62 protein-coding genes and 1 tRNA gene (1 of these 63 running past the window's edge) are annotated in these 54029 nt (G+C 66.4%); 44 read left to right on the plus strand and 19 right to left on the minus strand.

Going from position 1 to position 54029, the window contains the following annotated elements:
• From E4S61_RS00275 to E4S61_RS00290, 4 genes are all read left to right on the plus strand, one after another.
• Positions 1 to 31 carry the 3' portion of a helix-turn-helix domain-containing protein gene (locus E4S61_RS00275; protein ID WP_135301910.1) on the plus strand. It extends 650 nt beyond the left edge of the window, so 31 of the gene's 681 nt are visible here — the last part of the coding sequence; its start codon lies off the left edge, out of view; its stop codon occupies positions 29 to 31.
• A gap of 65 nt (positions 32 to 96) precedes the next feature.
• Entirely contained in the window at positions 97 to 891 is a 795-nt protein-coding gene (locus E4S61_RS00280; RefSeq protein ID WP_135301911.1) for a lipoate--protein ligase family protein, read from the plus strand.
• A 64-nt stretch (positions 892 to 955) separates the two neighbouring features.
• Complete coding sequence (locus E4S61_RS00285) at positions 956 to 1789, plus strand: deoxyribonuclease IV (RefSeq protein WP_135301912.1); 834 nt, start codon at positions 956 to 958, stop codon at positions 1787 to 1789.
• 119 nt (positions 1790 to 1908) lie between these two features.
• Positions 1909 to 2652, plus strand: a complete 744-nt coding sequence (locus E4S61_RS00290; protein WP_135303241.1) for a class I SAM-dependent methyltransferase — start codon at positions 1909 to 1911, stop codon at positions 2650 to 2652.
• Here the strand turns inward: E4S61_RS00290 and E4S61_RS00295 are convergent.
• The 4 genes from E4S61_RS00295 to E4S61_RS00310 form a co-directional block, all read right to left on the minus strand.
• Complete coding sequence (locus E4S61_RS00295) at positions 2633 to 3166, minus strand: hypothetical protein (protein ID WP_135301913.1); 534 nt, start codon at positions 3164 to 3166, stop codon at positions 2633 to 2635. The genes E4S61_RS00290 and E4S61_RS00295 overlap by 20 nt on opposite strands.
• Positions 3159 to 3602, minus strand: coding sequence for a CopD family protein (locus E4S61_RS00300; protein ID WP_135301914.1), 444 nt, complete (start codon positions 3600 to 3602; stop codon positions 3159 to 3161). Before E4S61_RS00300 ends, E4S61_RS00295 begins: the two co-directional genes overlap by 8 nt.
• Before the next feature lie 36 nt (positions 3603 to 3638).
• Positions 3639 to 4169: a DUF4188 domain-containing protein gene (locus E4S61_RS00305; protein ID WP_135301915.1), complete on the minus strand. Its 531-nt coding sequence runs from the start codon at positions 4167 to 4169 to the stop codon at positions 3639 to 3641.
• A 63-nt stretch (positions 4170 to 4232) separates the two neighbouring features.
• Positions 4233 to 4883 (minus strand): DUF7095 family protein, encoded by a 651-nt coding sequence (locus E4S61_RS00310; protein ID WP_135303242.1) that lies wholly within the window; start codon positions 4881 to 4883, stop codon positions 4233 to 4235.
• Positions 4884 to 5017: 134 nt separating this feature from the next.
• On the opposite strand from E4S61_RS00310, the gene E4S61_RS00315 reads away from it, so the two are divergent.
• Together E4S61_RS00315 and E4S61_RS00320 are read left to right on the plus strand one after the other, a co-directional pair.
• Positions 5018 to 6043: a DUF2332 domain-containing protein gene (locus E4S61_RS00315; protein ID WP_135301916.1), complete on the plus strand. Its 1026-nt coding sequence runs from the start codon at positions 5018 to 5020 to the stop codon at positions 6041 to 6043.
• Between the two features lie 65 nt (positions 6044 to 6108).
• Positions 6109 to 6849: an alpha/beta hydrolase gene (locus tag E4S61_RS00320; RefSeq protein WP_135301917.1), complete on the plus strand. Its 741-nt coding sequence runs from the start codon at positions 6109 to 6111 to the stop codon at positions 6847 to 6849.
• 6 nt (positions 6850 to 6855) lie between these two features.
• On the opposite strand, the gene E4S61_RS00325 is transcribed toward E4S61_RS00320, so the two are convergent.
• Positions 6856 to 7323 carry a DUF4442 domain-containing protein gene (locus E4S61_RS00325; RefSeq protein WP_135301918.1) on the minus strand — a complete coding sequence of 156 codons (468 nt, stop codon included), beginning with the start codon at positions 7321 to 7323 and terminating at the stop codon, positions 6856 to 6858.
• A 112-nt stretch (positions 7324 to 7435) separates the two neighbouring features.
• Between E4S61_RS00325 and ncsA the strand changes: the two genes are divergently transcribed.
• The 3 genes from ncsA (at position 7436) to E4S61_RS00340 (ending at position 9716) form a co-directional block, all read left to right on the plus strand.
• Positions 7436 to 8437 carry a tRNA 2-thiolation protein NcsA gene (gene ncsA, locus E4S61_RS00330; RefSeq protein ID WP_135301919.1) on the plus strand — a complete coding sequence of 334 codons (1002 nt, stop codon included), beginning with the start codon at positions 7436 to 7438 and terminating at the stop codon, positions 8435 to 8437.
• 202 nt (positions 8438 to 8639) lie between these two features.
• Positions 8640 to 9377: a DUF4397 domain-containing protein gene (locus E4S61_RS00335; protein WP_135301920.1), complete on the plus strand. Its 738-nt coding sequence runs from the start codon at positions 8640 to 8642 to the stop codon at positions 9375 to 9377.
• A 60-nt stretch (positions 9378 to 9437) separates the two neighbouring features.
• Positions 9438 to 9716, plus strand: coding sequence for an ArsR/SmtB family transcription factor (locus E4S61_RS00340; protein ID WP_135301921.1), 279 nt, complete (start codon positions 9438 to 9440; stop codon positions 9714 to 9716).
• A 151-nt stretch (positions 9717 to 9867) separates the two neighbouring features.
• Here the strand turns inward: E4S61_RS00340 and ftsZ are convergent, their stop codons facing one another.
• From ftsZ to E4S61_RS00360, 4 genes are all read right to left on the minus strand, one after another.
• On the minus strand, positions 9868 to 11097 hold the full coding sequence (gene ftsZ / locus E4S61_RS00345; protein WP_135301922.1) for a cell division protein FtsZ: 1230 nt from the start codon (positions 11095 to 11097) through the stop codon (positions 9868 to 9870).
• 2 nt (positions 11098 to 11099) lie between these two features.
• Positions 11100 to 11282, minus strand: coding sequence for a ribbon-helix-helix domain-containing protein (locus E4S61_RS00350; RefSeq protein WP_135301923.1), 183 nt, complete (start codon positions 11280 to 11282; stop codon positions 11100 to 11102).
• A gap of 215 nt (positions 11283 to 11497) precedes the next feature.
• Entirely contained in the window at positions 11498 to 12139 is a 642-nt protein-coding gene (locus tag E4S61_RS00355) for a double zinc ribbon domain-containing protein (protein WP_135301924.1), read from the minus strand.
• Between the two features lie 76 nt (positions 12140 to 12215).
• Positions 12216 to 12380, minus strand: coding sequence for a hypothetical protein (locus E4S61_RS00360; RefSeq protein WP_245180508.1), 165 nt, complete (start codon positions 12378 to 12380; stop codon positions 12216 to 12218).
• A gap of 246 nt (positions 12381 to 12626) precedes the next feature.
• Between E4S61_RS00360 and E4S61_RS00365 the strand changes: the two genes are divergently transcribed.
• From E4S61_RS00365 to E4S61_RS00405, 10 genes are all read left to right on the plus strand, one after another.
• A tRNA-Tyr gene (locus E4S61_RS00365) sits at positions 12627 to 12700 on the plus strand.
• A 297-nt stretch (positions 12701 to 12997) separates the two neighbouring features.
• The gene (locus E4S61_RS25115) at positions 12998 to 13171 is read left to right on the plus strand and encodes a hypothetical protein (protein ID WP_167768365.1); all 174 of its coding nucleotides are present in this window, start codon (positions 12998 to 13000) and stop codon (positions 13169 to 13171) included.
• Between the two features lie 129 nt (positions 13172 to 13300).
• Positions 13301 to 14290 (plus strand): aldo/keto reductase, encoded by a 990-nt coding sequence (locus tag E4S61_RS00370; protein ID WP_135301926.1) that lies wholly within the window; start codon positions 13301 to 13303, stop codon positions 14288 to 14290.
• 81 nt (positions 14291 to 14371) lie between these two features.
• Positions 14372 to 15010: an HAD family hydrolase gene (locus tag E4S61_RS00375; RefSeq protein ID WP_135301927.1), complete on the plus strand. Its 639-nt coding sequence runs from the start codon at positions 14372 to 14374 to the stop codon at positions 15008 to 15010.
• Positions 15004 to 15930 carry a CobD/CbiB family cobalamin biosynthesis protein gene (locus E4S61_RS00380; RefSeq protein ID WP_135301928.1) on the plus strand — a complete coding sequence of 309 codons (927 nt, stop codon included), beginning with the start codon at positions 15004 to 15006 and terminating at the stop codon, positions 15928 to 15930. The genes E4S61_RS00375 and E4S61_RS00380 overlap by 7 nt, the downstream gene beginning before the upstream one ends.
• A complete protein-coding gene (cobS, locus tag E4S61_RS00385) occupies positions 15921 to 16697 on the plus strand; it encodes an adenosylcobinamide-GDP ribazoletransferase (RefSeq protein WP_135301929.1) in 777 nt (258 codons plus the stop codon). The genes E4S61_RS00380 and cobS overlap by 10 nt, the downstream gene beginning before the upstream one ends.
• Positions 16697 to 17236: an NTP transferase domain-containing protein gene (locus E4S61_RS00390; RefSeq protein WP_135303243.1), complete on the plus strand. Its 540-nt coding sequence runs from the start codon at positions 16697 to 16699 to the stop codon at positions 17234 to 17236. Before cobS ends, E4S61_RS00390 begins: the two co-directional genes overlap by 1 nt.
• 40 nt (positions 17237 to 17276) lie before the next feature.
• On the plus strand, positions 17277 to 18323 hold the full coding sequence (gene cobD, locus E4S61_RS00395; RefSeq protein WP_135301930.1) for a threonine-phosphate decarboxylase CobD: 1047 nt from the start codon (positions 17277 to 17279) through the stop codon (positions 18321 to 18323).
• The gene (locus tag E4S61_RS00400) at positions 18316 to 19044 is read left to right on the plus strand and encodes an adenosylcobinamide amidohydrolase (RefSeq protein WP_135301931.1); all 729 of its coding nucleotides are present in this window, start codon (positions 18316 to 18318) and stop codon (positions 19042 to 19044) included. Before cobD ends, E4S61_RS00400 begins: the two co-directional genes overlap by 8 nt.
• Before the next feature lie 9 nt (positions 19045 to 19053).
• Positions 19054 to 19704: a cob(I)yrinic acid a,c-diamide adenosyltransferase gene (locus tag E4S61_RS00405; RefSeq protein WP_135301932.1), complete on the plus strand. Its 651-nt coding sequence runs from the start codon at positions 19054 to 19056 to the stop codon at positions 19702 to 19704.
• 27 nt (positions 19705 to 19731) lie between these two features.
• On the opposite strand, the gene E4S61_RS00410 is transcribed toward E4S61_RS00405, so the two are convergent.
• On the minus strand, positions 19732 to 20013 hold the full coding sequence (locus tag E4S61_RS00410; protein WP_135301933.1) for a hypothetical protein: 282 nt from the start codon (positions 20011 to 20013) through the stop codon (positions 19732 to 19734).
• A 75-nt stretch (positions 20014 to 20088) separates the two neighbouring features.
• Here E4S61_RS00410 and E4S61_RS00415 point away from each other — a divergent pair, with 75 nt between their 5' ends.
• From E4S61_RS00415 to E4S61_RS00435, 5 genes are all read left to right on the plus strand, one after another.
• Positions 20089 to 21585, plus strand: a complete 1497-nt coding sequence (locus E4S61_RS00415) for a cobyric acid synthase (protein WP_135301934.1) — start codon at positions 20089 to 20091, stop codon at positions 21583 to 21585.
• Between the two features lie 57 nt (positions 21586 to 21642).
• Complete coding sequence (locus tag E4S61_RS00420) at positions 21643 to 22410, plus strand: nucleotide-binding protein (RefSeq protein ID WP_135301935.1); 768 nt, start codon at positions 21643 to 21645, stop codon at positions 22408 to 22410.
• The gene (locus tag E4S61_RS00425) at positions 22407 to 22940 is read left to right on the plus strand and encodes a hypothetical protein (protein ID WP_135301936.1); all 534 of its coding nucleotides are present in this window, start codon (positions 22407 to 22409) and stop codon (positions 22938 to 22940) included. The genes E4S61_RS00420 and E4S61_RS00425 overlap by 4 nt, the downstream gene beginning before the upstream one ends.
• Positions 22941 to 23027: 87 nt before the next feature.
• Positions 23028 to 24812, plus strand: coding sequence for an ABC transporter substrate-binding protein (locus E4S61_RS00430; RefSeq protein WP_245180510.1), 1785 nt, complete (start codon positions 23028 to 23030; stop codon positions 24810 to 24812).
• Between the two features lies 1 nt (position 24813).
• Positions 24814 to 25602, plus strand: a complete 789-nt coding sequence (locus E4S61_RS00435) for a phosphatase PAP2 family protein (protein WP_135301937.1) — start codon at positions 24814 to 24816, stop codon at positions 25600 to 25602.
• Between the two features lie 87 nt (positions 25603 to 25689).
• Here E4S61_RS00435 and E4S61_RS00440 read toward each other — a convergent pair whose 3' ends face one another.
• The 5 genes from E4S61_RS00440 to E4S61_RS00460 form a co-directional block, all read right to left on the minus strand.
• Complete coding sequence (locus E4S61_RS00440) at positions 25690 to 26481, minus strand: 2-oxo acid dehydrogenase subunit E2 (RefSeq protein ID WP_135301938.1); 792 nt, start codon at positions 26479 to 26481, stop codon at positions 25690 to 25692.
• A gap of 43 nt (positions 26482 to 26524) precedes the next feature.
• A complete protein-coding gene (locus E4S61_RS00445) occupies positions 26525 to 28186 on the minus strand; it encodes a glycosyltransferase family 39 protein (RefSeq protein WP_135301939.1) in 1662 nt (553 codons plus the stop codon).
• On the minus strand, positions 28183 to 29571 hold the full coding sequence (locus E4S61_RS00450) for an aryl-sulfate sulfotransferase (RefSeq protein WP_135301940.1): 1389 nt from the start codon (positions 29569 to 29571) through the stop codon (positions 28183 to 28185). Before E4S61_RS00450 ends, E4S61_RS00445 begins: the two co-directional genes overlap by 4 nt.
• A gap of 84 nt (positions 29572 to 29655) precedes the next feature.
• Positions 29656 to 29889 (minus strand): HTH domain-containing protein, encoded by a 234-nt coding sequence (locus E4S61_RS00455; RefSeq protein WP_135301941.1) that lies wholly within the window; start codon positions 29887 to 29889, stop codon positions 29656 to 29658.
• A gap of 65 nt (positions 29890 to 29954) precedes the next feature.
• Positions 29955 to 30857, minus strand: coding sequence for a diacylglycerol/lipid kinase family protein (locus tag E4S61_RS00460; protein WP_135301942.1), 903 nt, complete (start codon positions 30855 to 30857; stop codon positions 29955 to 29957).
• A 102-nt stretch (positions 30858 to 30959) separates the two neighbouring features.
• Here E4S61_RS00460 and E4S61_RS00465 point away from each other — a divergent pair, with 102 nt between their 5' ends.
• Both E4S61_RS00465 and trpB read left to right on the plus strand, forming a co-directional pair.
• Positions 30960 to 31529 carry a GNAT family N-acetyltransferase gene (locus tag E4S61_RS00465; protein ID WP_209309445.1) on the plus strand — a complete coding sequence of 190 codons (570 nt, stop codon included), beginning with the start codon at positions 30960 to 30962 and terminating at the stop codon, positions 31527 to 31529.
• 44 nt (positions 31530 to 31573) lie between these two features.
• Complete coding sequence (trpB, locus tag E4S61_RS00470; RefSeq protein ID WP_135301943.1) at positions 31574 to 32728, plus strand: tryptophan synthase subunit beta; 1155 nt, start codon at positions 31574 to 31576, stop codon at positions 32726 to 32728.
• A 46-nt stretch (positions 32729 to 32774) separates the two neighbouring features.
• Here the strand turns inward: trpB and E4S61_RS26060 are convergent, their stop codons facing one another.
• Positions 32775 to 32918 (minus strand): hypothetical protein, encoded by a 144-nt coding sequence (locus E4S61_RS26060; RefSeq protein ID WP_245180515.1) that lies wholly within the window; start codon positions 32916 to 32918, stop codon positions 32775 to 32777.
• Between the two features lie 11 nt (positions 32919 to 32929).
• Here E4S61_RS26060 and E4S61_RS26065 point away from each other — a divergent pair, with 11 nt between their 5' ends.
• Entirely contained in the window at positions 32930 to 33190 is a 261-nt protein-coding gene (locus E4S61_RS26065) for a hypothetical protein (RefSeq protein WP_245180517.1), read from the plus strand.
• A 141-nt stretch (positions 33191 to 33331) separates the two neighbouring features.
• Here E4S61_RS26065 and E4S61_RS00480 read toward each other — a convergent pair whose 3' ends face one another.
• Both E4S61_RS00480 and E4S61_RS00485 read right to left on the minus strand, forming a co-directional pair.
• A complete protein-coding gene (locus E4S61_RS00480; protein WP_135301944.1) occupies positions 33332 to 34549 on the minus strand; it encodes an MFS transporter in 1218 nt (405 codons plus the stop codon).
• A gap of 107 nt (positions 34550 to 34656) precedes the next feature.
• Entirely contained in the window at positions 34657 to 36693 is a 2037-nt protein-coding gene (locus E4S61_RS00485) for a prolyl oligopeptidase family serine peptidase (protein WP_135301945.1), read from the minus strand.
• A 97-nt stretch (positions 36694 to 36790) separates the two neighbouring features.
• Here E4S61_RS00485 and E4S61_RS00490 point away from each other — a divergent pair, with 97 nt between their 5' ends.
• Together E4S61_RS00490 and E4S61_RS00495 are read left to right on the plus strand one after the other, a co-directional pair.
• Positions 36791 to 37552, plus strand: coding sequence for an ABC transporter ATP-binding protein (locus E4S61_RS00490; RefSeq protein ID WP_135301946.1), 762 nt, complete (start codon positions 36791 to 36793; stop codon positions 37550 to 37552).
• Positions 37549 to 39135: a hypothetical protein gene (locus tag E4S61_RS00495; RefSeq protein ID WP_135301947.1), complete on the plus strand. Its 1587-nt coding sequence runs from the start codon at positions 37549 to 37551 to the stop codon at positions 39133 to 39135. The genes E4S61_RS00490 and E4S61_RS00495 overlap by 4 nt, the downstream gene beginning before the upstream one ends.
• 15 nt (positions 39136 to 39150) lie before the next feature.
• Here the strand turns inward: E4S61_RS00495 and E4S61_RS00500 are convergent, their stop codons facing one another.
• Entirely contained in the window at positions 39151 to 40134 is a 984-nt protein-coding gene (locus tag E4S61_RS00500) for an NAD-dependent epimerase/dehydratase family protein (RefSeq protein WP_135301948.1), read from the minus strand.
• Positions 40135 to 40219: 85 nt separating this feature from the next.
• Here E4S61_RS00500 and E4S61_RS00505 point away from each other — a divergent pair, with 85 nt between their 5' ends.
• From E4S61_RS00505 to E4S61_RS00575, 15 genes are all read left to right on the plus strand, one after another.
• Entirely contained in the window at positions 40220 to 40768 is a 549-nt protein-coding gene (locus tag E4S61_RS00505) for a helix-turn-helix domain-containing protein (RefSeq protein WP_135301949.1), read from the plus strand.
• A 351-nt stretch (positions 40769 to 41119) separates the two neighbouring features.
• Positions 41120 to 41710 (plus strand): TasA family protein, encoded by a 591-nt coding sequence (locus E4S61_RS00510; protein WP_135301950.1) that lies wholly within the window; start codon positions 41120 to 41122, stop codon positions 41708 to 41710.
• Between the two features lie 68 nt (positions 41711 to 41778).
• Positions 41779 to 42348: a signal peptidase I gene (locus tag E4S61_RS00515; protein ID WP_135301951.1), complete on the plus strand. Its 570-nt coding sequence runs from the start codon at positions 41779 to 41781 to the stop codon at positions 42346 to 42348.
• 2 nt (positions 42349 to 42350) lie between these two features.
• Positions 42351 to 43535, plus strand: coding sequence for a hypothetical protein (locus E4S61_RS00520; RefSeq protein WP_135301952.1), 1185 nt, complete (start codon positions 42351 to 42353; stop codon positions 43533 to 43535).
• 154 nt (positions 43536 to 43689) lie between these two features.
• Complete coding sequence (locus E4S61_RS00525) at positions 43690 to 44052, plus strand: hypothetical protein (RefSeq protein ID WP_135301953.1); 363 nt, start codon at positions 43690 to 43692, stop codon at positions 44050 to 44052.
• A 94-nt stretch (positions 44053 to 44146) separates the two neighbouring features.
• Complete coding sequence (locus tag E4S61_RS00530; RefSeq protein ID WP_135301954.1) at positions 44147 to 44395, plus strand: PRC-barrel domain containing protein; 249 nt, start codon at positions 44147 to 44149, stop codon at positions 44393 to 44395.
• A gap of 269 nt (positions 44396 to 44664) precedes the next feature.
• Positions 44665 to 46077: a hypothetical protein gene (locus tag E4S61_RS00535; RefSeq protein ID WP_135301955.1), complete on the plus strand. Its 1413-nt coding sequence runs from the start codon at positions 44665 to 44667 to the stop codon at positions 46075 to 46077.
• Between the two features lie 124 nt (positions 46078 to 46201).
• Complete coding sequence (locus tag E4S61_RS00540) at positions 46202 to 48427, plus strand: type II/IV secretion system ATPase subunit (RefSeq protein WP_135301956.1); 2226 nt, start codon at positions 46202 to 46204, stop codon at positions 48425 to 48427.
• Positions 48417 to 50306 (plus strand): type II secretion system F family protein, encoded by a 1890-nt coding sequence (locus E4S61_RS00545; protein WP_135301957.1) that lies wholly within the window; start codon positions 48417 to 48419, stop codon positions 50304 to 50306. The genes E4S61_RS00540 and E4S61_RS00545 overlap by 11 nt, the downstream gene beginning before the upstream one ends.
• Positions 50303 to 51037 (plus strand): DUF7289 family protein, encoded by a 735-nt coding sequence (locus E4S61_RS00550; RefSeq protein ID WP_135301958.1) that lies wholly within the window; start codon positions 50303 to 50305, stop codon positions 51035 to 51037. The genes E4S61_RS00545 and E4S61_RS00550 overlap by 4 nt, the downstream gene beginning before the upstream one ends.
• Positions 51030 to 51476 (plus strand): DUF7266 family protein, encoded by a 447-nt coding sequence (locus E4S61_RS00555; protein WP_135301959.1) that lies wholly within the window; start codon positions 51030 to 51032, stop codon positions 51474 to 51476. The genes E4S61_RS00550 and E4S61_RS00555 overlap by 8 nt, the downstream gene beginning before the upstream one ends.
• Positions 51473 to 52177, plus strand: a complete 705-nt coding sequence (locus tag E4S61_RS00560) for a DUF7263 family protein (protein WP_135301960.1) — start codon at positions 51473 to 51475, stop codon at positions 52175 to 52177. Before E4S61_RS00555 ends, E4S61_RS00560 begins: the two co-directional genes overlap by 4 nt.
• Positions 52170 to 52574, plus strand: coding sequence for a DUF7262 family protein (locus E4S61_RS00565; protein ID WP_135301961.1), 405 nt, complete (start codon positions 52170 to 52172; stop codon positions 52572 to 52574). Before E4S61_RS00560 ends, E4S61_RS00565 begins: the two co-directional genes overlap by 8 nt.
• A complete protein-coding gene (locus tag E4S61_RS00570; RefSeq protein ID WP_135301962.1) occupies positions 52571 to 53104 on the plus strand; it encodes a DUF7261 family protein in 534 nt (177 codons plus the stop codon). The genes E4S61_RS00565 and E4S61_RS00570 overlap by 4 nt, the downstream gene beginning before the upstream one ends.
• 53 nt (positions 53105 to 53157) lie before the next feature.
• On the plus strand, positions 53158 to 53949 hold the full coding sequence (locus E4S61_RS00575; RefSeq protein WP_135301963.1) for a helix-turn-helix transcriptional regulator: 792 nt from the start codon (positions 53158 to 53160) through the stop codon (positions 53947 to 53949).
• Positions 53950 to 54029: the final 80 nt, after the last annotated feature.

The following is a 54029-nucleotide window of genomic DNA, read 5'->3' on the forward strand; positions in this document are numbered from 1 at the left end:
CGAGGAATACAGCGGTCCGACTAGGGCGTAGCTGCACGAACCGCCGCTCGCCCGCGGCCCGCAACGCCTAACGCGCACCGCACCCTACCGCCGTCGATGACACTCGCGGACTTAGATTGGCGCGTCGTCGGCGAGGAACGACACGACGGACCGCTGACGATGGCGTTCGAGGAGGTCGCGGCTGAGACGGTCGCCGACGGCGGTCCCGCCACCGTTCGGGTCTACACGTGGCCCGATACGCTCTCGCTCGGGTATCGACAGGACCCCGACAGCGTCGACTGGGACTTTTGCGAGCGAGAGGGCATCGGCGTCACGCGGCGGCCGACCGGCGGCGGCGCTATCTATCACGATTCAGTCGCCGACATCTCCTATGGCATCGTCGCGCCGACCGACGCCGTCCCGGGCGACCTGATGGACTGTTACGAACTGTTCTGCGAGCCGATATTGGATGCCTTCGAAGGAATAGGTGTGGCCGCGCACTTCGTCGACAGCGAACGCGAGGCTGTCCACCAACCGGCTTGCTACCTCCGCGAACTCCATCCTGCCCACGACATCGTCGGCCCCGACGGTCGCAAACTCGGCGGGAATGCTCAGTACCGACAGCGAGACGCCGTCGTTCAACACGGGTCGCTATCGTTCTCGCTGCGGCCCGAGCGCCACTGCGGCTGTTTTTCCGGCGACGTGGACACCGACGCGTTCCGCGAACGAGTGGGTGCCATCGACGAGTACGCGGATATCGACCGCGAAGCGGCGGTCGCGACGCTGAAAGAGACGCTGGCCGAGTGGGTAGACGCCGAGGAGGGCGGATGGACCGACGAGGAGCGCTCGCGTGCACGCGAGCGCGCGGAGTCAAAGTACGATACCGATGCGTGGGTCCGTCGGTCCCCATAGTCCGCCTGACGATTTGGCAGTCGGCGTCCGGAATCTCTTTGTCACGTCGTCGCTGACCGGGACTATGGTCAGAGTCGGTGCACACACCTCCATCGCGGGCGGCGCGTACAACGCCGTCGAGGAGCAAGTCGAGTACGAAGGCAACTGCGGGCAGATATTCTCCCACTCGCCGCAGGTCTGGCAGGACCCGAATATCGACGACGAGGAAGCCGAGAAGTTCCGTGAGCTGAGCGAGGACAACGGTGTCGGCCCGTGGGTCATCCACTCGTCGTATCTCGTGAATCTCTGTACGCCGAAGGAGGACCTCCGCGAGAAATCGCTCGACTCCATGCAAAAGGAAGTCGAGGCGGCCGCAAAACTCGGCATCGAGTACGTCAACGTCCATCTGGGCGCACACACCGGCGCGGGTGTCGACGGCGGCCTCGACAACGCGGCGAGCGTGCTGGACGACCTGGAGATTCCCGATGGCGTCACCGTCCTCGTCGAGTCCGACGCCGGAAGCGGGACGAAACTCGGCGGCGACTTCGAACACTTGGCGACGGTGGGCGAGCGGACCGAACAGGATATCGAGTTCTGTCTCGATACCGCCCACATGTTCGCCGCGGGCTACGACATCTCGACGCCCGAGGGAGTCGACGAGACGTTCGCCGAGTTCGACGACGTCGTCGGTCTGGACCGCCTCGCCTGCGTCCACCTCAACGACTCGAAACACGCCTGTGGAACGAATAAGGACGAACACGCCCACGTCGGCGAGGGCGAAATCGGCGAAGCCGGAATGTCCGCCTTCATCAATCACGGCGCTGTCGCCGACGTGCCGTTCGTCCTTGAGACCCCCACCGAGAACGGCAAGAGCTTCGCGTGGAACATCGAGCGGGTGCGGGAACTGCGCGAGGAGTAGGTTCTCACGAAGGAAACAAGCGCCACGGCGAGCCAATCGCGGGATTTTTGCCGACGAGTCGCCTGTCTCCGATAGTGCGTAGGTTCTCCGCTGACTACCTCGACTCGACCCGAACCGGGATGTGGGCCGACTCCCGAGCGGCGCTATCGGACCTCGGCCTCGGAGAGTGTGAGCGCGTCCTCGATGTCGGCTGTGGTACCGGCGAGCTGACGCGGGTCTTGCGCGAGGAGTCGGGCGGGACGGTAGTCGGACTCGACGCCGACGCCGAACTCCTCGCCGCAGTAGATGGCCCGGTCGTCCGCGGCGACGCGACGCGACTGCCGTTCACCGACGACGCCTTCGACCTCGTGGCCTGTCAGGCGCTGCTCATCAACCTTCCCGACCCCGAGGCGGCCGTCCGGGAGTTCGCCCGCGTCGCCAGCGACCGGGTCGCGGCCGTCGAACCGAACAACGGCGCGGTCGCCGTCGACTCCACCGTCGAGCGCGAGCCCGCTCTCGCCCGGCGGGCGCGGCGCTCCTTCTTAGACGGCGTCCGGACGGACGTGACGCTGGGAGCCGACGCCGCCGACGTGTTCGAGTCGGCGGGCCTCGACGTGGTCTCGACGCGACGGTACGACCAGGAACGGACCGTCGAACCACCCTACGGCGAGGCGGCGGTGCGGGCCGCCCAGCGGAAGGCGACCGGCGAGGGACTGGCCAGTGACCGGGAGACGATTCTCGCCGGCGAGACGACCCCCGAAGAGTACGACGCGTTGCGCGAACGCTGGCGTGCGATGGGCCGAGACGTGATTTCACAGATGCAGACCGACGACTACGAGCGTCGCGAGACGGTTCCCTTCTTCGTCACCGTCGGTCGGGTGTAGTCGGCGGTGCGTCGGCCCCGATCTGTCGTGACTCGTCCGGGAGCACGGAGCCAGCGGCTCGATAGAGTGCGATATCGAGTCCCCCGATTGCGAGGCCCACGAGGGCACCGACCGGCGCAGCGACGACGATGCCGATGAGGACGATCAGTAGCGCCGAGAGGGGTTGGCTTGTAATCAACTGCGGGATGGCGGTGACTGCGAGGATACCGAGCAGAAACGCGATGCCGCTGACCCCGCCGGCCGCGACGCCCCGTAGCGCGAGCGACCGTAGCGAGTCGTCGACGAGCGACGCGTTCGAGAGCACCCACCGAGCCGCGACGACGAATATCGCCCAGAGATACAGGAAAACGGCGACGCCCGCGAGTGTGTTCAGCCCCTGTAAGAGTCCGCCGAGGACGCCCATCGCGTGGGCGACGACGACAGCGACGAGGACGAACGAGACGACGTCGAAGGTGCCGAGCGTCCACGGGAGAAGGGCGAGCCGCCGGCCTTCGGCGGCGGCCGACTCAACCATGTGCCAGCACCTCCGCGAGGACGACCAGCGCGAGGAGCACGCCGGCGGTCACGCCGTAAGCCCGGCCCAGCGTTCCACGGAGGGCTGCACTCGTTTCGGCGGCTCCGATACCGCTGTGTTCGTCGGCACGGACGACGACGAGCGTTCTGACTGCCGATCCGACGACGAGGCCGACGACGACGAGCAGTTTCACGAGTAGCGTCCGACCCCAGCCGGTCGTCGGTCCGGGCACGCCCAGCGCGCCGAGGTTGCCGACGCCGGTGAGGACGAGGACGCCGAGCGCGCCCCAGAACAGCCATTCGTATCGTCTGGCGGCGGCCATATCGGTCACTGCGGCAGTCCGGTAGCCGTGCCAGAGCGTGATGGTACTACCGACCAGTACGGTGACGGTGAGGACGTGGAGGGTTCGGACGGCGAGGGAGACCAGTTGCGCCATCGACGGACGTACGCACGGCTCGACAAAAGCACTGGGTCACCGGTCAGGCGTCGGTTCGCCTTCGTCGGCTGTCGCTCCCTTACCAGCGGTTCCACCGAATCGGTCCATCGCTGTCTCGCGGTCGCCAGTCGCCGGGACGAGACCGACCGCGTCTCCCAGTCCGAACGGCGGCATGTTGACGTAGACGGACTCGTGGTCGCTCGCCCGGACGCGGTACGTCTCGTGCCAGATGCCCACGTCGCCGGCTTCGCCTACCTCGTCGACGAACCGTCGCCAGGCCGGCAAGTGCTCTCTGTCGGCGTCGTGGGCGTACGCGTGCAGGTCGTCGAAGGACCGCCAGAACTGCGTCAGGGTAACATTCCTGAGGCCGAAACTGGTCCGGTGCCCGAGTAGCCCGCTGTCGGGGTCGGCGTCGAGTTCCCGTAGCATCCGGGGCATCGCGAGGAAGACGGGGAGCCACTGGTGGACCTTCCAGAGTTTGTTGAGGCGGATGCCGATGCGAAACACGACGAAATCGTCGTCGACGTCGACGTCGGCGGTCATCCGGCGCGGAATCGGGTCGGTCATGGCTGCTAGCTCACACTCTCGACTCCCGGCGTATTGTTAGTTAGTGTAAGAAACCTTCCACTATTACACCACGTCGCCGCGGACCGTCGCGCCCTCTTGGCGCTCGCGGTAAGCCCGAACCGCGTCAGCGGCTTCGTCGGCCTCGTCGTCGTCCATCCCGAGCATCTCCAGTGCGCCCGACAGCGTTGGCAGGACGAAGTCACCGTTCCGAAGTTTCTCGAAGGCCTCCTCGGAACGCTGTCCGTCCACCCACAGACACGCGCCCCGGGGGTCCAGAATCTGCTCGTAGTCGTCTCTAGCCATCGCGCCCTGCAGCCGCTGAGTGACGTTGTCGTCGAAGGAGGCGTTACAGACCTCCAGGTGAATCGGCTCGTCTTCGTCGTCGGGGAGCAGGTGGGCGGCCAGACATTTCTCGGGAGCTGCGTGGCCGTTCGTGTTGGCCCGGAGGTACTCGGGATACTCGTCGGCCCACGCCGCCCGAACCGTTTTCCCGACGCCGTCGACGCCGTGGCTCCGCTGGAACTCCTCGCTTCGCTCGGGGGCGTCCTTGAGCAGGATGTCCTTGGTGACGTAGATATCGAGTCGCTCGATGGGGTCCAGTCCCAGCGCCACGTCGCCGTAGACCCACACCTCTCGGACCGGAACTGGCATCGTCTCCTCCTCAACGGTGGCGACGACGTCTTCGACTCGTTCGACGGCCGCCGCGCGGTCCATGCTCATTGGCTGTTCGTAGCGGGTGGGCGGGCAAATCGCTGACGCTCTCTCGGCCGAGCAGGCGGTGCCGTCGAGCGTGTCGATCGATGCCACACCTTCCGAATCCCTTTATGACGGCCGGCAGAGATGTGACCATGACCGATCGCGCCGAGCAGTTCCGCGACCTCGTCCCGTGGGCCGAGGGCACGGATCCGCTGTACGCCCACCTCTGCCGACACGCTGCCGACGACCCCGAGATTTTGGCGCTCGCCGAGAGCATCCCCGGGGACCGGCAGGTTCCCCACGTCTTGTTGGCCGCGGTGCAGTACCTCCTCGAACGCGAGGGGACGCATCGACTGGCCGACTACTACGCGACGCTGACTGACGACCCACGAGCGCCCGACGAGAACTGTTACCCCGTGTTCCGCGAGTTCTGTCTGGACCGGACCGACGCACTCCGTCCGCTACTGACCTCCCGTCGGACACAGACCAACTCGGTTCGGCGCTCGGCGGTGCTGTATCCGGCCATCGCTCACGTCGCCGCGAGGGTGGCTGGGCCGCTCGCGCTGGTCGAACTCGGCCCGAGCGCTGGTCTGAACCTGCTGTTCGACCGCTACCGCTACGACTACGACGGCCGAACCGTCGGCGCTGCGGACTCGCCGATTACCATCGAGAGTGAGATTCGAGGCGGCGACCCGCCGTTGCCCGCGGACCCGCCGGCCGTCCGCTCCCGCGTCGGACTCGACGTACATCCCCTCGACGTGACCGACCCTGCCGACGCGGACTGGCTTCGGTCGCTCGTCTGGCCGGCCCACACCGACCGCCGCGAACTGCTCGACGGCGCGCTCGCCGTTGCGAGCGAGGACCCGCCGAGACTCGTCGCGGGGGACTTGCTCTCCGACCTTCCGGCAGTCCTCGACGGGATTCCCGAGGACGTTCCGGTCTGTGTGTTCAATACGCTCGTTCTCTATCAGGTTCCGGACGACGTTTGCGAGCGACTCGCGACCCTGCTACGCGACCGGATGGCCGACCGGCCGCTCCACTGGCTCACGGGCGCGAACAAACTTTCGGGCGGGGAATCGGTCGAACTCGACTGGATGCGTCGCGAGGACGGCGAGGTCAGGCGAGATACCCTCGCCGACTTCGAGCCACATGGCCGGTGGCTGGAGTGGCGGGCGTAGGAAACGCCCGACATCGTGCGTCTCGTTCACAGGGGATTTTGTCTCCCGCCCTCGAATCCCCGATCATGCAGGTCAAGGTGTACGACGGCGTGGAACAACGTTCCACGAACAGTCGGACGCAGTCCGACGACGGAGCAGCTAGAGACTGTCTGCTCGTCCTCGGATGGGGGAACCGCTGTCGCCACGAGAACGTCCAGTGGCTCGTCGACCGACTGACCGAGCACTACCGCGTCCACGTCGTCGAACTGCCGACGCACATCACCGACGTCCGGCGCGAGTGGGTCGAACCGGTTCGGAAGTACGCCGCCGACCTGGACGAATTCCCGATTCTCGCTCACAGCGCTGGCGGCCTGACCACGGCTCACTTCGACGTCGACGGCGTCACCAACCGCGTCTATCTGAGTCCGTGGTGGGGGGACGACCTCCCCTTTCCGAAGACAGTCGTCGACGCGCTCTCACGGCTGCCAATCACCGAACCGTTCCTTCCCACCGGCAGTCTCGAACGCGAGGCTATCGGCGACCTCGCCACCGAAGCACAGATACGCGACGGCCCGGACGCCGCCTCGCCCGCGTTCCTCCGGACGACTCGCCGGGCGCACGCCTCCCTCCCGCCGGCCCGCGAGAACGCCGTCGCGTTCTGCAGTCTCACGGACAAGATAGTGGACCCCCGAGCCATCGGCGAGCGACTCCCCGCCGACCGCATTCGCCTGTACGACGGCGGTCACGAACTGTTCAGTTCGAGCGCTCGGGACCAGCACATCGACACCGTGCTCGCGGCTCTCGAGCGCGGTCCGGACGGCCTCTGATATCGGTCACGCCCGTTTTCGCTCGTCCGTGCTGACGTGGACGGTCTTCTCGACGCGCGCGTGGACCTTGCCGTCGGCGTTCACGAGGTCGATGTCGTACTCGCGGTCGACTGAGTCACTGTCTGCGAGCTCGGTTTCGATCTGTTCGACCTCGCCGTCGGGAACCTCGAAGGTGGCGTACAACGTCTCCGTTCCGGGCTTGCGGAACTGAATCGAGGCGGCCTTGTCCCAGACGACGTAGGAATCCTCCAGTCGACGAAAGAGCATTATCATGTAAAAGGGGTCGACGGCGCTGTAGAGGCTGCCACCGAAGAGTGTCCCGACGACGTTTCTGGTTCGCCACGACAGCGGCAGTTTTATGCGGACCTCTGACCAGTCGTCTTCGATGTGAGTCACGCGCCCGCCGGTAGCGAGGTACGCCGGATACCAGTTGAACACCGCCCGCTCCAGCCGCGTCCGCAGAGATTCGCCCATCGCCTCTGTAACGTAGCCCGGGACCTAAGACCGTTTCCCTCGGAAAACAACCCTATCGAGGTTTCGAGACGAGACGAAACCCTCACCACCGCTCGCACGAATAGCGAAGACGATGGAGTGTGACAAGTGCGGGGACCACGCGGTGCTGCACGCGGCGTATTCGGGGCTACACCTCTGTGAGGACCACCTCTGTCGGACCGTCGAGAAACGGCTCCGACGGCGGGTGCGAGAGGACGGTCTCGTCCCGGACGACGCCACCCCCGAGGACCCGGACACGTGGGTCATCGGTCTCTCGGGCGGGAAAGACAGCGTCGTTCTCACGTCGATTCTCCACGATGTCTTCGAGCGCGACCCGCGCATCGAACTCGTCGCCCTCTCGATTCACGAGGGTATCGAGGGCTATCGCGATAAGAGTCTGGAGGCCTGCGAGGAACTGACCGACGACCTGGACATCCGTCACGAAGTCGTCTCCTACGCCGAGGAGTTCGACGTGCAGATGGACGACGTCGTCGAGAAGGACCCGGAAGGGATGGCTGCCTGTGCGTACTGCGGGGTCTTCCGCCGCGACGTACTCTCGCGGTACGCCGAGAAACTAAACGCTGATAAACTGCTCACCGGCCACAACTTAGACGACGAGGCCGAGACGGCGCTGATGAACTTTTTCGAGGGCGACGTCGAGCAGATGGCTCAACACTTCGACGCCTCCCTCGGGCCGTTCGAAAGCCAGTCCGACGGCAACGCGCCGACCGAGCGAACGCGGGAGAAACAGGATCACCACATCCCGCGGGCGAAACCGCTACGGGACGTTCCCGAGAAAGAAATCGCACTCTACGCCCGTTTCCGGGACTTGCCAGCTCATATCACCGAATGTCCCCACGCCGAGGAGGCCTACCGCGGCGAGGTCCAGCAGTTGATGCTCGGCCTCGAAGAGAACCACCCCGGCACGCGACACTCGATTATGGCTGGCTACGAGAAACTCGCGGCGCTGGCGGCCGATGCCTACGGCGGCGACGACGCTGACGCCAAGTTCGGCGAGTGCGACAGTTGCGGCGCGCCGACCGCTCGGGACCTGTGTCGGAAGTGCAACCTACTCGACGCCCTGGAAGCGGTTTAATCGGGTGAGCCACCGAATCGTGAATAAGTCGTGTCTAACGCCGGTGTGACTGGTATCCGATTCATGTCTCACTAGTGCCTCACTCGTGTCCAACTCGGGGGCGACTCTTGCCCGACTCGTGTGTGAGTTGTGTCCGTTCCCAGTCGGAATCTGGAAATCATTCATGTATCGGTAATCCTCCGTTTCTGACGGTGTATGCCAAATGACACCAGACCGACGCGACGTGTTGCGAGGGATCGCCGCCGCCGGAACCGCATCCGCCATCGGGACCGGCGTCGCTAGTGCGCACGACGATGACGACTACGACGAGGAGGACGCCCTCGTCCGGGTCGTCCACGCGTCCCCCGACGCTCCGGATGTCGACGTCTACGTCGACGGCAGCCGAGTGCTGAGGGGCGTCGAGTACGGCACCATCTCGGACTATCTCTGGGTCGAACCGGACGAGTACGAGGTGAAGATAACCGCCGCCGGCGACCGGAACGCCGTCGTCTTCGAGGATGACCTGGCGTTCGAGGAGGACGACGAGTACACCGTCGTCGCCACCGGCGAATTCGAGGAGGACGAGTTCGAGGTCTTCGTCTACGAGGACGACCGCAGTACCCGACGAGACCGGGCCCGCGTCCGGGTTATCCACGCCTCCCCGGACGCCCCCGACGTCGACGTGACTCTCGACGAAGGCGACGCCGTCCTCATTGAGGACCTGGAGCTCGGCGAGGAGAGTGACTACCTGACGGTCAAACCGGGCCGCTACGAACTCGAAGTGCGACCGGCCAGTTCGAAAAACGACAACCCGTTCGACGCGGAGTTCGACGTCCGTCTCCGTCCGGGTCGGGTGTACACCGTCGTCGCCACCGGATTCTTCATGCCCGACAAAGTGGCGGAGTACGAGGTGTTCGACCTCGTGGCCGCCGTCGACGCCCGGCGTGACGACGACCACTGAGTCGGCTTACTGCTGATACGCAGCGTATACTAACGACATCCCAACGCGTCCGTGCCGTCGATGGAGACCGTGCTCTGGCAGGTCCTCGCTGGCACTGAAGGCGGACCTAATCGGGTCCGAATCCTTCGGGCGCTCGACGAGCGACCACGGAACCGGAACCAACTCGCCGACTCGCTCTCGCTCAACTACAAGACGGTCGAACACCACCTCGCCGTGCTCTCGAAGCACGGTCTGGTCGAACACAGCGACTCCGACTACGGTGCCGTCTACTTCACGACGGAGACAGCCCGAGAACACTGGTCGATCATCGAGCGAATCGCCGAGACGACTGACGCCTGAGACGGACCGTTGTCGCGATGTACCGGGACGCCGACCCGTGGTCGGCGCTATCCGGACATACGCTACAGTTCGTATGAGTGATGTCTCGTTCGGCTAACACTCGACGGGAGCCGCCGCTCGAAGAGTGAAAACGGAGAGGAGAGGTCGACGGTTACTCGTTCGTCCGGATGACGTCGAGACCGTTGTTCTTCTCGCGCTGGTCGCGGCCGCCGTCGGTCTCGCCGTAGCCGCTGGGGCTGCCGGCGTGGTTGGCGGTGCCGCCGTCGTTGGCGCTGGTTTCGAAGTTCTCGGAGGCGTCGAAGGAGGTGTCGTCGCCGACCTCCTGGATCGCCTCGCGGGACTTGTTGGCCTGCTTCTGCGTGGTCGGGCCGAGCACCTGTGCGGACTGGACGCCGGTCATGATAGCCATGACGCGGACCTTGCCCTTGTACTCCTCTTGGATGCGGGCGCCCCAGATGACGTTCGCCGAGGCTTCGAGGCGCTCGGTGATGTTCTGGGCGATCCCCTCTGCCTCCTTCAGGGTGAGGTCCGGGCCGCCAGTGATGTGGACCAGGCCACCGCTGGCACCGCGGTAGTCCACGTCCAGCAGCGGGTGGTTCATCGCGTCCTTGACGACTTCCTGTGTCTTGTTCTTGTCCTGGGTCTCACCGACCAGCATCACCGCGACGCCGCCCTGATTCATGATGGAGGTCATGTCGGCGTAGTCGAGGTTGATGAGGCTCGGCTGGGTGATGGTCTCGGAGATGCCCTTGACCGTCTCGGCGATGATCTGGTCCATCACCGAGAACGCCTTGCCGATGGGCAGGTTCGGGACGTAGTCGAGCAGGCGGTTGTTGTCCAGCACGATGATGGAGTCCGCCTCGTTGCGGAGCTTCTCTAAGCCTTCCTCGGCTTTCACCGTGCGGGCTCGCTCGACGTTGAACGGCGTCGAGACCATGCCGACGACGATTGCGCCCTGTTCCTTGGCAATCTTCGAGACGACGGGGGCGGCACCGGTACCGGTTCCGCCACCCATGCCGGCCGTGACGAACACGAGGTCCGCATCGCCCAGCACTTCCTTGATAGTCCCCTGTGCCATCTCGGTGGCGCGCTCCCCCATCGAGGGGTCGCCACCGGCACCGAGTCCGTTGGTGAGGGACTTGCCGACCAGAATCTTCGTGTCGGCTTCGATCATCTTGAGGTGCTGTTTGTCGGTGTTGATGGCGACGGTGTCGGCACCTTCGACGCCGATGTTGTAGAGTCGATTGACGGTGTTGTTCCCGGCACCGCCACAGCCGACGATGACGATTCGCGGGTCACCGAATCCGTCGACGTCCTCGTCGGACATCTTCTGCTGTTCCTGCTCGTCGCGTTCGAGGGCTTCGTTGACGATGTCCTGCATCGTTAGGCCCTCGCCCACGTTCGCTTTTGCTTCTCGGAAGCACGTTCGGAACCGTCCTGTTCTGCGAGCATCTCACGGACGGCCGACCGAATCGCCTCGCTTCGGTTGGGGTATTCCCCCGTTTCGACCATCTGTTCGACCTCTTCGATCTGCTGCTTCGGAATCCGTAGTGTCACACGCTCCATTGTTATTGGTCCCCTTTGGGTAAGACGGCCCGAACGAGTCGAGATTTCGACCCGTCCAGTTGTTTACACAGTGAAATCGCCAGCCGATGGCGGGATGCCACCGTTGCGCACACTGTGTAAGACGGCCGTCTTACGCAAGATGTACCACAAACTGGGGGATATTAAAACTATCGCCGAGTGTATGACAAACGTGCGTTTACGTCAGAAGAAACACGCTACCGTTCGTTTGCGCTACTTCGGGGTTGGTCGAGTACGTCCGCCGCCGGCGTCCGGCGACCACAGCTGGGACAGAACCCCCAGTCGGACCGAATCTCGTCACCGCAGTCACAGAAGACGCGCCGGGAGGACTTCTCGCCGCAATTCGGGCAGTAAACGTGGCCTGCGGAGAGGTTTTCGCCGCATTGGGCGCATGACTTCTGTTCGCTCATCTCCGCGTTTTCACGGCGTTCGGCCGATGTCTTACGGCCGTCAGAGCCGTGTGATACGCCGTCGGTGTCGGCAGCGGCTGTGTCAGACGCGGGTGACTCGGCCGCCACAGCGCCGTGTTCGGCGTCGAGCGAGATGTTTACGTTGACATCCTGCGGTCGTCCCGCGGGCGGTCGCTCGGCTCGCTTGGGTAGCCGGTCGGCGATGATGGCGTCGACACGCTCCGCGATGAGTTCGTCGATACTCTCGGTGTCGGCCACCGATTCGGCCCCCGCCGACTCGGCGGAGTCAGAGCGGGTGGGTGACGGGTCGTCGCCACTCCCGTCGAGATACGCTCGGAGGGCCTCGCGCATGACCTCACTCTTCGAGGCGTCGAACGTTTCGAGGCGTTCGATGAGGTCGTCGTCAGCGCGGAACGTGATCTTGCTCATCCAACTCGTAAGACAGGTCGTCACCTGGGTATTAAAATCTTCCCGCTACGTCAGACGCACGGCTGCCGAGACGTGCTCACTCTCGCAGGTCGAATCCGGCGTTCCAGCGTTCGCCACAGTCCGGACACTCGACGTGGTACGTATTCGACCGCAGGAAGTGTGCCTTCTCTTCGACGGAAAGCTCTCCCGCATCGCGAGCACACGCGACGTGGAACCCGGTGCCGCAGTGGTCACACGTCACTGATTGTAGCTCGCTGGTGAGCCGATCAGAACAGTAGATGCAGTCTCCGAGCACTGTGACGGACGTACAACGACCGCTGGTTTACGTGTTACCCATACTGTGAGCCGGCTGTCGTGGCGAATTAACGACCGGGTGAGCGAGAAAGTGAGAGGAAATACGTGGTACGCACCCCCGTGTGAGCGCCCCGCGAACGCCCGGAGAATAACAATCCTTAAGTCCGGACGGCGGGCTAATTTCTGTTGCTGCCCGCCCTTAGCTCAGACTGGTAGAGCAGTCGACTGTAGATCGACTTGTCCCCCGTTCAAATCGGGGAGGGCGGACTTGGTTTTCTGCCGAACTATCGTAGGGAGCGACGGGTTCGGGACGTAGCTTCGCTCCGAGTGTCGCTCGCTATCCACGTGAAGCCCAATCGAGCGATCTCGAAATAGTATCGTACTGGTGACTAATCGAGTATCGAATGGGTTCCGGATGGACGGGAGACCCAGCGACTCGCGAATGGGTCAGGCGAGAACACAGTTCTCGCCGCGAACGCCCGTAACCTGTACGGAGAACCGTCAAAATGGGGTTGTGAAACCGCGTGAACTACCCTTACTCTTTTTGGCAGAGCGGGTAGAAGCATGGCTTGGTCGTCGATGGGAGTCTTTGACAAAGCACGCAACGTTTCCCAACTCGGGGAACAGGATAGATGCCCGTACATCTGTCTAGAATGTGAGGAGTCGTTCGAAGTCCAGTATCACTCCTGTCCGGTCTGCGAAGGATACGATATCCGCCGGGCGAAGTGGGTCGAATAGCCCTCGACGTCCACACTGGCACGTCCTAACCGATGCTATCGGGCTCAACGCCCTTTTTTGCCACGCACACTCTCCAGCGTCGCGTGCCGCTTGGCACAGTCACAAGTACGCGAGCGGTATAGCGTTGGTATGCAGCATCGCCAACTCGGGACGACAGGCTACGACGTGACAGAGGTCGGCTTCGGGACGTGGAACATCGGCGGCGACTGGGGCGACATCGACGAAGAGGCGGGTCGCGAGGCGGTTCGGGCCGCGCTCGATGCGGGTGTCGACTTCATCGACACGGCGGACGTCTACGGCGACGGTTTCAGCGAGCAACGCATCGCCGAGGTGCTTGACGAACGCGGCGTCCGCGACGAGGTGACAGTGGCGACGAAGGCCGGCCGCCGCCTTGACCCGCATACGGCCGACCGCTACAACTACGAGAACCTCTCGCGGTTCGTGGACCGCTCGCGGGAGTACCTTGGCGTCGAGACGCTGGAACTCCTCCAACTGCACTGTCCGCCAACCGAGGCGTACTACCAACCGGAGACGTTCGAGGCGCTGGACCGCCTGAAAGACGAGGGGAAGCTCGCTCACTACGGCGTCAGCGTCGAAAAGGTCGAACAGGCGCTGAAAGCCATCGAGTACCCCGGCGTCGAGACGGTCCAGATAATTTTCAACATGTTCCGCCAGCGGCCCGCGGAGCTGTTCTTCGAGGAAGCCGCGCGCCGTGACGTGGGCGTCATCGTTCGGGTCCCGCTGGCGTCGGGCCTCCTGACGGGCGAGCTCTCGCGGGACATGGAGTTCCCCGAGAACGACCACCGCAATTTCAACATCGAGGGGGAGGCCTTCGACCGCGGCGAGACGTTCGCTGGCTTGCCGGTCGAGGACGGCTTCGACGCCGTCGACGAACTGCGCGACCACGTCCCCGACGAGATGACGATGGCCCAGATGGCGCTGCGCTGGATTCTCGACCACGACGCCGTCTCGACGGTCATCCCCGGGTCGACGACGCCAGAACACATCCAGGCCAACGCCGCGGCCAGCGAGAAACCCTCGCTCTCCCATCAGACCCGCGGCGCGGTACGAGACCTCTACGAGGAGTACGTCTTCGACTCGGTTCATCACCGCTGGTGACGACGAGGGACGCCACGATTCTCCTCGACGTCGCCGTGACTCACCGCACAGTTCAAGTGCGCTTGCAGTAATCTCACGGATATGGCGGTTTCCTTTGACCTGTTCGGAACCCTCGTCGCCGCTGACCGGCCCGGTGCACCGTGGGACGCCGTGGCCGAACGTCTCGACGCGCGCGGCGTCAGCGTCCCCGACGACTGGGAGGCCGCCTATCGGAGTGGTCACCGAGAGTACGAACGGGGACGGGAGGCTCCCCTCGACGAGCACGTTCGCCTCGCGCTCTCGAGTCGCGGCGTCAAAGTGAGCGAGACGACCGCCCGTGAGGCAGTGCTCGCGGCGTTCGACGTTCCGGTGACCGTCAGGGACGGCGCACGCGAGGCGTTGGCTGCCGCACACGGCCGCGGTCCCGTCGCCGTCTGCTCGAACTGTAGCGTCCCTGGACTGGTCGAGCGGACGCTCGACCGGGCGGACCTCGGTTCCGACTCGCCGCTCGCGCCCGACGCCGTCGTCAGCAGTGTCGACTGCGGCTGGCGCAAACCGTTCGAACCCATCTTCGAGACGACGGCCGACACGCTCGGCGTCCCGCTGTCGTCGCTCGTCCACGTCGGCGACGACGCTCGCATCGACGGCGGCGCGGAACGAGTCGGCGCAACGTCGGTTCTCGTCGACGACGTGCCGCTCCCGACGGTTACCACGCGACTTCGGGAGGGAACGTTGTGCTGACCACGCTCGCAGTCGTCGTCGCCGCAGCGCTCGAAGCGGCCGTCGGCGAACCGGCGACGCGATACCACCCCGTCGCGTGGTTCGGGTCGCTCGTCGCGCCGCTGGACCGGGAATGGCGGGGCGACTCCCGTGCGCTCGCAACCGGTGCGCTCAGCGCGCTCGTCCTCCCGCTGTTCGCGGCACTGGCCGTCGGCGCGACCGTCGCCGCGGTCGCGGCGCTCACCCCGCTGGCCGGGGCGTTCGCGGCCGGTCTCGCGCTGTTCCTGACGACCAGCCTTCGCGAACTCCTCGCCGCCGCGCGGTCGGTCGTCGCTGACTCTGAGACCGACGTCGAAACCGCCCGCAACGGGTTGCTCGCACTGGCCGGTCGGGACGCCAGCTCCCTGTCACCGGGGCTCCTCCGCAGCGCGGCCGTCGAGAGCGCCGCCGAGAACCTCGCGGACGGATTGGTCGCCTCGCTGGGCGCGTTCGTCCTCGGGGCGGCGCTCGCGCCGCTGGCCGGACTGCCGACACTTCCCGTCGCCGCCGCCGCTGCCGCGTGGGTCAAGGCCGTCAACACGATGGACTCGATGCTGGGCTATCGCTCGAAGCGCGTGGGGACGCCCGCCGCGCGTCTCGACGACGCCGTGATGTGGTTTCCGGCCCGGGCGAGCGCGCTCTTGCTCGCGGTGGCGTTAGCCGACCTCGAATCACTCGGCCGTGCTCGTGCGTGGCTGGACCGGGTTCCGTCGCCAAACTCCGGGTGGCCGATGGGAGCGGTCGCGGCCGCCCTCGACGCTCGGCTGGAGAAACCGGGTGTCTACGTCCTGAACGCCAGTGCGCCCCTTCCGGACGGAGCGACGGCGCGGCGCGGTGTGCGCGGCGTCGGTCGCGCCGGCCTGCTGACGTACGCGCTCGCGGGGGTGCTCGCGTGGTTCTGAGTGCGGTCCGCGGGGCGCTCGGCTTCCTCTCGCGGCTTCCGGTCGGCCACAGCGAGGCCGCGTGGGACGCCTTCACAGCGACTCCGGCGGCGTTCCCACTGGCGGGCTACGTCGTCGGTGCGCTGGTTGCCGTCCCGTTCCTCGCCGTCGGACTCGTTCCCGCGGCGGTCGTCGCGGCGGCGTATCTCGCCGGAATCGTCCTCGTCACCGGCGTCAACCACGCCGACGGCCTCGCGGACCTCGGCGACGCGGCGGTCGTCCACGGCGGCCCCGCCGAGCGCCGCGAGGTGATGCGCGATACGACGGTCGGCGTCGGTGCGGTGCTGGCACTCGGAACCACTCTCGTCGGACTAGCGCTGGGTGCGCTTGCCGTGGCGGGGCTGCCGGTTCTCGTGGCCGTCGCTATCGTCGTCGCCGCGGAGGTCGGCGCGAAGCTCTCGATGGCGACGCTCGCGTGTGTCGCCACGCCGAGCCACGCGGGGTTCGGCGAGACCGTGCTTTCGGGCAATCGGCCGCGAGACTTCCTCGCGTCGGTCGCGGCGGCGCTTCCGGCCGCCGCACTCGTCGTTCCCGTAACGACCGTCGCCGTCGTCGCGGGCCCGGTCGTCGCTCTCGTGCTCCGACGGTGGGCCGACCGTCGCCTCGGCGGCGTCGGCGGCGACGTCTTCGGCGCGGCCAACGAACTCTCGCGGGTCGCCGCCCTGCACGCGGCCGTCGTCGCGTGGACGCTCTTCGACTGGGGGGTGCTCGCGTGGACGCGCTGGTGATGTGCGGCGGGCGCGGGACGCGCCTCGACGCCGACCGCGAGAAGCCGCTGTTCGAGGTCGGCGGCGTCCCGATGGTCGACCGCGTCCGCGGCGCGCTCGATGCCAGCGGCGTCGAGCGAGTCTACGCGGCCACGTCGCCGAATGCGCCGGCGACCCGCGCCCACCTCGACGTGCCGTGCATCGAGACGCCGGGCGAGGGGTACGTCGCGGACCTCGACAGCGCGCTGACAGACGACCGGCTCACGACGCCGGTGTTGACCGTCGCGGCGGACCTGCCGCTACTGGACGGTGAGATACTGGATCGCGTACTGGCCGTCCACGACGACGGATCACTGTCGGTGCTCGTCCCCGCCGCCCGCAAGCGCGAACTCGGCGTCAGCGACGATACGACCTTCCAGCGGGCGGGCGAGGAAGTCGCGCCAACTGGGGTCAACGTCGTCGGCGACGACGCCGACGGCGCGTGGCGATCGACGGACGTGCGGCTGGTGGTCAACGTCAACGCACTGTCGGACGCCCGCGTGGCCGAGCAATATCTGTAGCGCACGAAACATTCTCGTGACTCCTCTTCGTTCGTCCCCTATGGACCCCGACAGCGTCGAGCGACTGCGGACGTTCAGTGAGAGTGACCCGCACTTCGACGCGGACGGCCGCGCCCCGCACGGCAGCAGCGACGACAGGGAACTGCTTGATTTCAGCGCGAACACGAACCCGCGGGTGCCGACGGGTTCGGCCCGCGTGTTCAGTTCTGCCTTCGCCGCCGCGCGGTCGTACCCGGCCGACGACTACGTCCCGTTCCGGACGACGGCCGCCGAGTTCGTCGGCTGTGACCCCGTGCAGGTCGTCCCCACCGCGGGCGGCCTCGAAGCCATCCGGCTCGCTATCCAGACGACGGTCCGGGCCGGCGATTCGGTCCTCGTGCCCGCGCCGAGTTTCGGCGAGTACGCCCGCGAGGTTCGACTGCAAGGGGCCGAACCGGAATTCGTGGACCACGGCGAGATACTCGATAGCGACCCCACGTCCCACACGATGGCCGTCGTCTGTAACCCCAACAACCCGACCGGGGAGTGTTACGACAGCGAGCGGCTGCGGGCGTTCGCCGACCGTTGTCGGGAGCACGGGACCACGCTGTTGGTCGACGAGGCGTTCCTCGGGTTCACCGACCAGCCCTCGATAGCGGGCCGCGCTGGTGTCGTCGTCGCCCGCTCGCTGACGAAACTGTTCGGCCTGCCGGGCATCCGGATGGGCTACGCCGTCGCGTCGGGCGACGCGCTGGACTGGCTGACGACCGCTCGCCGCGCGTGGTCGATGAGCGAACCCGCGGCGGCGCTGGGCGAGCACTGCTACCAACAGGACGAGTTCGTTGCCGAGACGCGTGACCGAGTCGAGACCGAGCGCGACCGGCTGCGCGACCGCCTTTCGACGCGCTTCGACGTGTTCCCCTCCGATGCGCCCTTCCTCCTGTTCGAGGTCACTGACGTGAGCGTGGACGACCTGCTGTCGACGGCCCGTGAGCGCGGTATCGCGCTCCGGGACGCCCGCTCGTTCCGCGGCCTCGACAGCCACGTCCGCGTCGCGGTCCGGACCGAACGGCAGAACGACCGCCTCTTAGAGGCGCTGGATGTTTGAGACGACCCAGCGGAAGGGCGTCGTACAGGTTCGGTGCGAGGGAGCCCGCTGGCTCTCGACGGCGTGGGACGGCGGCTACCGCGAGGCTGACGCGGTGTACAACCTCACCGTTCCCGAGGGATTCGAGCGGACGAACCTCGACGCCTACCGAAAGGAGCGACTCGGCGAGGCCGACTTTCCGGTCGGCCCGACGCTGCTGACCGGGCTCGATATGGCCCACGCACGCTGTGCCCGGAGCGGTCCTGTCAGCGTGCTGGCGACGGTGGGCCTCTCGAACCCGGCGGTGCTCCCGACGGGCGAGGGCGGAGCGGCGGACGACGAGACGGACGCCGAAGCGACCGCTGGCCGCGCCGCGTCGAACGACGACGCCGAGTGGCGACCCGGAACGGTGAACCTCGTCGTCGGAGCCGACCGCTCGCTGGACGACGGGGCGCTCGCCACGCTACTCGCCACTGCCGTCGAGGCGAAGGCGGCGACGCTGCTGGACGCGGCGGGCGTCCCCGGCACCACCTCCGACGCCGTCCTCGTAGGCTGTGTCCCTGCCGCCGAACCCGCCGAGTTCGCCGGGAGCGCGACCGAGGTCGGCGCGGCCGCTCGGGCCTGCGTGCGTGATGCCGTTCACGCCAGTCTCGCCGCCCGCTACGACGACGGCCCGCCGACGGTCGAGGAAGCCGAGTACGGCGTCGTCACCGACCGGCAGACCGATGTGCGCCGGCCCTGAAGATGCGCTATGAGCGACAACTCCGCCGGCCCGACGGCTGAGCCGATTACGCCTGGCGCGCCCGAGGAATTCGGCCTCGTGCAGGTGTGGTGGGGCGACGGTAAGGGGAAGACGACGGCGGCACTGGGGATGGCGACCCGCGCTGTCGGCCACGGCTACCGCGTCCACCTCCTCCAGTTCATGAAGGGCGGTACGGGGACCGTCGAAGACGTCCGCGGCGAGTACAACGCCATCGCTGCGCTGCCGGGATTCTCCTACGAGAACGCGGGCCACTACGGCTGGCACGGGTTTCTGGACGGGAGCGACGATGACGAGCACGCCGCCCGTGCAAGGGGGGCATTGGAACGCGCTCGCGAGATTCTCGATGCCAGCGCCGACGCCGACCTCTCGGAACCCCTCGACGCCGACGGGCCGCCCGAGGACGGCGTCAACATGCTGGTCTTAGACGAGATCCTGTACGCCGCCAACCGCGGCCTCGTCGACCCCGAAGACGTCGTCGCACTCGTCGAGCGCAAACCAGACGATGTGGAACTCGTCCTCACGGGCGGCCACGAGCCACCCGAGTACGTCTTCGAGCGGGCGGACCTCGTCACGGAAGTCGGGAAGGTCAAGCATCCGCTGGAGTCCGGCCACTCGGCACGGAAGGGCACCGAGTACTGAATCAGCGTCGCTGGACCGCGCTCCCAGCTACGAGTCGGCGTCTGACTCCGCGAGCAGGTCGGCCGCCAGTGACCGGGCGGCATCGACGTGTTCGTCCGCTTTTTCGTCGCCCGTCGAGTCGAACTCCTCTAACAACTCCGCGACCTTTGCCACTCGCTCCCGACGGACGGCAGGCTCGAGGTCGGTTATCGCGGCGTCGAGCGCGATGGCCTCGGCCTCGCCCAGCCAGCGACTCGCCGTCCGTTCGACCGGTCGCTCGCCGGTCGCTTCGAGATGCTCGTGTAGGGCGTGCAGTCTGTCTTCGTCCACGGTGGCGTTTCGCGCGGCGAGGGGAAAAGCCCGCCGTCGAATCACTCTTGTCGCCGGACGGCTCACTATCGGCCGATGACCTCGAACGGCGAACCGACGGCCGACACCATCCTCGTCGCAGGAACCGCCTCACACGTGGGCAAAAGCACGGTTGCGGCGGGGCTGTGCCGCCTCCTCGCCGACCGCGGCGTGTCGGTCGCGCCGTTCAAGGCCCAGAACATGAGCAACAACGCGCGGGCGACACCTGGCGGTGAAATCGGCGTCTCACAGTACGTACAGGCCCGTGCCGCCCGCGTCCCGCCGACGACTGATCACAACCCGGTCCTGCTGAAACCCCGCGGCGAGGGCGAGTCTCAACTGGTCGTCGACGGCGAGGCGGTAGGCCACTTCGCTGCCGGGGAATACTATGACGCTCACTGGGAGGACGCGCTGGCGGCGGCCCGCGGGGCCCACGCTCGACTGGCCGCCGACCACGATGTAATCGTGGCCGAGGGCGCGGGCTCCATCGCCGAGATAAACCTCCACGACCGCGACCTCGCCAACGTCGAGACGGCGCGTTTCGCCGACGCAGACGTGCTTCTCGTCGCGGACATCGAACGCGGCGGCGTCTTCGCCTCGCTGGTCGGCACACTCGAACTCGTCCCCGACGACGTTCGCGAGCGCGTCATCGGGGCGGTGATCACGAAGTTCCGCGGCGACGAGTCGCTGCTCGCACCCGGCCTCGCCGCCTTCGAGGAGCGAACCGGCGTCCCGATACTGGGCGTCATCCCTCACGACGACCCCGGACTGCCCGAGGAGGATAGCGTGGCCCTTCCATCGGTCGGCGAACGAGCGGTTCGCGGCGCTGACGACGGCGTCCCGGACGACAGGAGCGTCACGGCCGCGGTGCCGCGTCTCCCCCGAATCTCGAACTTCACGGACCTCCACCCGCTCGCCGCGGTCCCCGGCGTCCGCGTCGCCTACGTCCCGCTCTCGGACTCGCTCGCCGAGGCCGACGCCGTCGTCCTGCCCGGCAGTAAGAACACCGTCGACGACCTGCTGGCGCTTCGCGAGGCTGGTTTCGACGACGCCCTTTCGGACTTCGACGGCCCCGTCGTCGGCCTCTGCGGCGGCTATCAGCTACTCGGCGAGGAAATCCGGAACGCAGACATCGAGGGGACGAGCGAACGCGAGCGCGTCGAGGGATTCGGTCTGCTCCCGGTGAGGACGACGTTTTCGCAGACGAAGACCGTCGAGCGCGTCGAGCGCTACCTCAACGGCGTCGGACCGCTCGCGGGCGCGGACGACCCCATCGAGGGCTACGAGATTCACATGGGCGAGTCGACGCTCGTCGGCGAGGCGGCCCGGCCGTTCGAGGGCGACGGCGCGGCGACCGACCGCGTGCTGGGGACCTACCTCCACGACCTCTTTGCGAACGCCGCGGCGCGTGATGCCTTCGTGAGAAACACGTTCGAGCACGCCGGAACCGAGCCGCCAGCGGCGCTCGGTGCCGACCGTCCCTCGCCCTACGACCGGGCGGCGTCCTTCCTCGCAGAACACGTCGATTCCGGCCCGCTCCCCATCGAGTGGTAGTTTATTCGTCCTCGGGAGACGCGAACTTTATATACGAGCGCGCGGGCAGTAGCGGTAATGGTGGAAGTGTTCGCGGTCGCCAGCGGGAAGGGGGGCACTGGCAAGACGACGAGCACGGTCGCGCTGGGGATGGCACTCGCGGACCGCTACGACGTGACGGTGGTCGACGCCGATACGGGGATGGCGAACCTCCTCTTTCACGCCGGCCTCTCCGAAGCCGAGACGACGCTACACGACGTACTGGCCGACGACGCGGCGGTTAGTGAGGCGACCTACGAACGCTTCGGCATGACCGTCGTCCCCTGTGGGACGAGTCTGGACGGCTTCCGCGACGCCGACCCCGCCCGCCTGCGCGAGGTGGTCGCGACACTGGCGGCCGACACCGAAGTCATCTTATTGGACTCGCCGCCAGCGCTCGATAGCCGAACCGCGGTGCTTCCCGTGGTGATGGCCGACCGCATCGTGGTCGTCCTCCAGCCGACCATCCCGGCCATTTCGGACGGCCTGAAGGTCCAGGAGTACGCAACCTCTTACGGGACCGGCGTCGCCGGCATCCTGTTCAACAAGGTCCGCGAGGACGAGCGAATCGACGACGTTGCCGAGAAGACCGAGCGCTACTTCGAGGGGCCGACGCTCGCCGCGATCCCCGAGAGCGAGCGGGCGCGCGAGGCCCGACGCGCGGGTCGACCTCTGCTGGCCCATGCATCCGACTGCGAAGCGGCGGCGGCCTACCGACAGGCGGCCGACGCGCTTTCGGTCCGGAGCGGGGAGTCGGGCGACGTGGCGGATCGGTTCCGGAGCGCCGTCATCCCGGAGACCCTATGAGACTCCCACGGGGAACGCTCCGCAAGTCCCGCGTCGTCACCGACCCACGGGATACGCTTGCCGATGTCCTCGACCGCGAGGTCACCGGCTACGCGATCTTCGAGTCACAGGAGACGCTACTGCTCGACGCCGAGGGCCGGGGCGTCGTCACCTTCGAAGACGGTGTGCCGGTGTTGGCCTATCACACCGGGACCGACCGCGGCGGGCCGCCAGCGCTTGCCGACCTCGCTGTTCCCGGTCCGTACCACGTCTCCGTCTTCGAACTCGCCGCTGCCGACCTCGCAGAGGCCCACGCGACCGAGAAGTTGCGGGTGCCGCCGGGGATGCCGGCCGAGCGGTTGGCCGGCGACCCCGCGCTGGCCGACAGCACACGGCGGGCGGCCCCGGCGGAGCGGACGACGAGCGAGCGTGACGCTAGCACGGATCAGAGCGCCGTGGAGGCGTTCCTCGAAGACGAAGAAAAGATTGCCGCTATCCGCGAACAGGCCCGCGAGGAGGCCCGGCAACGCGCGGCCGAGTGGGACTTTTAGCGGCTCTCGGGCCGGATTTGTGGATAGTGGGTGACGACGAGTCGGCAAACACAGCGCTGTTATAGCTTCGGCGTGTCAGATACCCTAATGACCTCCCGCAGCCCCCGTCCCGGGGACGGGGTCACACGCCGAGCGTTACTGGCAGGACTGACCGCGGGAGCAGCGGGAACGAGCGGCTGTGTGACGCGTCTCCGGACGCTGGCTACTCGACAGCAACCCGACCCCATCTCCCTCTCCGTGAAATGTCTCCCCGTCGACGAGGACCCCTACTCGATCGCCATCGCCCGCCAGTTCTCCGAGTGGCTCGGGACGGCGGGCATCGACACCACCATCGAACCGATGACCGCCGAGGAGCTGTATCGGCAGACGCTCGTCAACGACGAGTTCGACGTGTTCGTCGGGCAGTTCCCCACACACACCGTTCAGCCGGACGCGCTGTACTCGCTGTTGCACTCACGGTTCGCGGTCGAAGCAGGCTGGCAGAATCCCTTTGGTTACACGAACCTCACAGTCGACGATTTGCTGACCGAACAGCGACAAACGTCGGGAGACCGCCGGGTCGAGGCCGTCGCGGAGATACAGCGACACCTCGTCAGGGAGTGCCCGTTCGTCGTCGTCGGCTTCCCCGACGTCATCAGAGCCGCGAGCACCGACCGATTTACGGGCTGGCGCTCCATGGCCGGGCTTTCGCCACTTCACCTGCTATCGCTGGACCGCCGCGACCTCTCGGCGACGACGCTTCGGGCGACCACGCCCGACACGCGATCGACGACAAACCTCAACCCGCTGGTCGCCCCGTTCCGCCGCAGCGGATCGATAACGGAGCTGATCTACGACTCGCTGGCCCGTCGGTATCGTGGCGACCTCCACCCGTGGGCGGCCGCCGAGTTCGAGTGGACCGCGGAGAACCCGCCGGTAGTGCGCGCGACGCTTCGAGAGGATCTGACTTGGCACGACGGGGAGTCCCTGACTGCGGACGACGTCGCGTTCACCTACGCGCTCCTCGCGGACACCTCGCTCGGCTCGTTCGACGAGCCGGTCCCGCCGCTTCGGTTTCGCGGCCGGGCGTCACTCGTCGAGGCGGCGACAGTGCTGGACGACCGCACCGTCGAGATTGAGTTTGGCGAATGTACGCCCGAGGTTGCGACGCGAGCGTTCACCGTCCCGCTGCTCGCCGAACACGTCTGGGAGGACCGGGCGACCCGCGCGGATGTCAGCGGGCTCGACCTCGGGTCGGCGACGACGGAGGCCCTCGTCACGAGCGCGATTCCGCCGGTCGGGAGCGGGCCGCTCGCGTTCGAATCGGCGTCGGGGCGCGAGTCGCTGCTGCTCTCCCGGTTCGAAGACCACTTCCTCGAACGCGTCGACCAGACGCAACTACCCGGGCCCATCGCCAGCGGCGTCCCCTTCGACGAGTTCGAACTGCGGTTCGTCGGCTCGGACGCCTCGGCGGTCGATCTGGTCGCAAACGGGGAGGCCGACTTCACGTCGGTCGGCGTCGGTCCCGATCTCGTCCGGACCATCGGGAAACAACAGGACCTCACGCTGGCCGTCGACCAGACGGACTCGTTCTACTTCCTCGGGTTCAACGCGCGGCGGACGCCGCTTTCGAACCCGCGATTCCGTCACCTGCTGTCTCGCCTGCTAGACCGCAAGACTCTCGCGGAGTCGGTGTTCAACGACTACGTCACGCCCGCGGTGAGTCCGCTCGCCGGCACCGACTGGCGCCCGTCGGACCTCGCCTGGGATCCCGAAGACCCGGCCACGTCCTTCCTGGGCAGCGGTGGCTCAGTCAACAAGCTACGCGCCCGCGAGGCCTTCCGGGACGCCGGCTACCGATACAACGAACAGAACCGCCTTCTCCGAGTCTGAGATGAGTCTGGCTACCGTCCTCGCCGAGGTCGTCGTCGTCGTGGCCACCGCCCTCTCGCTGGCGTCGGTGGCCGTCGTCGGTCCCGATGATGTCAAAGCAGCGGCAGCGGACTTCCCGCAGCGACTCCGCGACGCCGCTCGACCGCTCGCAGTCTTGGTGGCGGTGCTGTCGCTGAACAGCGTCGTCCGCGACGTGGGCGTCGAAGTCTCGTGGCTCATCGGTCTCAACATCACCGACACGATCTACGCCATCGAGGGACCGTTCGTCGCCGTCCTCCAGTCACTCATGACGCCGTGGTCGACGCCGTACTTCGGGTACGTCTACATCTACGGCTACGTCTTTCTGCTGGTGTTTCCGATCCTGCTGGGCATCTTCGCGGACGAGGAGTCGGTCCTCCGGCGGACGGCACTCGCCTACACCATCAATTACGGCGGCGGTATCCTCTGTTACCTGCTGTTCGTGGCCTACGGACCGCGTAACTACATGCCCGAACTCGTCGAGCCGCTGTTGTTCGATACGCTCCCGCGTTTCCAGTTGCTCACGAGTCAGGTCAACGCCAACACGAACGTCTTCCCGTCGTTGCACACCTCGTTGTCGGTGACCGTCGCGCTGCTTTCGGTCCACACTCACGAGCGCTTCCCGCGCTGGACGCCGATTGCGGTGTTTCTCGCTACGAGCGTCGTCCTCTCGACGATGATTCTCGGCATCCACTGGGGGACCGACGTCGTCGCCGGCATGCTCTTGGCCGGGTTCAGCGTCTGGGTCGCGACCCGTTCACGGTTCCGGTAACGGGGATGGCCGCGATTACCGACTAAAATCAGCTGTCTGTCGTCGACGCAGAGTTCAGTCGTGACTGTTGGTTCTGGGGACGCGAAGCTACTCGGTAGCGTTGGTATCGAGGTCGTGGCAGGACTCTATACGTTCGCTGAGGCGTTGGACGAACCGCGCGGCTGGCGCTCCGTCGACGACGTCGTGGTCGACGGTGACGGTCAGGCTCAAGAGCTCCCGCGAGCGAAGTTCGCCATCGACCAGGCGGGGTTTGGTGCCGATGCCGCCGACGGTGAGTTGGAGCGTGTAGTTCGTGGGACTGATGGCCCAGCCGTTTCCGGTACCGAACATGCCGACGGAGGTGACTGCAACGGTGCCGGCGAGGGTTTTCCACCGTTTCGGAAACCACTTGGGAAGCCGCCAGATCTGGCGACGTAGCACGCCCGGGAGACGGCGTGCAAGGCCGGCAATTCCGGGTTCTGCGTGGGTCGTCGTGTCCGCTTTGACACGTCGAATCTCGTCGTGAATCGACCGGACCGACCGTCGGTTCGCCTGTCGAACGACGTGCGGAACACCGATTCGTTCGCCGTCGGTTTCCCGTTCGACGAGGACGTTCACGTCGATGTCCTCGAACTCGTGAATTCGTCCCCGCCAATCGCGATACCGCTGGACGTGGGGTTGTTCCTGCACAGTGATGGCCAGACAGGAGACGACGAACGCGGTGAACGAGAGCTTCGTTCCGGTCTCCGCTTCGATCTCCCGGATGCGCTGTCTGGCGTCGGTGACGTCGACCTCGACGAGTCCGTGAACGTTGCTCCTGCGGCCCGCCATCCGCATGTAATCCGCTGTCAACTGCTGTTGTGGAGAGACGCGCTCGCCGTCGGTGCCACTACCGCTCATACTGTCTCTTCGAGCCTGAGAACCAAAGCAGTGACCCGACCGTTCAGTTCGATGCCGTCCGGCGGAAGACGACCACGCCCTCGTTCTCGAAGACGGGTTCGTAGCGACCGCTGAGCGCGAGCGACCGGTCGAGCGTCCCGACGTTCTGTTCGCGGTGGCCCCGGACCGTGTAGGACTCTTTAGGCACGTAGAGGTAGTCGGGGCGGGCGTCGACGGCCGAGAGCGAGCGCTCGACGCAACTCGCTGACTGGCACCGAGAGACGTTTTTGAACGCGCCAAGGTGCGGACCGTAGGTGTCCGGGCCGCGCCACTCCGCGCCCCACGGCGAGACGAGGATGGTCCGCTCGGCGACGGCCGGGAACCACTCGGCGGCGTCGCCGAGGACGACGAACGTCGCGTCGGGTCGCGTCTCCTCGGCCGCCCACTCCATCGCCGCCACGTCGTGGTCGTCGACGAACTCCGGCGTGGTTCCGTCCGGCCCGGCGAACTCGTAGCCGATGCCGGCGACGCCCACGGCCGAGACGACGAGGAGGGCGGCGACGGCGATTCGGCCGGCCGTCCCGATGTCCGCGTTCACGTTCGAACCCACGTCCTCTCCGTAGCGCTCTGTGAGGACGACCACCGACGCGACCACCGCGACGGCACCGACGGCGTAGGTGAACCGGGACTGAGCGAACGCCAGCCAGACGGCCACCGTCCAGACGCCGACGACGCGGTGGCGCGTCAGGAGGAGGACGAGGGCGGCGACGACGGGGATCAGCGCGAACGACGGGCCGTGTTGGAGGAGTGTCGTCAGGCCGCCCCCGACGCCGCCGTGAGTGCCCGCTGCCCCGGTGAACACCGCTGGTCCGTGCGTCCTCGCCACGGTCGCCAGCCACGGCGAGGCGAGCAACACGCCGCCGAGGCCGACGACTGCGCCCCGAGCGAGACCGAGGAGGGTGCGGTCGTAGCCAGCCCAGAACAGGAGGTACGTCAGGACGACGAACAGCGTGTAGGTAGGGTGGGTCAGCGCGACCAGCACGAATCCGAGGAGACCGATGGGGACCCACGCCGTCTCGCCGTCGCGGAAGATTCGGAGCGCGGCGTAGGCCCCACAGAGCGCGAGGAGGAACGCCGGGGCGCGGACGAGGCCCCCGGCGGAGACGTGCCACTCCAGCACCTGCGGATTCAGCCCGAGCAAGAGGGCGACGGCCGTCCCGGCGCGGCGGTCACCGAGGAGGTCACGGCCCAGCAAATACGCGGGGACGAGCGCCGCGACGGTGATTAGCGGCGGGAGGTACAGTGCCGTGGCGAACGTCGGTGCGCCGAAGTCGCGCAACACCGCGAGCGCGTAGAAGACGAGCGGCGGATAGGCGAACGGGACCCCACGCGGCCCGTAGTGGGGCACCGTCGCTGGCAGCGCGTAGCCGTTCGCCCGTATCGCGTCGGCAGTGAGCGTGTACAGCCCCGCGCCGTAGGCGGGGTAGGCGTTCGTGGCGACGTAGATCGCCGTCACGACGAGACCGACGAGTAGCGGCCACGCGATCCACGGCCAGTCGGCCCCCGAGAGCGGCGACCGGGGCCGCAACGACCGGAACCGTCCGGGCGTCGATCCGGCCGCCGAATCAGTCGTCGCTCTGTCGGCGGTCGTCGCGTCCGTGGCTGTCGGGTCCGTCGTCGCCGAATCGGCACTCACCGCGTCCGTGGAGGTCGTATCGTCGGTCATCGTTTCCGGAACTGAAGCGGCGAGCGGACGCTCACCGCGAGGTCGCGTCGTCGCCACTCGACGATTAGCAACAGCGGTGCAGTGACGAGCAGTCCCAGCACCGAGACGACGTCGAGGGTGCCCATCCAGCCGGGCAGGAGGTAGGCCACACCGTTGACTACCTTCTGCGGCGCGGCGGCCTTCACTCGGCCAACCGATCCGCGGTCGCTGGCGTTCGGTGTCCGGTCGGGGAGGCCGAGCGAAGCAGCGCTCTCCCCGCCTGCGCTCTCGTCGCCGGTGTCGAAGCGCTCCGCCTCGTAGGGGAATCCGATGTCGGCGCTCCAGACCACCTCGCCGGACTCGTCGACTTCGAGGACGCGGTCGCCGTTGGAATCGGCCATGAGCGTGTGGCCGTTCGGGAGGCGGTCGGCGTCGCGGACCCACGTCAGACGCGAGTCCTTCCACTCCCAGGAGCGGACCCACTCGCCGTCCTCGCGTTGGTATTCCAGGACGCGGCCGTTCTCGGAGTCGGCGACGAGGACGGCGGGACCGCCGCGCTCGGCCGGGATGAAGTCGGGGTTGTGCTGTTCGTACAGCGTGTCGTGGTCGCCGTCGGAGCCGAGCGTCCACTCCTCGCGCAGGCCCCGCTCCATGTCGATGAAGACGACCTGGTCCTGATTGCGGAGGTCAGCCATCACGGTCGGTCGGCCGTCTATCTCGACGTACTCGACGTCGTTGAGGTGGGTCCAGTCCTCGGGGTAGGGACCGCCGCTGGAGGTGTTGTAATCCGACTGGGCGTCCCACGACCACTCGACTAGCTCCGTCGTCGTGTTGACGACGTAGGCCCGGTCTCGGTCGATGTCGGCGACCAGCAAGCGGTCCTCACCGATACGGTCGACGTCGTGCCAGCGCGTCGAGTGCTTTCCGGGCGTGATGCGACTGTACACCGAGGTCACTTCGCCGGTCGTCAGGTTCGCGCGCTCGACGCCGTTGCGGGTACAGACCGTCTCGGCGTCGCACTCCTCGGGCGTGAGGTGCTGGGCGTAGACGTACTCGACAGTGGCGTTGGTCCCTGGCACCGGGTCCACGTCCCAGTAGCGGGTATGCGTGTCGTTCGCATAGTAGATGCTGCCGTCGGGAGCGAATGCGACGAGTTCGGCGCGCTTGCGGGCGCTGTCGCCCTGGTCGCTCGTGAAGGCCGTCGAGTCCGTGGCGACGACCGTGAGACCGTCGCGCGGGGCCACGACCGGGTCGCGTTCACCGGTCTGGAGGGCGTTCTCGACTGCCGGGTCGCCGCGGATTTCGTCGCCGCTCAGTTGCGCGCTGGCGTAACTGGAAGCCAAGAGAAGCGCAAATAGCAGCATCAGGACAGTGAGTCCAGTGCTGAGCCGCCTGCTATCGGTCATTGTGGGCCGATGGATCCGAGGAGACATATGCCCATTGGCCGAATCCGGCGCGTGAGGTGTGTCAGCGGCTACCGTGTTGGTGCGTCAGTCGGTTCGGACGGGAATCCACCACACGCGCGAGCGGCCGCCGACCTTCTTGCTCGTGATGTCTGTCTCGTCTTCGAGGCTGTGGAGTTTGTTCAGGGCGGTCCGGCGGGAGCAGCCGAGTCGGTCGGCGACCTCCGAGGCGGTCAGGGGTTCGGCGTAGTCGTCCCGGTCTTTGAACACCTCGATGACGTCCGATTCGGTGTACTGGACTTCACGTCCGGGTGGTGACATATGTCAGAAAACGGCGGCTGGGTACTTAACTGTCGCCCGCTTCCATCGGTACCGACCGTCATGTCTCACTCGGGGTCGGGGACGTACTCCGAGCCGACGCGCAGGTCCAGCGTTCGCTCACCGACCGAGAGGTCGAGCGTCTCGTGTTCGACAAGTTCGCCGTCGCGGCTGAACGACACTGCCGACTCGCGACTCTCGATGGAAATGTCACGAGCGCGGACGTGCGTGACGCCCTCCGTCTCGGTCGCCAGCAGTCGGTGGCCGATGGCCTCGGCGACGAGGTTGCCGGTCGGCATCTGCTCGATGATAGCCACGTCCAGCAGGCCGTCCTCCATGTTGGCCTGTCCACCGCGTTCGACGAACTTCCGGGCGTTGCCGACCAGCAAACAGACCACTTCGCCGGACCACCGCACCGGCCCGTCCTCGCCGATAGCTTCGAGCGAGATGTCCAGCCCGTCGAACTCGATGGCCTCCTGTGCGCCGGTCAGCAGGAAGGCGAGCGTGCCGAAGCGCTCTTTGAGCTCGCTAGAGGCCGCCATGCTGGCGTCGGCCGTCAGGCCCGCGATACAGGAGACGAGAAACGGCTCGTCGTCGGCGAAGCCCACGTCGACGCTGCGAACCGTCCCGGTGTCGGCCACCTCGACGCCATGTTCATCGTCCGTCACACCGATCGTTCCCGCCAGCAAGTTCGCCGTCCCCGCGGGAACGACGCTCAGCGTCACTTCGTCGAGGTGGTCGGTCTGATAGAGACCGCGCATCACCTCGTTGATAGTGCCGTCGCCGCCACAGACGGCCACTTCGCTGGCCTCGGCTTCGCCGGCTTCGCGCCCCATCTCGATGGCGTCCCCGGCACCCTCGGTTCGCTCGACGGCGAACCCGCGAGCCTCCATCAGCCGTTCGACGTAGTCGGCGTGCTCGCCGTCGCCGCTGACGGGGTTGAGGATACACCGACGCGAACCGACTTGCATACGGGACCCGAGGCCGGTCTGACACTTAGGTATCTCGTTGTCAGCACGGATGCTACCGGAGCCGTCACGTACAACCCGCTCTGGCCCCTCCCGACGGTAGCGATGGGCGAGGTTCGCTTTCGCCGGTATGACCCGCGCGACGCCGAGGCGGTGTGGGCCCTCCACGAGTGGGCGATGCGCGAGACGGGCACCGACCCGGCCGACGTTCCCGGTACCGAGGACTTACGAGATGTCGACGGACGCTACCTCGACACCGGCGGCGAGTTCGTCGTCGGCGTCGCGGACGACGGCGCGACCGACCGCTCGGACGGCCGCGATCCGCCGACGACCCACGACGGCACCGCCGTCGCCATTGGCGGCCTACTCCCCAACGATACGGGTCACGACGACGAGCGAACCGTCCCAGGCGCGGCCGAACTCCATCGGATGCGAGTCGCGCCGACCCATCAGCGACTGGGGTACGGCCGGGCGCTGTTGGCACGATTGGAGACCCGCGCGGTCGAACTTGGCTACAACCGGGTGCTGGCGACGACGGCGCACAGTCAACCCGCGGCCGTCGAGTTCTACCGCGACGCCGGGTATGACGAGGTGGGGCGGTCGAAGGAGGCGGGCTACGAACTCGTCCACTTCGAGCGGAACCTGTGTGACGAGCCGTCGCCCGGGCGGCGATGACGGAAAGCACGGTTTATGACCTCGGGCGCGAATCACGGTAGCGTATGACAGCAGGCGACTTCGACGGCTACGGCGGCCGCCACGTTCCCGAACCGCTGAAAGAGCCACTCGAACAGCTGGCCGACGCCTACGACGATATCAAGGACACCGACGAATTTCGGGCAGAACTCGACGAGTTGCGCCGGGACTTCGCCGGCCGGCCGACGCCGCTCTATCACGCCGAGAACCTGAGCGAGCGCTACGGCGCGGAGATCTATCTCAAGCGCGAGGACCTGCTCCACGGCGGCGCACACAAGATAAACAACACGCTTGGGCAGGGACTGCTAGCGAAGAAAGCGGGCAAGGAGCGTCTCATCGCCGAGACCGGCGCGGGCCAACACGGCACCGCGACGGCGATGGCTGGCGCGTTGCTGGGCCTCGACACGGAGATTTACATGGGGACGAAAGACGTCGAGCGCCAGCAGATGAACGTCTTCAGGATGCGCTTGATGGGCGCGGAGGTCAACGAGGTAACCCGCGGCGACGAGGGTCTTGCAGATGCGGTCGACGCCGCCCTCGAAGACTTCGCTCAGAACGTCGACGACACGCACTACCTCGTCGGCAGCGTCGTCGGCCCGGACCCGTTCCCGCGGATGGTGCGTGACTTCCAGAGCGTCATCGGTGAGGAGGCGCGCGAGCAGTTCCGCGACCGCACCGGCGGCCTCCCCGACGCGGCGGTGGCCTGCGTCGGCGGCGGATCCAACGCGATGGGTCTCTTCCACGCCTTCCGCGACGATGATGTGGCCTTCTACGGGGCCGAGGGCGGCGGCGAAGGGGCTGACTCGACGCGTCACGCCGCCCCTCTCGCGAAGGGACAAGAGGGCGTCATCCACGGGATGAAGACCCGCGTCATCGACGAGGACGTAGAGGTTCACTCCGTGTCGGCGGGGCTGGACTACCCCGGCGTCGGCCCGGAACACGCGATGTTCCGCGAGGTCGGTCGCGCCGAATACCGCGGTATCGAAGACGACGACGCCCTCGACGCCTTCCGCGAACTCAGTGAGGCGGAGGGCATCATCCCGGCCTTAGAGACGAGTCACGCCATCGCGCTGGCGAAGGAACTCGCCGCCGAGGGCGACCACGAGAACATCCTCGTCAACCTCTCCGGTCGGGGCGATAAGGACATGGAGCAGGCCGCAGAGCTGTTCGACCTCACCTGAGACTTGGCGACTACGACGGCGGCAGGTCTCCCGCTACGCTGCCGCGTTATCGCTCGTGGCCGGCCTGCGCCAATTCGTGCGCCCGTTCGTTCTCCCCGCGACCGACGGCCCGATAGGTCACGACCGGAATCTCCGCGACGCACTCGCGGATCGACTCCACCCGTCGGCGAGCGACGGCGTCGTCCGGCATCGCGTGGTGCTGTGGCCACCGCCCGGAGCACCGCGTCGGCGTCGCCGTGGACGTGCAGCGACGCTACGGTGGTCGGATACGCCTCGACGGCCCGTACCGCTTCTAGCAGCGCTCGGTACTCCAGATGGGCGCTGGAGACGAAGGCGTCGATACGCATCGACTGCTCGACGACCGCCGTCGTCCCGTCCTCGACGAGGAAGCCGACCGCCGCAGATGTCGGGGTCCCGTTGTCCGACTCGTACAGCACACTCGCGTCGAAGGCGAGACTCTGAGTGAAGCGAAGCGTCTCGAATAGCGAGCGGCGTAGCCGCGAGCAATAGCGAGGGCGCAGTGGGGTTCTCGTCGGTCGGCGGCATCCGTTGGTCTCCCCTCGAATCGGTCGGACCAAAATCCCGTCGGTGCGCCCCGAGGCGTCACTCGCCCGGCGTCTCGGTGCCGGGCGTGAACGAGTGGGTATCGAGGGAAACGCTCGCGACAAGGAACGCCCCGGCGAGCAGTGGAATCACGGCGCAGGCGGCGTACACCGGCGTGAAGCCGACCGACTCGACCAGCGGAAGCGACACCATCGGCCCGAGCGCACCGCCGAAGTCGCCTAAGACGTTGTTCGTCGCGGTGGCCCGCCCCATCCGGTCGTTGGGCGTGAGGTCCGCGAGCAGGGCGACGAGGGGGCCGCTGGACCCGCCCTGTCCGGCCCCGATGAGGAGGCAGGCTGCGACGAACGCCGGGAGCGTGCCGGCGACGGTCAACAGGAGAAAGCCGACGAAGGAGACGACGAGGAAGCCGACCAACACCGGCACGCGACGGCCGTCACCGTCGCTCAGTTTCCCGCCGCCGAGCATCAGCCCCGAGGCGGCGACGACGGTCACGGCCATCAGCCCGCCGGACAGTCCCTGTGCCCCGTAGCCCAGCGTGGTGAGACTACGTGCCTCGATGACGAGGACGAGCGTCGAGAACAGCGCGCCGAGGTACGCGAAGTAGAGGCCGAAGTTGACGAGGCCGACGGTCAGTGCGGGCTTGCTCGTGTCTATCTCTAGCGGCGAGACGCCCCGTTCGGTGCCGTCAACGTGCGTCTCGGGCACCAGTCGGTGGGCGATGACGCTCGCAAGTAGCGCGAACGCCGCCGCGACGGCGAAGGCGATGGTGACACTGTAGGCCTCACTGACGACGCCGCCCAGTATCAGGCCGACCGGGAAGCCGAGCGTGATGCCGCCGCGGACGACGCCCATGTTCTGCCCGCGCGAGTCGGCGTCGCTCACGTCTGCGGCGATGGTGTAGGCCGTCGCGAAGACCAGCGCGCTCCCGATGCCCCACAGGACTCGCGCGAGGAGGAACCACACCTCCGGCAGCGGCGCGTTGATGGCGACGACGTAGCCCATCGTCGCGACCCCCTCGATGAACAGGCCGACGACGAACGGTTTCCGGGTACCCGCGCGGTCGATGAGCGACCCCGCCGGCGCGTTGGCGACGATGCGCGTGATGCGGTTCGCGCTCAGGATGAGCCCGACGAGGAACGGCGAGATGCCGAGTACCGCCCCGAGGTTCGGCAGGATGGGAAAGACGACGCCCCCGCCGAATCCGACGAAGAACGTGCTCAGGATGACGGCGACGATGACCGTCCGCGAACGGGTCATCGTGCGTCCTCGCTGACGGCGACGTGGAGGGCTGTCGCTCGCTGCATACTACAACTGGGTCTCTGGGTCGGATAGGGGCATCGGCTGCGGGTCGTCTAATCGGGAGCTCAATCCGCCGCTACGTTCAGCGTTCGGTAGACGAACGCCCACTTATCAAGCTCCTGCGTGACTTCTAGCGACGTGGGCGTTCCGACGCCGTGGCCCGACTCGTCGTAACTTCGATAGCAGATCGGCGCGTCTCCCGTCGTCTTGGCTTGCACCCGCGCCGTCATCTTTCGGGCGTGGGCCGGGTGGACGCGCGTATCGCCGGCAGCGGTGACGAACAGTGTCGCTGGATACTCAACCGCGGCTACGCTGTGGTAGGGCGAGTACGAACGAAGACGATCGAACGCCGCCGCGTCCTCGGGCGAGCCGTACTCACCGGTCCACGCTTCGCCCAGCAAGAGTTGGTGAAAGCGGAGCATATCGAGCAGGGGGACGGTACAGACCACTGCGCCGAACAGCTCCGGACGGCGGGTGAGCGCCGCCCCGACGGTGAGACCGCCGTTGCTCCCGCCCCACGCGGCGAGTCGTTCCGAGGTAGTGTAGCCGCGGTCGACGAGCGCCTCGGCCGCCGCCTCGAAGTCCGCGAACGTGTTCTCCTTCCGGTCGCACGACCCGGCCTCGTGCCAGGCCTCACCGAACTCCAGGCCGCCGCGGAGACAGGCCAGCGCGAACACGCCACCGTCGGCGAGGAACGGGAGGCGATACGGATCGAGGTTCGGTAGGAGCGGGATGCGGAAGCCACCGTAGCCGTACAGTACCGTCGGCGCGTCTTCGGGGTCGACGTCCGACCGATGGACGACGTACACCGGGACCGACGTGCCATCCGCCGATTCGACCCATAGACGGTCAGTAGTGAGGTCGAGTTCCCCGTGCGGGTCGAGGTTGTCCGGTAGGTCCGGCGACTGCTGGACTTGCCAGTCGTCTGGCCCGGCGTCGGTGCCCACGTCGGCATGGATGACGCTCGTTGGTCGGTCGAACCCTTCCAGCGCGAACAGCAGTTCCGCTGTGTTCCGGCTGCCGCTGAAGGAGTCGCGCGGTATTCCGGCGTACTTGGGGAAATCGAGTTCGTAGCGCTCGCGCCCGTCGCCGTCGTGGACCGAGACGACGGAACTGGCGTTTCGAAGCCGATGCACGCCGAGCCCGTCGCCCGCCGGCGCGATGTCGGCGACGACATCTTCGGATTCGGGGACTACCGTCTCGAAGTCGGAGAGACCGTCGGCGTCGGCGAAGTCAGCGGCGTCGATGGCGAGGACGCGAAACCGTGGGGCATCGTGGTTCGTCCGAAGGTAGACGCGTCCGTCGTGTACAAGCGGGTGGAACGTCGCATCGCCGTCAGTGAGGACTGGAGCGAGTTCACTGTCGACCAGCGCGTACAGGTTGACGTCGGCCCCGAGTTCGCCCATCGCGACGACGGTGACGCCCGTCTCGCGCTCTACGTACACCCACGGCCAGTGAGTGGTGGGGATATCATCGGTGACTTCCCACGACTCGCCGCCGACCTCGTGAAACCACAGTGCCTTCTCCAGTTGCCCACCCTCGTCGGCACTACCCGTCCGCAGGTGGTAGAAGCCGCTGTCCTTCCATGCGACCATCATGTCTCCACACCGACCCACGTCAGCTATCTCGTCGACGACCGTCCCGTCGCTGGCTCGACAGACTCGAAGGTCGTACTGCTCGGTGCCGGCCTCAGTGAGTCCGTAGACGACGCACTCACCGTCGGACGAGGGGACGAACCACTGGAGCGCCGTCGTCTCGCCGAGTGCGGCCGGGTCGACGAGCGTCCGGGGGTCGTCGTCGCAGTTCTTGCGGACAGTGAGACGCGGTTGGTCCGCGTCGGCCGCCTCGATGCGCTGGAAGTAGCGGCCGCCGGCGGCGACGGGGACCTGATAGCTCGCGTGGTCGGCGACGGCCGACAGCCGCGTGTGGAGCGAATCGCGTTGCGGCGTCGCCACGATGTCGTCAGTGTAGGCGTTCTGTGCGTTCTCCCATTCGGCGACGGCGTCATCGTCCGCTTCGAGCCACCGATACGGGTCGGTGATGGTCGTTCCGTGGAGGGTGTCGGTGACTGGATCGCGGTCCGTTGAGGGCGGTCGCTGCATGCCCGAGTTAGCGACCGGTACCGACAAAAAACCAGTTCCGCCGGCGACCCGCCGGAACCAACACTACTTCGAAGGCCGCCACACAACGAGGGAGACGATGACTGCGCCCTCCCCCGCGATCTCAGTCAGCGACCTCTCGAAATCGTACGGTTCGACCACCGCCGTCGGCGGCGTCGACCTCGCCGTCGACCGCGGCGTCGTCTACGGCTTCCTCGGCCCGAACGGGGCCGGGAAGACGACGACGATGCGGATGCTGACCGGCCTCGTCGAGCCGTCCTCCGGCGAGGCCCGCGTCGGCGGCGTGGACTGCCGCGACCGCGCCAAACTGGTCTCGCACATCGGCCTCCTGCCCGAGGAGCCGCCGCTGTACGACGAACTGAGCGGCCGCGAGCAACTGGCCTTCGCCGCCGACGTCCGCTCGCTGTCCTGGGACGCCGTCTCTGAGCGCGCGCTCCCGCTGGTCGACCGACTTGGACTGTCCTCGGACCTCGATAAGCGCGTCGACGGCTACTCGAAGGGGATGCGCCAGAAGTTGGCGTTCGTCCAGGCGGTCCAGCACGACCCCGACGTGGCGTTTCTGGACGAGCCGACGAGCGGCCTCGACCCGCGGGCGGCGAAGACGCTTCGGGAACTCATCATCGAACTGCGCGCCGAGGGGACGACCGTCTTCCTCTCGACGCACATCCTGCCGGTCGTCGAGGAGATTGCCGACGTAGTCGGCGTCCTCCACGACGGGCGACTCGTCGCCGAAGGCCCGCCGTCGGAACTCATCGCTCAGCGCGAGGACGAGGCGGGTGACGGCGACCTCGAAGACGCGTTCCTCGAACTGACGAGCGAGCAACCGGAGCCACAGCGATGAGCGCTCGGGAACGACACGCCACCCGTGCCATCGCCCGGACGGAACTGCGGACGCGCCTCCGTAGTATCCGGGCCGATGCCCGGCAACTGCTCGCCACGCTCCTCGGTGTCGTCGCGCTCTGTCTCGCCGCCGCGACGATGGGCTACGGCGCGGTCACGTCCCTCGGTCGGGCGCTGGCCAGCGGGAACCCACCCATCGGACAGATAGGGATCGTCGTCCTCGGTGTCCTCGGCGGTGGCATCTACCTCGGCGTTGCGAGCGCGATGAATCAGGGGAGCGTCGGCCGCGTCGGGCCGCTAGTCCGCACCTCGACGACGCCGCGGGCTGTCGTCGCCGGTCGCGTCGGCGGCGCGTTTCTCGTTGGGAGTATCTTCGGCGTCCTCCCGCTGCTCGTAGTACTCGTCGAACTCCTCGTTGGTGCCGGCGGGGTCCTCGCGCCCACCCTCTTCCTCGTCGGATTGTTTCCCGTAGCCCTCGCCGGTGCGGTCGTTGGTCGTGCGCTGGGGTCGGGTGGGAAACTCCTCGGCCGCCGTCTCGGAATCGACGGGTGGGCGAAGGTCGTCCTCGGTCTCGGCATCATCGCGGTGCTGTTCCTCGGGACGCAACTGGCGACTCGGTCGTTCATTGAGAACCCCGAGACTGCGATGCCCCGGACGGCGCTACTACCCGGCGCGCCAGCACAGGCGTACGGCAGCCTCGTCCTCGTACCCGTCGGCGGCGCGGCGACGACGACGGGCCTGCTCGTCTTCGCGACAGTCGTCGCCACGGGATTCGTGGCGGCGGCCCTCACCGTCCGAACCGAGGAGCGACTGCTCGTCACCGACGACGGGGCGCAGGGCGCGACCGTGAGCTCAGACGCCACCGTTCCGACGCCGTTCGGCCACACGCCCTCGACCCGACTGGCGTGGCGCTACCTGCTGCGCGCTCGTCGAAACCCGTCGATGATGGGCCATCTCTTCCCCCTGCTGTTCGGCGGGATGAGCATGCTCGCCAGCGTCTTTGCCAGTCCGGACGCGGCGCTGCTCGTCGGTCCCGGCGCGCTGGAAGTACTGGGCGTCCTGTTGGCCGGCGCGACGTACGGACTGAACCCACTTGGCGACGAACGTGACCAGTTGCCGCTCTTGCTGACGAGCGCTCGCTCGACGGCGATTCCCCTCCGCGGTCGCGCCATCGCCGGCGCGACCATCGGCCTCGTCTTCGTTGCCCTCGGCTTCGCGTTCGACGCGTATCTCAACGGCGTCGTCGGGTCGCTCGCGCGCGCCGCGCTGAGCGTGTTCCTCGTCGTCGCCGCGACGGGGACGGCGCTCGGCTTCGGGGCCGCGCTTCCGGCCTTCGAGCGCCGCGAGTACATGAACGTCGAGCGCGCCCATCCCTCCATCATCATCCTCTTTGGCTACCTTCTCGGCGGAACGGTGATGGCCGCCGGCGGGCTCGTCCTCGCCTCGATCGTGGCCGTCGACGGGCTCGGCCTCCTGACCGGCGGCCTGGGTGCCGTCTACCTCCTCTTCGTCGTCGCGTTCGCCGTCGGCGGCTACGTCTACGCTGTCCGCCGCTTCGACCGCTTCGAACTGGACGACGTATAGGACTGATTCGCCAACTCAGCTTTCGGCCCACGCGTAGCCGTCGCTCGTCGCCTGGAGCGTCCCGTCGTTTTCCCACGTCTCGACGACCTGTCGTAGCCCCTCGTGGTAGGTCGGATATGTCGGCTCCCAACCCGTCGCATCTTTGAACGTCTCGGCCGTCGTGGGCATCGGCTTCGAGAGCAGATTCGCCGTCGACTCGCCGACGAAGAAGCGTGCGAGCCACGCCGGAACGCGACGGGGTTCGGACGCATCGAGCATGCTGGCGAATGTCCGGACGTACTCGATCGCGGTCACCCGCTCGTCGTCGACGACGTGGTAGATGCCGCCGATATCAGCGTCGAGAGCATCCGCGAGCGCCCGCGCGGCATCGTCGGCGTGGACTAGCGAGAGGTGGGCGTCCCGGCGGCCGAGCAGGCCACCACAGGGGATCGCCATGTCTCCAGCGAGGATGTTCCGGGCGAACTGTCGCGTGTACGCGCCGTCGGGCGCATAGAACATCCCACAACGCAGGACCGTCGCGTCGAAACCGCGCTCGCTTGCCGTCTCCTGCAACAAGTCCTCTACGTCTGCGGCCGACTGAGTGACGCGATCAGGGTGCCGTGTTGCCGTCTCGTCGAAGGCCGACCCGTCCGGCTGGCGGGCGAGCCAGACGACGCTCGGGAACAGGAACTGCGAGAGGCCCTCGCCCGCGGCGGCGAGGAGGTTCTTCGCGCCTTGCAGACGAACGCGGTCGTTTCGCGCCCACGCCTCGTCGCTGGGCTTCGTCGCCGTCGGCAGCGCCGTCGCTGCGTGGATGACGGCTTCGGGGTCGTACATCGCATCGGCGAGCGAATCGCTGTCCAGTACGTCACCCCGTCGCGGAGCGCCACCGCGTGCCTCGACGAGGTCCGCACCTGCATCGTCGCGCGCGAGTCCTGAGACGGTGTGGCCGCGGTCCGCTAACCGTTCGACGAGCCGACGGCCGAGGACGCCGGTCGCGCCGGAGACGAAGACGTGCATACTCGTTGTTCGTTCCCGAGTCACCGAAACCGTACCGCCGGACGCCGCTGTGGGGTTTAAGTCGGAGTCCTCGCCAGTCACACGTATGAAACATGTCCGCCTCGCCCTCGACGCGGGCGGTCGGGAAGCCGAGGTGCATCCGATGTACGACACGATGGTCAACGCGCCGTTCGTCGAGCGAGCGACCGCGATGCACTGGAACTTCTCGGGGGACGAACTCGGGATCATGCACTACGTGGAGGGCGACGTCGACGCCTTCGAGGAGCGTCTCCGGACTGTCACCGAGGTGCTGGACTACGAACTCACGCCCGCGGGCGAGAGAGCCTTCTACGCCTACGTCCGGGACGCGACCAACGAATCACTACGAGAACTGTTCGCGATTGTCACTCGGAGCCCGGCCGTCGTCATCCCGCCCATCGAGTACCGCGCGGACGGTACCGTCGCCTACTCCGTCTTCGGCCCGAGCGCAGAGATTCAGGCGGCCATCGACACCGCGTTCGAACTGGGATACTACGAGATACCCCGCGAAGCGAGTCACGAGGCCGTCGCCGAAGCCATCGGCTGTGCGCCGAGCACCGTCGCCGAGCACCTGCGGAAGGCGGAGTCGAAACTCCTCGGTTCGCTGCTGGAGTGAGCTACTCCTCGACGCATTCGAGGACGATGCGGTCGACCGAGACGACGGCAAACGTCACTCTCACGGCCGATAACGAGAGGGGTCCATCCACGGGCGAAAATGCGACGCGCGAATCGCATGACAACCGGCGCTACGTCCAGAATCAGTCATCTCTGCCAAAAACAGCGAATAGCTGATAGTATCTGATTATCATTCGAAGGGGCTATTTCAGGTTCTGTAACCGCTCCTGACAACTTATGTCGAAAAGCGTAATACTCTCTACGTACAGCTACAATCAAGCTTCAGGGGGTCTTGGGTGGGTTCTCGGGCCCGCAGCTGATAGCTCGAAAGACGAGAGATAATATAACACTCATGTCAGATAAAAATGTGAAACTTAGCAGACGGAGGGTACTCGGTGGGCTGGTGACGCTCGGCGGTGCGGCCGCCGCGGCAGGGGCAGGGACGTTCGCCCTGTTCAGCGACACCGAAGAGGCAGATACGACCATCAATTCGGGGACGCTGAACCTTCAAGCTGGTAGCGAGGACAACGGCGAGGCCACGGCGACAGTAGACGTCTCCGATGCGTTCCCCGGGGATTCCGGCGCGGGTTCGACCACTCTGACGAACGATGGGAACATCGACGGTTACCTGGACTTCACGTTCAGTAGCGCCGTCAACGCCGAAGGCGACGACCCCGAGTCCGAGCCGGATACGAACACCAACGGCGATCTCGGGAGCGTTCTGCAAGTTACGGTCGAAATTGACGACACTACGCTCCGGACTGGGACGTTCAACGAGGTTTTCGACGGTACCGAATCCGACGATAACATCGCGTTGAACGCTACCACCTCGAAGACGCTCAACGTGGACTGGTCGATACCGAGCGATGCTGGCAACGAGATTCAAGGGGACCTGGTCAACGGCGATATCACCATCGAACTGGGTCAGCAGATGAGCCAGTAAGTGCGCGAACAGTCGTCTACGGGCTAGCACTCCGCTTGAATCCGAATAGCACGCGATTCCCACGACACATGAGAGACGCGATACCGAATCGGCGTAGGCTTGCAGGCGGGCTCGCAGTCGCGGCGTTCCTCCTTGTCCTCACCATCGTCGGTGTCGCAGCGGTCCCACAGGTCATCGGGGCGAAGGGCAGTTACGTCGTGTTGAGTTCGAGTATGTCACCGACCATCGATGCCGGCGACGTGGTCGTCGTACGAGATGCTGACCCGAGTGCCATCGAAACTGGTGACGTTATCACCTACCGGTCACCGACCGACGCCGACCGGCGGGTCACTCACCGCGTCGTCGCGGTTCAATCGTGGGACGGCGGCCCCGCGTTTCGAACGAAAGGTGACGCCAACGAGGAAGCGGACGCAGCGCTCGTCCCCGCCGAGAACGTGGTCGGCGTGGTTTGGTTCCACATTCCGCTGGTGGGGTATCTCCTGCAGTTCGCCAGCAGTACCGTCGGTATCGCGCTGTTGGTCGTGGTGCCCGCGGTGCTTCTCGTCGTCACCGAATTACGTGACCTCTATCGAGCGGCGACAACAGTGACTGACGAGGAGCGTGCGACAGAGACGCCACCGGGTCAGCGGGAGGAATAACGATGCACGTCTCCCGAGGGGCACTCACTGCGCTCGTGGTACTCACACTCGTCGCTTCCTTCGCTAGCGGCGCGGGGACGTACGCACTGTTGTCCGACACCGAGACGGCCGAAGTCAACGTGACGGCGGCGACGTCCTTCGACAGCACGCCGCCCGGCCAACGCGCCTACGACGACGCGAACGGAAACGGGCGGTGGGACGAAGGCGAGTCGACCTACAACAGGAGTGACCTCGTCGACTTCGACGATCCATCGGCTAATCTCGTCATCCCGGACGGAGCCGCGATCTCACGAACGAACGGCGACGTCGATGTCACCGCAGCGAACATCGTCACCGCGGCGAACATCAGTTCTCGAAAGGGAACGGTGACGCTCGCCGCCACCGGCGGTGACATCGACGCCTCGGGGATACAGCTCTCCTCGACGAACGGAGATGTCGAACTGACTGCCAGCGGCGACGTGACCCTCTCCGGGACGACCCTCTCCGCTGATAAGGGCCGTGTCCTCGTCGACACTGTGTCGGGACGCATCGACCTCACCGGCGCACAGGTCGACGCGCCGAACGAGGGCGCGACGCTTCGGGCCGAAGATGGCGTCATCGCCGTCGGTGTGACGCTGACCGCCATGAAAGGACCGGTCGTCGTCGACGCTGCGTCCGGCGCAGTCGACCTCTCTGGCGCGCAGATCAACGCGAAAAACGAGGGTGCAACCATCGAGTCAGCGGACGGTATCGACCTCTCGGGGGCGACCATCAGTTCGAGAAAAGGGAGGATAACCGCACAGACGGATGATATCCTCGTTCTCGACGGAGCCGCTATCGACGCTCACAACAAAGGAATGTCGCTCGTCGGACGACGCGTTTCGGCCCGGAGCGCGTCACTCAGCTCGACGAAGGGTGACATCGTCCTGCGGGCGACCGCCAACGACGGCGGCGAACTCGACGCAACTGGCGCACGCCTCTACTCCGGCAAACTCGGGGATTTCACGCTCGCTTCGAACGGGGATATGCGGCTGGAATCTGCCGTGCTGGACTCGAAGAAAGGCAGCGCCACCGCGTCGCTTGGACGGGCCGACGCGACGCTGTTCGTCGACGGTGCCACGCTCGCTGATAGGGACGCGGAGCTAGTCGTCGGCCCCGACGGCTCCACGATTGATGGGACGCCAGCGTCGGGGACGACCGGCTATTGATAGTGTGATTTCGGTCCATAGATGACCTTGATTTCAAACTCCGATACCACTAGGATGCGATTCAGGCTGTGAATGAACGTAACACTCGCTCTGAATTTCAGTATTGATATTTAGATGCGAGAATTTTAGATGACGTGGGTGTCACCTCTAGTAGATGGGAACGGCACGGCCTGCGTGGCTCCACTTCGAGACGTCGCTGTTCAGCGAGCGCTCTTTCTCTTGGGTCTGGTGGCTCGCCGCGGCCACCTACGGCGTCGGCGACATCGTGACCACTATTGCGATAATCTACTTCGTCCCGTACTTCACTGAGGGCAATCCCGTCGTCAGAGCCGCGATCACCACGTTTGGCGGCGGCGGCTTCCTCGCGCTGAAACTGCTCGTCCTCTATGCTGGCATCGGAATCAGTCTCTGGGCCGGCAAGGCCGAGGACGACCCGTTGTTGTTCTACGGCCCGCCCCTACTCTTGACCATCGTCGGTCTCTGGGTGACGGCGCACAATCTCGCGCTCCTCCTCTGAATCCGGTGCGAGCCGCTCTCACGGAGGATATGGCGGGCGATTTGCGTATGCAAGCAGTACACGCATACCATAGACGCCGTTACGACTAATCGCGATGTCAACAACACAGATCGACGACGACGACGTCGGAAAGGACGTCATCGCCGCGGACGGCGACGACATCGGCATCGTCAGCGGTTACAGATACGGGACGGCGTACGTAGATCCCGACCCCGGGATAACGACGAAACTGAAGACGTCCCTCGGTTGGGACGACGTCGACGAAGAGGAAGGCTATCCGCTGCAGGAAGAGGCAGTCGAGACAGTCACTGACGACGAGATTCGACTGCGCTCTGACCTGTAACCCGCTGTGCAGCTGTCCACCGCCTCGTGGAGGAGGGCGGTCCGCCGGCCGTCGATGGGAGCCGACACCGGCGGGCTTGTTTTCGCTGTCTACTAATCGCGACACGCCGCCCGACCGGTAGTCGTGGGACCGTCACCGAGAGCTCGTCTCATCCGAGCGTCAGATCTGGTGTGTTCACGCCACGCACAGCAATCCGCTTCGGAATTAACGACTCGTCCCGCTGAGTAATTGGGGTATTTTAATCCACTCGCCCGTGTACTACTCGGTATATGTGGGGCAACGAACGGGCTCGCCCGGCGCTACTTCTGGTCGCCCTCATACTGGTGGTGACGCTGTTCGCACCGTTCTCGCCCCTGGTAGAGCGGAGTCCGACCGAGCAGAAGACGGTCAAAGATGTCCGCTTCGTCCAGCCGCGCGACGACGGTGTGCGACTGTGGCCCTACACGAGCCGCGGCCAGACGTTCGAGCAGGCGACCCTGCCCATCAACGCCGTCGTCCTCACCGACGCGACGACGACCTACCAGTTGCTCTCGACGACACCGGGGGGCGGCCAGCGGCTCTACTGGAACACGACCGAGAAGACCTGGCAACCGAGTCGAACCGCACAGGCCAACGTGACGATAAACGAGACCGGCGTCTACTGGGCCGAATCCACCGGATCCGAACGGTACACGTTCTCGATGTCGAACAAGTCGAGCCAGTGGCGCGACGCGACCTATCAGCTCCACCACGGGACGTACTTCGGGTCGCGGCACCACCTCCGCCTCTACGCTGGCGGGTCGAGGGACCAGCCATGGACCGCCATCCAAGCCCACCACGAACACTGGGACTGGTTCCGCCTCCGTCACGACGTCAACAGCCTCTCGAAATCCCAGCACTACCTCGAACGCGACTTCCGCGGCATCGGCCTCGTCACCAAGCTGAGCCGCGAGCGGTGGGCGAACGGCGGCGCGATCGACGCCGATGGCTGGGTCACCGTCATCGAACTCGAAGACCGCGTCACCAGAGGGCCGCAGTACGACGCCGACCAGTCCGAGACGTCATCGGCAGACTCACAGGCTCAGCCTACGCCGATGGACTCACAGGCTCAGTCCAAGCACACCGACACGGCTCCGCACGTAGCGGTGTACGGCATCGCGTTCTCGCTCGTTGGCCTGGCGTTCGCCGGGTACGTCGAGTCGGTCGTCGAGGAAGGCCGCGAGTACGCCGAAGAGAGCCGTGAGTACGTCCGACGACTCCGTGAGAGCCCGTTATCGCGGTACCACGTCGCGCTGTTCGCCTCGACGGCGCTCATCCCGCTGATCGTCCGCGTCGGCGGGATTGCCGCCGAACAGGCGTTCCCGTTCACGTCGCCGAAAGTCGTCGGCGCGCCGTTCTACGCGCTTCTCGCCGTCGGCTTGCCCGCCGCCGCGATCCTGTTCGGCCGCCACCTCACCGCAACCGACGGGTTCACCGTCGCCATCCTCGGGTTCGGGACAGGCATCATGCTCGATTACTCGTATCTCGGGCTGACCGTTATTCCCTACGGCGCGCTGGTCCAGCGTGCCGTCCTCCTATTGGGACTCGGCCTGCTCGCAGCCGGCGGCACCCGGTGGGCGACGGAACCGGTTCCGCGCCACCGCTATCACACCGCCGGGCTCGCGCTCTGGGTCTGGGCGCTCGTCTGGCCGCTGCTCGGGTGAGGGGGCCGTTCGATCCGTTCGTGACTACCTCTATACAGTTGGCTGGCAGATTCACGAGACAGAATCGTACAGTATATTCTTGAAATACAAATTTTAAATACGAAAGCACCTCCAAATAGAGACGATGAACAGCGGTGGGGGGACACAGCGGGGGGTACAGAGCGTGCCGGCACCGATTCCGCCGGACGATCCAACGGCGTGGTACGCACCGGACGTGCGCGAGCAGGACGAAATATATCCGGGTGTGGTCGTCACCGTCCGGCGAACTGACGGCTTTCGCTACGAGGTGCGTGGGCCGCTTCTCGGCGAGGCGGAAGCCGAGACGCTCTCGACCGTCGAGGCGTACTTCGAGGGCGCGAACATCGAACGCCCGCGAACACGCGAGGGTGCCATCGAGCGGATGGAACGGGGGTTCGACCCGAAACACCGCCGCGTCATCGATCGACTCGTTAACTGTTCACCCGCGGCCCGCCGCCGCGTCGCCTACCACGCGCTGTGTTCGCTCGCGTGTCTCGGCGAGCTGACGCCCTACGCGCTGGACGACCGAATCGACGTAGCCGACGTGACCGACGACGGCATCGTCGTCCACACCGACGCCTACGCGCCCGCGGAGACCGATTTGTCGGCCGACCCAGAGTACATCGAGCGCTTCGCCAGCGAACGCGTCGAGCGCCACACCGTCCGCTTTCACGAGTTCGACGTGCCGGTCGTCGTCTACCGCGAGCATCTGCTCGGCTCGGACCCGTTCACGACGAAGTACGCCGTCCGCGAACCCGACTTGCTCCCCGGCGACGAGGAACTCATCGAGGCCTGCAAGGAGCGCATCTGGGAGACGAGCGTCGACGGACTCGTCGAGGACCGCGTCTCGTTCGTCCGCGAGCGCGCGACCGCGATACTGGCCCGCCAGTTGACCGTTCGGAACACGACCGAGTGGCTCGACGCTGTCCAGTACCGCTTGCGCTCCGCGCTTGCGGAACTGGACCTCGCGGTGCCGCCGGTCGACCACCGCTTCGCCGACGACCGACTTGACGACCTCCTGTACTACGTGATGCGTGACCTCGTCGGTCACGGCAAACTCACAGTGCCGATTCGAGACCACACGCTCGAAGACGTCGAAGCGAACCGCGTCGGCGAGCGCGTGAAAGTACTCCCGCGAGCCGATCTCGGTCACGACGGCCGCGTGCCGACGAACCTCTCTTTCGACTCCGAGAGCGCCTTCATCAACGTCGTCACCCAGCTCGCGGCCGACGACGGCACGGAACTCAACGCTTCGAACCCGAGCGCGAAGGTCAACATCGACCCCGACGGCGAGAGCCTCCACGACACCGAGGAGACGATTCGCTGTGCCGTAGCACTCCCCACCATCAGCGAGGACGGTCCCCACATCTCTATCCGAAAACAGTCGGCCGACGCGATGACGCCGATCGACCTCGTCGAACGCGACTCGCTCCCGACGGAACTCGTTGCCCTGCTGTGGCTCTTTTACGAATCGCACGGCGTCGTCCTCTTTTCGGGTCCGACTGGCGCGGGAAAGACGACGTTGCTGAACGCGCACATGCCGTTCATTCCGTACCGGGACCGCCCGATCAGCATGGACGAGGGCTCTCGTGAGGTGCGGATTCCCCACGAGACCGGGGTGTCGCTGACGACCAGAGAGCACGAACGCGACCACCGGCGCGTGACGATGGCTGACCTGATGACCCAATGTAATTATCTCAACCCCGATATCGAGGTCATCGCCGAGATAAATACGCCGGCTTCCTTCCAGACGTTCGCCGAGACGCTCAACACGGGCCACGGTGTTCTCGGAACGACACACGCCGCCGATGTCGAGACGCTCGTCAACCGTATTATCGAGAAGGGCGTGCCGCCCTATCTCTTCGAGGAGATCGATCTCGTCGTCTTCCCCCGCCACGTTGGCGGAAAGCGATACGTCGGCGACGTTGTGGAGTTCGTCGACGAGCCGCTCGACCGCGAGGGCTGTGGTACTATCGAGAAGAATGGAGCAACCATTCACTACAACACGCTCTGCCGGCGCGGGCCCGACGGGACGTTCGAGTTCGCGTACGAACACGAACAACTCGGCGACGACCGACGGCGGGTCGAGACCGAGGTTTTCGACCGTCTCGGGACGTTGCGGGACGAGTCGGTCGAGACCGTCGAGGAGGCGTTCCACCGTCGTCATCGCTACGTGCAGTACCTCGTTCGGGAAGGTATCACGGACTTCGAGGAACTGTTCAGCGTGCTCGCGGACTTAGAAACCAATGAGGCCGCGACCGTCGAGCGCCTGCGCCGGAGGTCGGGCGAGCGAGACCCGTTACATCTGGAGGTCGACACCGGTGACGACTGACAGCTACACGCTTGGCCTGTTCGACCGAGGGCTGTATGCGCTGTTCGCTCATCACGCCGACGACAGCCGACACACCACCACGCGAGAGCGCTACCGGGCGGCCCATCCCGACACCGGATTCGGCATCTACATCGCTCGCATCTACGGGTTGGCGTGGGTCGCCCTCGTGGTCGCCAGTTTGAGCACCGGTACGCTGGCGCTCGCGCTCCCGGTCGGAACGTTCGATCGAGCAGTCGCCGTCGTGGGGCAGAGCCTTCCGGTTCTAAACCGACTGGCGCTACCACGCGTTCCCCGATTGGTCCTCGCGATCGGTCTCTCGCTGCTGGTCGGTCTCGGCGCTCGCTGGGCCGCATTCTCACTGGGAACTCGCTACCTCTCGTGGGTTGCCGCCGCGCGGCGGGCCGATATCGCTGCGACGCTGCCCGGTGCGGTGCGCTATCTCCGAGTGCTGGCGTCGGGCACCCACGACCGGCGCGAATTGCTCCGTGCCGTCGCCGAGCAAGAGGCCTATGGCGAGACGGCAGTCGCCTTCCGCCGCGCACTCAACCGCGGGACGCTCACTGGGAGTATCGACGCCGGACTCGAACGTGTAGCGAGCGAGACGCCCTCGCGGGATTTACTCGGTCCGTTCCTCTTGAAGTTCCGTGAGCACGCCAACCAGAGCGCCGACGCGCTGGAGGGGTATCTGGAGATGGAGGGACGACTGCTCTCTCACGAACAGAGCCGCCAGCAGGAGCGGGCGACGGGCTACCTCGAACTCCTCTCGGAACTGTTCGTCGTCCTGCTGGTCGTCCCCGCGCTCGTGGTGCTCATCGTCACCGTGATGGGCGTCCTCGCCCCGGGGCTCTCCGAACCGGTCGGGACGCCGCTCGGACCGGTGTCGGTCCGGGCCGGGATCGTCTACGGCAGCGCGGCGTTCGTCCTCACCACGGGGCTGCTCGCGGCGTTCGTCGTCGCAACGTTGCGTCCGCGAAACACCGCCGCACCGACCTACGCTCGGCCAAACGGCGTTCTAGCGACCGTGCGGACGGTCCCCTCGAATCCTGCCAGTGCGCTCACGATCTGTCTCCCCGCTGGCGTCTCGCTCGCGGTTGCACTCTGGACGCTGGGATATCGACCGGTGAACGTCCTCTTGCTCTCGTACGTCGGTGTCGGTCTCCCGGTCGGTCTCGTCGCGGTCCGACGTGCCCGCCGCGACGACGCGAAAGACCGGGAGATACAGGACTTCGTTCACGCCGTCGCCGGGCACGTCGCACTCGGCCGACCGTTTCCCGCGGCGGTCCGGCACGTCGCGGACGACGTGCAGTTGGGCGCGCTCGCCGAAGACGTCGAGTCGCTTGCGTTCACGCTTTCGCTGTCGGACAGCCCCAGCGACGCGACCGAGGACGGCCGTGCCGCCGCACTGGACCAATTCGTCGAACGAGTCGGCACCCCGATGGCCGAACAGACCATCGGTCTCGTCGTCGGCGCGCTCGACGCCGGTAGTGACGCAGAAGACGTTTTCGAGACGTTACAGACCGAGATCGGCAGATTGTACCACCAGCGGAAATCGCTTCGGTCAGCACTACTGGTCTACGTCGCCATCGGCTGGACGACCGCGCTGTTGGTCGTCGGCATCACCGTCGCGGTCAACGTCTACGTCTTAGCGGAGTTCGCACAGTTATCGACGGTCACGAGCGCGCAAAGCATCGCCTTCGACCCGTCGGTAATCGACCCCGAACGGGACCGCTACCGGTTCTACGTCGTCACGCAGGCGACGATGCTCGCCTGTGGCTGGTTCGCTGGGACTGCCAGTCGGGGCGTCTACGAAGCGTTGTTTCACTCCAGTGGACTGGCGCTGTTCGCCTACGTCGTCTTCGCGGGGGTCGGACTGCTGTGAGCACCCGAACAGCGCGAAGTCGCGGGCAATCTCACGTCGTCGGCGTCGTCCTGCTGTTGGGGCTGACGATGGTGGCACTCGGCGGCCTGACCGCGGTGGTCGGAAGCGTCGTCGACGGACAGACGGCGGCGGCCGACGAGGCACGCGTGGCAGGGACCTTCGACGACGGCCTGCGACCGACCGAACAGACCGGGCCGAACCGCGTGCAGGTACGGTTCGGTGACGGTCGGCTGACGACCGTCGAGCGCGAGTTGCGGATTCTTACGCCGACCGGTGTCCGTAGCGAGATCGAGGTCGGCGGCCTCGTCTACACGTCAGGGTCGGCACGCACGGCCTTTGTAGGTGGGGCTGTCGTCCGCGGCCAGCCCGAAAATTCGTGGCTCGTTCGTGAGCCACCGGTGACGGTGACGCGGGACAACAGCACCCTCGTCGTCGGAGCCGCCGCGGTCAACGAGAGCGGCGCGACGGTGAGCGGAAGCGGCGGCGTGACCGCTCACCTCCGAACGAACGTCACGCACACCCATACGCGATTCCCGACCACGAACTATCGGGTCGCCGTCGAGACGGCAACGCCCGCGCCGCTGGCGCGACACTTCCGCAGCATCGGCGGCCGGACAACCGTCACCGACATTGACGGTGATGGCGTCCCGAGCGTCGTGTTCTCAGTGGACGGCCAACAGGCGGTGCATCTCGTCGTTCACGCGATGCACGTGGAGGTTGCCGGTGGATAACCGCGGGCTCAGCACGGTCGTCGAGAAACTGCTCACGCTCGGCATCGTCTCGCTGTACATCACGCTCTTGACGCCGACGCTGTACGGTGGTGCCGTCCCGGCGTATCAGAGCGCGGTCGGCGCGGAACTGGGCGAGCGAACGCTCGCGGAGGCGACCGCACGCGTCGAACAGGCGATCCCGCCCGTGGGTCGGGACGCGACCGCGACGGTCAGGGTAGACGTGCCCGCGACCATCGACGGCAGCAGCTACGAGATTCGAGTCGAGGGTGACGCACTCGTCTTAGCCCACCCCGACCCGGCGGTGAGCGCTCGAAGCCGGCCGGTCCTGCCGGATCGAGTCACGACGCTGACCGGGGAGTGGCAAAGCGGCAGCGCGACCGTCGTTACTGTCACCGGCGACGGTGAGAGCCTGACAGTGCGACTGGAGGACGGCCGATGAGACGGTCATCGGCCGGCGTGGACGCGACGAACTCGACGATTCGCGCACAGTCGACACTGCCCGCGGTTGGGGTCGCGCTCGTCCTATTGACGGTCGTGACGGCGCTGGGGCTGGGGATGGCCGACGCAGCTATCGCCGGGGCCGACCGGACGCCCGACGAGCGCCGGACCGCGGCGGCGACCGCCGCGTTGCTAGTCGACGCCGACGGGCCGCTCGCCGACCGCGCGAACGTCTTGAACCGCTCTCGCGTGGCGGCGTTCGATGCGGCGGCACTCCGCGCGGCAGTTCCCCCGGCGAGGGAGTACGCTGTCAGTGTCGCGCTCGCGGGCGAGCCGCTCGCTCGCAGCGGTGATCCCGCTGGCGGAACGACTATCCGCAGACTCGTCCTCGTCGAGCGGTCGGGCCACGAGACGCTCTCGCCGGACGGGTCGGCGGTGACGCTGCCGCGTCGCACCGACAGCGCGACGGTGACTATCGCACCCGCCAGCGGAACGATTGTTCGGACAGTCCGGGCCGGAGACCGCGTCCTTCTGCACAACGACAGCGGCCTGCGTGGGACGTTCACGGTCGAGCTGGTGCCGTACGAACCGACGCGGCTCCGCTTCGAGACGGTCGGTGCGCTGTCGGACGGCGATGTCACCGTCACTTACGCCGCGCCGCGGGCAACGAAGGCAACGCTGGCGGTGACCGTCGATGGATAGAGCGCAACTGCCGCTGTCGCTGGTCGAGGTGGCACTCGGCGCGACGCTGATTCTCGGCGTGGCACTGGGGTTCGCACTCGGAACGCCGACCCCCGAGACGCAGGCCCCCCAACTGGACGCCTACGCCGAGGACACGGCGACGATACTGGCGAACGAACCGCCGCGTCACAACGGAGCGAGTCGACTGCGGGAAATCGTGGCGAGCGACGCCGCGTTCGCCCGGGAACGGGCGTCCCTGGAGCGGCGCATCGGCCGTATCCTTCCAGCAAACGTCCTCTTTCACGTCCGGACGCCCCACGGCACCGCTGGCACGCCGCTCCCACGCGGTCGGCCAACGGGGACAGCGACGGTGCCAACGGGTGCCGGGACGGTCCGAATCGAGGTGTGGTACGCGTGAGCGAGCGCGGCCAACTTGTCCTCGTTGCCGCGACGCTGGTCGCGATGGCGCTCGCGCCCATCGTCCTCGCGTACCTCCAGCTCGGCTATCACGACGACGTGCGTGCGACCGCCGACTACGACGACCCGACGGCCGAGACGGTTCGGGTCGTAGAGCGCGCCACCGCGACGGCCAGTTCCGGCGTGCCCGGCGATTACCCGTGGCCCGACCGGAACGCTGCTGTCACGTCCGTTCGTGACGACCTGCGTCCGCCGCTCGACCATCTCCAAGTGGCCCGCGTTAGCGAGGGGACGGTCACGTCGATTACGTACAACGCGAGCGCCGCCACCGCGTGGCGCGATGCCAACTGTCCCGACGGCCCGGACCGCCAGTTCGGCCCCTGCGCCGCCGACCGTGGCGTCGTCGTGCAGGAGCGAACGGGGCGGACGCACGTCCTCGGCGTCGCCTTCGACGTGACGACGACGACCGACCGGAGCGAGACGACGGTGACGGTGGTCGTCCGCCCCGTCGGCCGGCAGACGCCCGTCTGACGCCGAGAACCGGTTCACTAACAATGGTGGCCGAGAAACGCCAGCCAAGAGCGATGCAACCGGACCAGGTGGCGTACGAGGACGTTAAATTTCTCACGGGGTCTCCCCAGCGGTGTAGCGTACTCTCGACGCTGTGTGAGTCGCCGGCGCGGCCCTGCGAGCTCTGCGAGGCGGTCGACGCCTCGCGGACGACGATCCAGCGCATTCTCGCGGGGTTCCGCGAACGGCAGTGGGTCAGGAAGCACGACGGGAAATATCGAGCCACAGTGACCGGACGCCGCGTCTGCGAGCAGTACCGAGCCCTGCTGTCGGCGACTGAACAGGCACGAGAGTTCGGACCGCTAGCGACACATCTCGGCCCGCTCGCGGACGACTTACCTCCGGTGGCCTTAGCGGAGGGTGAACTGACCATCAGTTCCGAGGGGAACCCACTAGCGGCGGTCATGGAGTTCGCCGAGTGGTTTCGCAACGTCGAGGGCGATGTCCGCGCGATATCGCCCATCGTGGCTGAACCGTTCAACGAGGTGGGCGCGGAGTTGCTCGCTTCGGGGACGAAAATCGAGTTCGTCATCGACCAGACCGTCCTCGAACGTTCGGAGGCGGAATACCCCACGGAGCTTGAAGAGGGATTACAGAGCGATCAGATAGACATCTACATCCACGAGGAACCCCTGTCGTTCGGTGTCGTCGTCGACGAGGAACGGTGTTGTCTGGCGGCCTACGACGAGCACAACAACGTCAGAGCGATGCTGTCGTCCGAGAACGACGAGATGTACGACTGGGCGAGCGTGGTCTACGAGCGCCGGCGGGAACGAGCGCAACCGCTCGCTGCGCGTTACTCTTGAAAACGTCAGCCGGAGGAGTGCAACCCTTGGCTGACGGTGGGAGGGAAGGCCGAAGCGAGGTGGGCACGCCACGGACACTA

Origin of the sequence: Haloarcula amylovorans (assembly GCF_004681185.1) — an archaeon.
Classification (GTDB): domain Archaea; phylum Halobacteriota; class Halobacteria; order Halobacteriales; family Haloarculaceae; genus Haloarcula; species Haloarcula amylovorans.

What these genes read in the sequence shown, in the direction of transcription:
- E4S61_RS00440 (WP_135301938.1), bottom strand. Translation starts at nt 26,481, where the DNA reads ATGAGCGGTAGTGGCACCGACGGCGAGCGCGTCTCTCCACAACAGCAG.
- E4S61_RS00320 (WP_135301917.1), top strand. Translation starts at nt 6,109, where the DNA reads ATGCAGGTCAAGGTGTACGACGGCGTGGAACAACGTTCCACGAACAGT.
- E4S61_RS00500 (WP_135301948.1), bottom strand. Translation starts at nt 40,134, where the DNA reads ATGCACGTCTTCGTCTCCGGCGCGACCGGCGTCCTCGGCCGTCGGCTC.
- E4S61_RS00465 (WP_209309445.1), top strand. Translation starts at nt 30,960, where the DNA reads ATGGGCGAGGTTCGCTTTCGCCGGTATGACCCGCGCGACGCCGAGGCG.
- E4S61_RS00565 (WP_135301961.1), top strand. Translation starts at nt 52,170, where the DNA reads ATGGATAGAGCGCAACTGCCGCTGTCGCTGGTCGAGGTGGCACTCGGC.
- E4S61_RS00370 (WP_135301926.1), top strand. Translation starts at nt 13,301, where the DNA reads ATGCAGCATCGCCAACTCGGGACGACAGGCTACGACGTGACAGAGGTC.
- E4S61_RS00490 (WP_135301946.1), top strand. Translation starts at nt 36,791, where the DNA reads ATGACTGCGCCCTCCCCCGCGATCTCAGTCAGCGACCTCTCGAAATCG.
- E4S61_RS00505 (WP_135301949.1), top strand. Translation starts at nt 40,220, where the DNA reads ATGAAACATGTCCGCCTCGCCCTCGACGCGGGCGGTCGGGAAGCCGAG.
- E4S61_RS00485 (WP_135301945.1), bottom strand. Translation starts at nt 36,693, where the DNA reads ATGCAGCGACCGCCCTCAACGGACCGCGATCCAGTCACCGACACCCTC.
- E4S61_RS00510 (WP_135301950.1), top strand. Translation starts at nt 41,120, where the DNA reads ATGTCAGATAAAAATGTGAAACTTAGCAGACGGAGGGTACTCGGTGGG.
- cobD (WP_135301930.1), top strand. Translation starts at nt 17,277, where the DNA reads ATGGACCCCGACAGCGTCGAGCGACTGCGGACGTTCAGTGAGAGTGAC.
- E4S61_RS00525 (WP_135301953.1), top strand. Translation starts at nt 43,690, where the DNA reads ATGGGAACGGCACGGCCTGCGTGGCTCCACTTCGAGACGTCGCTGTTC.
- E4S61_RS00285 (WP_135301912.1), top strand. Translation starts at nt 956, where the DNA reads ATGGTCAGAGTCGGTGCACACACCTCCATCGCGGGCGGCGCGTACAAC.
- E4S61_RS00455 (WP_135301941.1), bottom strand. Translation starts at nt 29,889, where the DNA reads ATGTCACCACCCGGACGTGAAGTCCAGTACACCGAATCGGACGTCATC.
- E4S61_RS26060 (WP_245180515.1), bottom strand. Translation starts at nt 32,918, where the DNA reads ATGCCGGACGACGCCGTCGCTCGCCGACGGGTGGAGTCGATCCGCGAG.
- E4S61_RS00280 (WP_135301911.1), top strand. Translation starts at nt 97, where the DNA reads ATGACACTCGCGGACTTAGATTGGCGCGTCGTCGGCGAGGAACGACAC.
- E4S61_RS00350 (WP_135301923.1), bottom strand. Translation starts at nt 11,282, where the DNA reads ATGGAGCGTGTGACACTACGGATTCCGAAGCAGCAGATCGAAGAGGTC.
- E4S61_RS00450 (WP_135301940.1), bottom strand. Translation starts at nt 29,571, where the DNA reads ATGACCGATAGCAGGCGGCTCAGCACTGGACTCACTGTCCTGATGCTG.
- trpB (WP_135301943.1), top strand. Translation starts at nt 31,574, where the DNA reads ATGACAGCAGGCGACTTCGACGGCTACGGCGGCCGCCACGTTCCCGAA.
- E4S61_RS00325 (WP_135301918.1), bottom strand. Translation starts at nt 7,323, where the DNA reads ATGGGCGAATCTCTGCGGACGCGGCTGGAGCGGGCGGTGTTCAACTGG.
- E4S61_RS00295 (WP_135301913.1), bottom strand. Translation starts at nt 3,166, where the DNA reads ATGGTTGAGTCGGCCGCCGCCGAAGGCCGGCGGCTCGCCCTTCTCCCG.
- E4S61_RS00355 (WP_135301924.1), bottom strand. Translation starts at nt 12,139, where the DNA reads ATGAGCAAGATCACGTTCCGCGCTGACGACGACCTCATCGAACGCCTC.
- E4S61_RS00575 (WP_135301963.1), top strand. Translation starts at nt 53,158, where the DNA reads ATGCAACCGGACCAGGTGGCGTACGAGGACGTTAAATTTCTCACGGGG.
- E4S61_RS00415 (WP_135301934.1), top strand. Translation starts at nt 20,089, where the DNA reads ATGACCTCGAACGGCGAACCGACGGCCGACACCATCCTCGTCGCAGGA.
- E4S61_RS00445 (WP_135301939.1), bottom strand. Translation starts at nt 28,186, where the DNA reads ATGACCGACGATACGACCTCCACGGACGCGGTGAGTGCCGATTCGGCG.
- E4S61_RS00400 (WP_135301931.1), top strand. Translation starts at nt 18,316, where the DNA reads ATGTTTGAGACGACCCAGCGGAAGGGCGTCGTACAGGTTCGGTGCGAG.
- E4S61_RS00515 (WP_135301951.1), top strand. Translation starts at nt 41,779, where the DNA reads ATGAGAGACGCGATACCGAATCGGCGTAGGCTTGCAGGCGGGCTCGCA.
- E4S61_RS00435 (WP_135301937.1), top strand. Translation starts at nt 24,814, where the DNA reads ATGAGTCTGGCTACCGTCCTCGCCGAGGTCGTCGTCGTCGTGGCCACC.
- E4S61_RS00305 (WP_135301915.1), bottom strand. Translation starts at nt 4,169, where the DNA reads ATGACCGACCCGATTCCGCGCCGGATGACCGCCGACGTCGACGTCGAC.
- E4S61_RS00430 (WP_245180510.1), top strand. Translation starts at nt 23,028, where the DNA reads ATGACCTCCCGCAGCCCCCGTCCCGGGGACGGGGTCACACGCCGAGCG.
- E4S61_RS00535 (WP_135301955.1), top strand. Translation starts at nt 44,665, where the DNA reads ATGTGGGGCAACGAACGGGCTCGCCCGGCGCTACTTCTGGTCGCCCTC.
- E4S61_RS25115 (WP_167768365.1), top strand. Translation starts at nt 12,998, where the DNA reads ATGGCTTGGTCGTCGATGGGAGTCTTTGACAAAGCACGCAACGTTTCC.
- E4S61_RS00420 (WP_135301935.1), top strand. Translation starts at nt 21,643, where the DNA reads ATGGTGGAAGTGTTCGCGGTCGCCAGCGGGAAGGGGGGCACTGGCAAG.
- E4S61_RS00480 (WP_135301944.1), bottom strand. Translation starts at nt 34,549, where the DNA reads ATGACCCGTTCGCGGACGGTCATCGTCGCCGTCATCCTGAGCACGTTC.
- E4S61_RS00560 (WP_135301960.1), top strand. Translation starts at nt 51,473, where the DNA reads ATGAGACGGTCATCGGCCGGCGTGGACGCGACGAACTCGACGATTCGC.
- E4S61_RS00300 (WP_135301914.1), bottom strand. Translation starts at nt 3,602, where the DNA reads ATGGCGCAACTGGTCTCCCTCGCCGTCCGAACCCTCCACGTCCTCACC.
- E4S61_RS00425 (WP_135301936.1), top strand. Translation starts at nt 22,407, where the DNA reads ATGAGACTCCCACGGGGAACGCTCCGCAAGTCCCGCGTCGTCACCGAC.
- E4S61_RS00405 (WP_135301932.1), top strand. Translation starts at nt 19,054, where the DNA reads ATGAGCGACAACTCCGCCGGCCCGACGGCTGAGCCGATTACGCCTGGC.
- E4S61_RS00375 (WP_135301927.1), top strand. Translation starts at nt 14,372, where the DNA reads ATGGCGGTTTCCTTTGACCTGTTCGGAACCCTCGTCGCCGCTGACCGG.
- E4S61_RS00520 (WP_135301952.1), top strand. Translation starts at nt 42,351, where the DNA reads ATGCACGTCTCCCGAGGGGCACTCACTGCGCTCGTGGTACTCACACTC.
- E4S61_RS00310 (WP_135303242.1), bottom strand. Translation starts at nt 4,883, where the DNA reads ATGGACCGCGCGGCGGCCGTCGAACGAGTCGAAGACGTCGTCGCCACC.
- ncsA (WP_135301919.1), top strand. Translation starts at nt 7,436, where the DNA reads ATGGAGTGTGACAAGTGCGGGGACCACGCGGTGCTGCACGCGGCGTAT.
- ftsZ (WP_135301922.1), bottom strand. Translation starts at nt 11,097, where the DNA reads ATGCAGGACATCGTCAACGAAGCCCTCGAACGCGACGAGCAGGAACAG.
- E4S61_RS00315 (WP_135301916.1), top strand. Translation starts at nt 5,018, where the DNA reads ATGACCGATCGCGCCGAGCAGTTCCGCGACCTCGTCCCGTGGGCCGAG.
- E4S61_RS00495 (WP_135301947.1), top strand. Translation starts at nt 37,549, where the DNA reads ATGAGCGCTCGGGAACGACACGCCACCCGTGCCATCGCCCGGACGGAA.
- E4S61_RS00390 (WP_135303243.1), top strand. Translation starts at nt 16,697, where the DNA reads ATGTGCGGCGGGCGCGGGACGCGCCTCGACGCCGACCGCGAGAAGCCG.
- E4S61_RS00340 (WP_135301921.1), top strand. Translation starts at nt 9,438, where the DNA reads ATGGAGACCGTGCTCTGGCAGGTCCTCGCTGGCACTGAAGGCGGACCT.
- E4S61_RS00335 (WP_135301920.1), top strand. Translation starts at nt 8,640, where the DNA reads ATGACACCAGACCGACGCGACGTGTTGCGAGGGATCGCCGCCGCCGGA.
- E4S61_RS00290 (WP_135303241.1), top strand. Translation starts at nt 1,909, where the DNA reads ATGTGGGCCGACTCCCGAGCGGCGCTATCGGACCTCGGCCTCGGAGAG.
- E4S61_RS00530 (WP_135301954.1), top strand. Translation starts at nt 44,147, where the DNA reads ATGTCAACAACACAGATCGACGACGACGACGTCGGAAAGGACGTCATC.
- E4S61_RS00540 (WP_135301956.1), top strand. Translation starts at nt 46,202, where the DNA reads ATGAACAGCGGTGGGGGGACACAGCGGGGGGTACAGAGCGTGCCGGCA.
- E4S61_RS00460 (WP_135301942.1), bottom strand. Translation starts at nt 30,857, where the DNA reads ATGCAAGTCGGTTCGCGTCGGTGTATCCTCAACCCCGTCAGCGGCGAC.